The organism is Allobosea sp. NPDC003192, assembly GCF_050275675.1.
GTDB lineage: Bacteria > Pseudomonadota > Alphaproteobacteria > Rhizobiales > Beijerinckiaceae > Allobosea.
The window spans coordinates 1-55,423 of record NZ_JBNNPK010000032.1; the positions used below are offsets into that span (position 1 = coordinate 1).

Genomic DNA, 55,423 nt, shown 5'->3' on the forward strand with positions numbered 1-55,423 from the left:
GAGGAGTTCGCCCGGCTGATCACCGCCGAGGCCGGCCTGTGCTGGAAGGATTCGCTCTACGAGGCCAGCCGCGCCTATGACGTCTGGTCCTTCGCGGCCCAGCTCACCATCAAGGACGATGGCGAGATGTTCTCCTGCGACATCTCGCCGAACGGCAAGGCCCGCAAGATCTTCACCACGCGCCAGCCGCTGCTCGGGGTGATCTCGGCGATCACCCCGTTCAACCACCCGCTCAACATGGTCAGCCACAAGCTCGCCCCGGCGATCGCGACCAATAACCGCCTCGTCCTCAAGCCGACCGAGCTGACGCCGCTGACCGCGCTGGCGCTGGCCGACGTGCTCTACGAGGCCGGCTTGCCGCCGGAGATGCTCTCGGTGGTCACCGGCAATCCCTCGACCATGGGCGATGCGATGATCACCGACACGCACGCCGATCTGGTGACCTTCACCGGCTCGGTCCGGGTCGGCAAGCACATCGCCGCGACCGCCGGCTACAAGCGCATCGTGCTCGAGCTCGGCGGCAACGACCCGCTGATCGTCATGGAGGATGCCGATCTCGACAAGGCGGCCGAACTCGCGGTCACCGGCGCGACCAAGAACTCGGGCCAGCGCTGCACGGCGGTGAAGCGCATCCTGGTGGTCGAGAGCGTCGCCGACGCCTTCGCCAAGCTGGTGGTCGAGAAGGCCAGGAAGCTCAAATGCGGCGACCCGATGGACCCTGCGACCGATGTCGGCACCGTCATCAACGCCCGCTCGGCCGCGCTCTTCCAGGCCCGCGTCGACGATGCCGTAGCCAAGGGCGCCGAAGTGCTCCACGGCAAGCGCGCCGAGGGCGCCCTCTTCCACCCGACCGTGGTCGACCGCATCCCCTATACCTGCGAGCTCGTCCACGAGGAGACCTTCGGCCCGGTCATCCCGATCATCCGGGTGCCCGACGACATCGCGCAGGTCATCCGCATCTCGAACGCGACCGCCTATGGCCTCTCCTCCGGCATCTGCACCAACCGCTTCGACTACCTCCAGCGCTTCGTCGCCGAGCTCGAGGTCGGCACCGTCAATCTCTGGGAGGTCCCCGGCTACCGCATCGAGATGTCCCCCTTCGGCGGCATCAAGGACTCAGGCCTCGGCTACAAGGAGGGCGTCGTCGAAGCCATGAAGTCCTTCACAAACGTCAAGACATGGTCAACGCCATGGAACGCGTGAGTCTCGTGGGCCTTGGCGCGAGCCCCGGGACGCGCCATCAGGGAAAGGGCCGGCGCTGAGCCGGCTCTTGGTTCAGGATTTGCGACATGCGGCTAGGCGTCATCGCCGACATTCACGGCAATCTGCCGGCGCTCGAAGCCGTGCTCGCCAGACTTGCCGAACTATCCGTCGATCGGATCGTCAATCTCGGCGACTGCGCCTCGGGCCCGCTTTGGCCGGCGGAGACGGTGCGGCTGCTGCGCGCCAGCACGATGAGCCATGTCCGCGGCAATCATGACCGGGCGCTCGGCGCGGCCTCCCCGGACGGGCTCGGCGCCTCCGACAGCTATGCCTGGCGCAATCTCGATGCCGAGGCGCGTGGCTGGCTGGCGGCTCTCCCCTTCGAGATCGACGTCGGTGGCGCGCGTTGCGTTCACGCCAGCCCCAAGGACGACGACACCTATCTGCTCGACGCCATCGAGGACGGACGCTTGGTCGCCGCCACCCCCACGGCGGTCGAGGCGCTGATCGGGCCTGCCCGGCCTGCCGTAATCCTGTGCGGGCACAGCCATCAGCCGCGCCTGCTGCGGCTCGATGACGGCACCGTCGTGGTCAATCCGGGCAGCGTCGGCAATCCCGCCTACCAAGCCACCGAGCCGAGCCTCCACGTTTCGGAGAGCGGCGCGCCGCATGCGCGTTTCGCCGTGGTGACGATGACGGATCAGGTCGCGGTCGAGCTCCATGCGATCGCCTATGACTGGGAGCCTGCGGCAAGGCAGGCTGAGGCCAATGGCCGGGCCGACTGGGCTCACGCCTTGCGGACCGGACGGGTCCTGTCCGGGCAATAGCGGCAGGGGCGGCGGCTCAACCAGCCAGCTGGCTGCTGGAGCGTTCGTAGACTGTGGCGCCCGTCTGCCCGTCGACGCCCTGCAGGCTGACCTCGTAGCCCCAGAGCGTCTGGATATGGCGCAGCGTCGCATCGCAGGTGGCACCATCGAGCACGATGCCGTCATTGACCTTGTGCTGCAGGCGTAGATGCCTTTGGCCGAGCAGGTCGACATCGACGACCTGGATGTCGGTATGGTTCGCGCCGATGTCGTATCTCTGGGCCAGGGCGCTGCGGATGCGCTCATAGCCGCGCTCATTGTGGATCGAGGCCACGCTGTAGAACGCTTCGTTCGCCGTGTCGGAGAGCAGGAACAGCCGCCATTTCCGGATCAGGGTCGGGCTGAGAAACTGGCGGATGAAGGATTCGTCGCGGTGGTTGGCCCAGGCGTCGAGCAGGATCGTGCGCCAGTCGCCGCTGCCGGCGATCTCCGGAAACCAGTCGCGGTCCTCTGCCGTCGGCACGGTCGCGATGCGCTGGATGTCCTGCATCATGTCGAGTCCGAGCGCATAGGGGTTGATCCCGGAGAAGCGGGGATCGTCGAAGCCCGGCTGGAAGATGACGTTCGAGTGGTTGCGCAGGATCTCCAGCATGGCGCCTTCGCTGATCCGGCCGCGGTCGAACAGCGCGTTCATCACCGTGTAGTGCACGAAGGTGGCGCAGCCTTCGTTCATCACCTGCGTCTGCCGTTGCGGATAGAAATACTGCGCGATCACCCGGACGATCCGCAGGATCTCGCGCTGCCAGGGCGCGAGGATCAGGCTGCTCTTCTCGAGGAAATAGAGCAGGTTCTCCTCGGGGAGATTGAGCGCCTTCTTGCGCTCGGCGATCAGGTCCGCGTTCTCCGCTGCCGCCTTGGCGCCATCGGCCTGGCGCGGGAGCGTGCGCCAGAGGTCGTTATAGGAGCGCTCTTCATATTCCAGTCGCTCGCGCAGCCCCTCGCGCTGCTTCTCGGAGGAGAGCCTGGGCGGGCGGCGATAGCGGAACACGCCCTGGTCCATCAGCGCGTGGGCGGCGTCGAGGACGGCTTCAACCGCCGCGAGGCCGTGCTTCTCCTCACAGCGGCTGATGTAGCCCTTGGCGAAGTCGAGATAGCCCAGGATCGCGTCGGCGTCGGTCCATTGCCGGAACAGATAGTTGTTCTTGAAGAAATGGTTGTGCCCGAGGGCGGCATGCGCTGTCACCAGGGCCTGCAGGGCCATGGTGTTCTCTTCCATCAGATAGACGATGCAGGGGTCGGAATTGATGACGATCTCATAGGCGAGGCCGCGGCCGCCCTTTCGGTAGTGCAGCTCGTGATGGAGGAAGTGCTTGCCGAACGACCAGTGGCGATACATCAGCGGCATGCCGATTGAGGAATAGGCGTCGAGCATCTGCTCCGAGGAGATGATCTCCATCTGCACCGGGTAGATATCGAGCCGCAGCTCCTCCTTCGCCACGGCCTCGATCACGTCGTAGGCATGCGACAAGGTCCCGAAGTTCCAGTCGGAGCCGGAGAACAGCAGGTTCGATCGGGACGCATGCCTTTGCATCGGCGCTTCCCTCAATTGCGCGGCCGGGCCGGCTGCCGGGTGAAGAGCTGGCGGAAAACCGGATAGATGTCGGAGGCCTTGGCGATGCGGCTCACGTCGAAATTCGGCCACTTCTCCTTGACCGCGAGATAGGCGCGCCAGAGCGAGGTGCCGTTGTCGGTCGAGCCGAAGATCTCGCTCTCGCGCTCGTCGATGATCTCGACATAGGCAAAATACTGGCACAGGCGCATGATCTCGCCATCCAGCATGCCGAGGCAACGCTCGGAATCGCTGGCGAGATTGTCGCCGTCCGAGGCCTGCGCAGCGTAGATGTTCCACTCCCGGCTCGGATAGCGCTCGGTGATGATGCGCTGCATTTCCTCCAGTGCGGTGGAGACGACGGTGCCGCCGCTCTGCGTGCTGTAGAAGAAGGTCTCCTCGTCGACCTCTTGGGCGGTATGGGTGTGGCGGATGAAGACGATGTCGGTGCGGTCGTAGCGCCGCTTCAGGAACAAATGCAGCAGCACGAAGAAGCGCTTGGCCAGGTCCTTCTCGCGCTCGCCCATCGAACCGGAGACGTCCATCAGGCAGAACATCACCGCGTTGGCGTTCGGCAAGGGCTGTGCCTCGAAGCGGTTGAAGCGGATGTCGACCGGATCGACGAAGGCGATCACCCGGCGCCGGCGCTCCAGCCGGTCGAGCTCGGCGCGCAAGGCCGCGACCTTGGCGCGGGCGGCATCCGTCCCTTCGGCTTCGATCTTCGCCAGTTCGGCGAGGATGGCTTCGACCTCCGCGCGCTTGGGCCGCTGCAGGGCGATGCGGCGGCCATGGCTGTTGCGCATGGTGCGGGCGATGTTGATGTTGGTCGGCGAGCCCCCCGTCGAGAACCCGGCCCGCCGCGGCTTGAACGACAGGATTTCCTTGAGGCTGAGCTTGACCATGTCGGGTAGCTCGAGGTCCTCGAAGAACAGGTCGAGCACCTCTTCGCGCGAGAGCATGAAGCGGAAATCGTCCTCTGAGTCCCCTTGGCCGGGCGCCGACCCCGCCCCGCCGCCCTGGCCCGGCTTCGGAACCTTGTCGCCCGGCGAAAACTGCTTGTTTCCAGGCAGGACGTGCTGGCGCCGGCCGCTGTCCCTGGCATCGCGGAAGCTCGGCTCGCTCGTGCCCTTCGCCGGCAGCGAGACGGAATGTTCTCCATCCGCGTCGGCGATCTTGCCGGCGCGAATCTGCTCCTGGACGCTCCGCTTCAGCTCCGCCCGGACGCGGTGCAGGAAGCGCTGGCGGTTGCCCAGGCTCTTGTCCTTCGGGTTCAGGCGGCGGTCGATGAAGATCGGCATGGCAGGCTCCCGCCGAGGTCAGCCCGCCTTGTTGACGCGCATGTACCAGTCCACCAGGCGCCGGACCTGGCGCTCGGTATAGCCGCGTTCGACCATGCGCTGCACGAAGCCGTGATGGCGCTTCTCGGTCACGCTGTCCTGCTTCGAGCCGAAGCTGATCACCGGCAAGAGGTCCTCGACCTGGCCGAACATCCGCTTCTCGATCACCTCGCGCAGCTTCTCATAGCTGGTCCAGGACGGGTTGCGGCCGCTGTTCCTGGCCCTGGCGCGCAAGGTGAACTTCACGACCTCGTTGCGGAAGTCCTTGGGATTGGCGATGCCGGCCGGCTTCTCGATCTGCGACAATTCGCTGTCGAGGACCTGCCGGTTGAGGAGCTGGCCGGTGTCCGGGTCCTTGTAGTCCTGGTCCTCGACCCAGGCGTCGGCATAGGCGATGTAGCGGTCGAACAGGTTCTGGCCGTATTCGCCATAGGATTCCAGATAGGCCTTCTGGATCTCGTGCCCGATGAACTCGGCATAGCGTGTCGCCAGTTCCGACTTGATGAAGTCGAGATAGGCCGCTTCGGTCTCCTTCGGGAACTGCTCGCGCTTGATCGCCCCCTCCAGGATGTACATCAGGTGCACGGGATCGGCGGCAAGCTCCTCGGTGTCGTAGTTGAAGGTCTGCGACAGGATCTTGAAGGCGAAGCGCGTGCTGACACCGGTCATGCCCTCGTCGACGCCGGCGGCGTCGCGATATTCCTGGATGGCCTTGGCCTTGGGCTCGACCTCTTTCAGGTTCTCGCCGTCGTAGACGCGCATCTTGGTGTAGAGCGGCGAGTTCTCGAACTCGGTCAGCCGGGTCGAGACCGAGAAGCGGCTGAGCAGGTCGAGCACCTCGGGCGCGCAGGGGCTGCCGGCCAGTTCGCTCTCGCGCAGCAGTTTCTCGTAGATCTGCCGTTCCTCGGTGATGCGCAGGCAATAGGGCACCTTGACCACCAGGATGCGGTCGAGGAAGGCTTCGTTGTTCCGGTTGTTCTTGAACTGGAGCCATTCGGACTCGTTCGAATGTGCGAGCACGATGCCTTGGTAGGGGAAGGCGCCGAAATTCTCGGTGCCGTTGTAGCTGCCCTCCTGCGTCGCGGTCAGCAGCGGGTGCAGCACCTTGATCGGCGCCTTGAACATCTCGACGAATTCGAGCAGTCCCTGCGTCGTTCGGTTGAGGCCGCCGCTATAGGAATAGGCGTCCGGGTCCGACTGGCTGAAGTTCTCGAGCTGGCGGATGTCGACCTTGCCGACCAGCGTCGAGACGTCCTGATTGTTCTCGTCGCCCGGCTCGGTCTTGGCGATGCCGATCTGCCGCAGGCGCGAGGGCGTCAGCTTGACGACGCTGAACTTGGAGATGTCGCCGGAGAGCTCGTCGAGCCGCTTCGCCGCCCAGGGCGAGATCAGGCCGCTCAGGCGCCGCCGCGCGATGCCGTACTTCTCCTCGAAGAGATCGCCCATGCGGTCCGGGCGGAACAGGCCTAGCGGCGATTCGAAGACCGGGCTGATCCGGTCGCCGATCTTGAGCGTGTAGAATGGCCGCTCTTCCATCAGCCTCTTGAGCTGCTCGGCGAGGGAGGATTTGCCGCCGCCGACCGGGCCGAGGAGGTAAAGGATCTGCTTGCGCTCCTCCAGACCCTGCGAGGCGTAGCGGAAGTAGCCGGCGATCCGCTCGATCGTATCCTCCATGCCGAAGAAATCGGCAAAGGATGGATAGATCTTGATCGTCCGGTTGGAAAAGATCCGGCCGAGGCGCTCGTCCTGGCTGGTATCGAACAATTTTGGTTTTCCGATCGCATCGAGCATGCGCTCGGCGGCAGAGGCGTACATCGACTTGTCTTCGCGGCAAGCCCGGAGGTACTCCTGCAGGCTCATCTCTTCCTGCGAATAGCTTCGATAGTCCTCAGAAAATAAGCGGAAGACCTCGCCGTCCCGTTCCATCGTGGTAGCCCTCCAGCGCAAGCCGGCGTCGCCGACAGTGCCCCTGAACAATCAACCGCAGACAGACTTGCAAGTTCCTGGCCGATAAGGGGGCGCTTTGATGATCGCCGGGCATCTGGGCCCTGCCCCCGACGCAAACGCGAACTGTCCTCAACTCATCTCTCCGCGTTGACGCCAGAGATGGGCGCCAGCCTGTGCGCCTATGATGTCATGTGGGGTGGCCGAGATGGATCGCCAAGTGGCATCGCGAAGATGGGAAGTCGGAGTATCCCTGCGGCATGAACGCAGCTTCCGGTTGATGATCGCCAGCGCTAGATTGAACCAATGAGCGTAGCTCCGCAGACCGATACTCAGGACACCGCCGCGGCACACCGCCCCGGCCTTTGGCTGCTCGCCGGTGGCTTCGGCCTCCTGTTGGCCGCCGGCCTGCTGCTCTGGTGGCGCGAGGGCGACCGGTTGTTCGCCGACGGGCTGATCGCCGCGCTCCTCGCCTGCTTCTGAGCGGCGTTCCGTCCGCCTTCGAGGATGTCCCTGTGAACCGCCGCCTGCTTCTGCCCCTTGCCGTCTTCCTACTCGGCGCCGTCGCGCTCGCGGTCGCCGCCTTCATCACCTTCGCGCCGGCTTCTCGTCAGGGCGGGCAGAGCCTCGCCTCCAGCGTCGGCGGGCCGTTCACGCTGACGACTGCCGAAGGCAAGACGCTGACCGAGAAGGAGCTGCGCGGCGCGCCCTTCCTGGTCTTCTTCGGCTTCACCCATTGCCCCGACATCTGCCCGACCAAACTGTTCGAGATCTCGGAGGTGCTGCGTGCGGCGGGAGCCAAGGGCGACAAGCTCAGGGCGCTTTTCGTCACGGTCGATCCGGAGCGAGATACCGCCGAGACGATGAAGAGCTATCTCGGCTCGTTCGACTCGCGCATCGTCGGGCTGACCGGCGACCGTGCCGCCATCGACGCCACGATCAAGGCCTATCGCGCCTATGCCCGCAAGGTGCCGCTCAAGGACGGCGACTACACCATGGACCACACCGCTTTGGTCTATCTGATGGACAAGAACGGCGGCTTCGTCGGCGCCTTCAATATCGAGCGTCCTGCGGCGGAGGCGGCGCAGGAGTGGCTACGGCATCTGTGAGCGCTGTGGGCTGCGCCAGCTCGCGATAGCGCGACGAGCGGGCAAGCCCGTGCGCCGTCTTGTTCCAGGCGAAGCGGTCGACGAGATATTCGTAGAGCGCCAGCCACGCGGCGAGCGAAGCCAGGAGATGATAGACCGGCAGCAGCGGCAGCCAGCGCCAGAGTCCAGGTGCGCCGCGCCGCCAGGCGCCCAACGCCGGCACCAGGAAGACCACGCAGATCCCGCTGCCAGCCAGTGCCAGCGCCGAGGCGGAGAACAGCAGTTCCAGCGAGCTGCCGGGTGAAAGCAACGAACCGTCGAGGATCGCGACCCCCGTCGCCGTGACGAACAGGGGGTAGAAGAACGTACTGAGCAACGTCCCCAGCACCAGCACCAGAAAGGTCAGCGTGCCCGGCAGGCCGGCCTCGCTCAGCAGCCGGTGCGGCTGCTGCAAGTGGCTGATCAGCGTCTGCAGGAAGCCCTTGAGCCAGCGTGTGCGCTGCTTGAGCCAGCCGCGCAGCGTGGTGGGCGCTTCCTCGAGCGTGCTGCACGGCAGGTCGGCCATGTAGCCGCCAGCACGGATGAGCCGGAAACCGATATCGGCATCTTCGGTGACGTTCCAGGGATCCCAGCCGCCGACCTGTCGCAGCGCCTGCGTCCGGAAATGGTTTGAGGTGCCGCCCAGCATGATCGGCAGGCCCGATTGCAGCAGGCCGGGATTGAGTACGTCGAACAGCCCGGCATATTCGAGCGCGAAGCAGCCAGCGAGCCAGCCATCCTCGGTGTTGTCGATGACGAGATGGGCCTGCAGGCAGACAAGATCGGCATCTGAGCGCAGGAAGCGGGCCGCCGCCAGGCGCAGCTGGCGCGGATCGGGAATGTCCTCGGCATCGAAGATGGTGAAGAGCTCGCCACGCGCCTCGGCCAGGGCGATGTTGAGCGCGCGCGGCTTGGTCTGCGGGACGCCCCGCGGCACGATCACCACCTGCATGAAGGGTGGGAGCTCGCGAGCCGAGAGGGCGCGGCGCAGGCTCCAGTCGACCTCCTCGACGAGAATGCGGATGTCGAGCTTGGCGGCGGGATAGTCGATGACGGCCAGGGCTTTGACCAGCTGGTCGAGTACCGCCTCCTCGCCGAGGACCGGGACGGCGACGGTGTAGACCGGCAAGCGGCTATCGTCGATCTGCCAGCGATGCTCGCGCCACAGATCGAGTGTCGGCTTCTCCATCAGCGCTGCGAGCCGCAGGATCACGGCGGCGAAGAAGAGCGGGCCCAGCGTAAGCGCCACACCGATCAACGTCGCGACCGGGATGAGCGTGCCGACAACCGAGAGGAGGCCCACGAGGAGAGCGGCGACGAGTTTCTGCGGCCAGTTCGTGCCGGTTCGGGCGCTGGTGCGCGAGAAGCCGACCTCATCCGTCCAGGCTGCCGAGCGGGCGAGGGCTCCGGCATTGGCGCGGCGCAGCTCGGTTGCCAGCGTCGACGGCGTCAGCACCACGATATCCTCGCGGCCATCGGGCTTTCCCGCGAGGAAGCGGCGCAGGGCCGTGCCGGGCGGAGGCGCTACCGCGAAACGGATGGGGCTGTCAGGCCGGGCAAGCGTGACGGCCACGCCCTCTCGTAGGATCGCCGAGACATCGCCGCCGGGTCGCAAGGGTGGCGCGCGCGATTGGAAATGCAGGTCGAGCTCGGCTGCCAGCGCTTGATAGAACTGCTCTTCGGTAACGAGGCCGCAAGCCAGGACCTGCCGGCTTGGCGGCACGCCGATCCGCTCCGCCGACCGGGCCGCCTCGCGCAATCGGTCGGGCGGCACGCCATGATCGGCCAGAAACGCGATCTCGGCGGGCAGGCCGTGCGCATGCGCACGGCCCGTGCCGCGCTGCGGCCAGGCTTGAGCCCCCATTCCCGTCCCCCCGGATCGCGGCTGACGGCTCCTGCCAGCGGCGGCAACTTATGGTTGCTTATCGTAACGTCAGAGTCGAGTCGGGACGATTGGGGCGGGGCGAGGTTGGCCCAGAAATCCGGCCCGGTTGCCGGGTCTGTTCGAGCCTGTTGCGGTGCCCGGTAATCATTTGCATACAAATAAAGCATGACTGCCGCTATCGAAGGCGACGGCCAGCATCGCGTCGGCGACGCGAGTCGATGGCCGTCGATCGTCGCCTCCACGCCGCACCGCAACCCGCGTGCCGCTTACTCCAAGCCTTTCATTTTGCGTCGAATCCGCACTAGGTGAGAGCGTTTCCGTCCTGTTTCACTTCGCAGTTGCGAACGGTTTTACCCGCGATAGTCTCGCTTCCCGACTGCCTTCGGCAGTTTGCAAGTCGTCGATCTCAAATCGCTTGACAAGCTTGAAATCCGTTGAGATCGTTGTTTGCATACAAATGAAATTTCGACGCGAATGTCGGGCGAGCTGCAACGATAACGATCGGCGGCATGCCACAACGGGAGAGTGACATGACCGCTTGGCTTGGCCTGAATTCGTTCAATCGTCTCGCGGCCATGGCCGCTGCGGCCGTCCTCGCCTTGCAGGCGCCGGCCCGCGCCGAGGAGATTTCCGTCACGCAATGGGGCGCCAGCATGTATGGCGCGCCCTATGCGGTGGCGATGGAGAAGGGCCTGTTCAAGCAGGCCGGCATCGACATTACCGGCATCATCGGCTCCGGCGGAGGCGGCACCACGGTGCGCAACATCCTCGCCAGTGCAACCCCTTATGGCGAGGTCGCGGTCTCCGCCGCGCTTGCCGCCAAGGCGCAGGGGCTCGACTTGATCATCGTCAACACCGGCACACGCAGCGTCGCCGAGGCCTCGATGGTCGTGATGCCGAACTCCGAGGTGAAGAGCGTCGAGGATCTCGCCGGCAAGAAGGTCGCGATCACCTCGCCGAAATCGGTTTCGGAGATGCTCCTCCTGATGGTGCTGCGCGAGAAGGGCGTCGACCAGGGCAAGGTCCAGCGTGTCGCCGCCGGCGGCTATGTCCCGGCCCTGACCATGCTCGAGCAGAACGCTGTCGTCGGTTCGGTGCTGATCGAGCCGCTCTCGATCATCCGCAAGGACAAGTACCGCACGCTCTACAAGGCTGGGGAAATCCTCAAGCCGATGACGACTTCGGTCGGCATCACCACGCGCAAATATGCGCAGGAGAACCCGGAGAAGCTCAAGGCGATCATCGCCGGCCGTCGTGCCGGCGTGCAGGCGATCTACAAGGACCCGGGCGAAACCGCCAGGATCATCGAGAAGCTCTACAAGCTCGACGCGCCGATCGCCAAGGAAGCGGTCGACAACATGATCCCGCCGAAGATGTGGAGCGAGGGCGAGTTCAACGTCGAGGAGCTCAACCGCATGGTCGAAGGCCTGAAGCTGATCGGCGAGATCAAGGCCGACGTCGACTGGTCTACCGTGCTCGACAAGTCCTATCTGCCTGCCGATCTCCAGGCGAAGCAATGAGCGCCGCGTCGGGGGCCAAGGTCGTGCCGCTCGCGCCCCAGTCCGCCGCCGCCCCGGCTCATGCCAGGCTGCGCGGCGTCACCCGGGTCTTCGATCTCCCGAAATCGACCCTGCATGCGCTCGGCCCGGTCGATCTCGATCTGGCCAAGGGCGAGTTCTTCTCGGTGGTCGGCCCCTCCGGCTGCGGCAAGTCGACCTTGCTCGACATCCTCGCCGGCCTCAGCGCACCGCAATCCGGTACCGCCGAATTCGAGGGCAAGCCGATCCAGGGCGTGCCCGACGGCGTCGGCGTCGTCTTCCAGGAAGACGCCTCCTTCCCCTGGCTCAACGTCCGCGACAATGTCGCGTTCGGCTTGCGCCGCGCCGGGGTCGACCCCGCAGAGATCGCCCGCCGCGTCGACTACGCCGTCGGCTTCATGGGCCTCAAGGATTTCGCCGCCTCCTATCCGGCTCAGCTTTCCGGCGGCATGCGCCAGCGCGTCTGCATCGCCCGCACTTTGGTGATGCAGCCGCGGCTGATCCTGCTCGACGAGCCCTTCGGCGCGCTCGACCAGCAGACCCGCCTGCTGATGGGCGACGAATTGCTGCGGCTCTGGCGCGAGACCTCGGCGACGATCCTGCTGATCACCCACGCCCTTGACGAGGCCGCGATGCTGTCCGACCGGGTCGGCGTGATGTCGACCAGGCCCGGCACCTTCATCGATTTTGTCGAGACCGGCTGGGAAAAGGACCGCGACAGCCGCGTCGTCTCGACCCCGCATTTCGGCGACATCACCGCCCGCCTCTGGGAGAAGCTCCGCATCGAGGCGCTCAAGATCATGTCGGCCGGGAAGGGCTGAGCCATGTCCGAGAAGCTGCTGCGGGTCATCGTCGTCGTCGCGATGATCCTGCTGGTGGAACTGCTCTGCCGCGTCGGCATCATCCCGCGCATGGTGATGATCGCGCCCTCCGACATGGTGGTCGAGCTCGGCAAGATCCTCGCTTCCGGCCAGTTCTCGGCCGATATCGCGATCACCTTCACCAATATCGCGATCTCGACCGTGCTCTCGGTCCTGCTCGGCTTCGTCGCCGGGGTGATCATCTACTCGCTGCCGAGCCTGCGCGATGCGATCGAGCCGTTGCTGGCGAGCTATTACGCCGTCCCGACCTTCGTCTTCTATCCGATCTTCATCACCCTATTTGGGGTTGGCTCGGCCTCGATCATTGCGATCGCCGTGCTGCTCGCCATCGTCTCGATGATCACCGCGACGCTGAACGGGCTCGACCGCATCCCGCGCGTGCTGCGCAAGACCGGCCAGATCTACCGGATGTCGCGGGTCAAGACGGCGCTGCTGATCGAATTGCCGGCGGCGACGCCCTATCTCTTCACCGGGGTCAAGCTCTCGGTCGCTTATTCCTTCATCGGCGTGATCGCCTCGGAGTTCATCCTGTCGGGCGCCGGCGTCGGCTACGCCATCGCCTATGCCTACAACCTGTTCGAGAACGGGCACATGTACGCGCTGATGCTGCTCGTCCTCATCGTGGTGACCGTCGTCAACACCTTCCTCAATGTGATCGACCGGCGCCTCCAGGCGCGCCGGCAGCGGTGACGCCAATGCCAAGCCTCACGTCAGCTCTCATGCCACGCTCCGCCGGCACCCTCGTCGTCCTACTCGCCTTGCTGGTCCTCTGGCAGGGGCTGCATCTCCTGGTCGGCGCCTCCTCGCTGGCCTCCCCGGTGCAGACGGTCACGAAGCTCGCCTCCCTGCTGGCGACCGGCGAGTTCTGGCTCAACATTTCCGAGACGATGCGGGCCTTCGTCGCCGCCTTCGCGATCTCGCTGTTCGGCGGCATAGCGCTCGGCATCGTGCTTGGCGTGCGCAAGCTCGCCGGCAATGTCGCCGAGCCGATCCTGACGACGCTCTATTCGATCCCCAAGGTCGTGCTGTATCCGCTGGTGTTGCTTTGCTTCGGCCTCGGCATCTCCGCCAAGATCGCCTTCGGCGTCATGCACGGCCTGATCCCGATCACGCTGTTCTCGATGAACGCCATCCGACAGATGAAGCCGGTCTATCGCCGGACCTCGCAGGTGATGCGGCTGTCGCCGTCGCAGAGCGCCTTCACCGTGATCATGCCGGCGATCCTGCCCGAGATCATCTCGGGCGTCCGGCTCGGCTTCTCGCTGACGCTGCTCGGCGTGCTGATCGGCGAGATGTTCGCCTCGCAGCGCGGCCTCGGCTTCCTGCTGACCAGCGCGATCAATATCGGCCAGATCGACACCATCATGGCGATCGCCTTGCTGCTCACCGTCTTCGCGGTCACCTGCAACGCGCTGATGATGCGCTTCGACCGGCGTCTGACGCACCGCTAGAGCGCGTATCGATCAGCTTGCGCAGGTCGCATGGGTCATGCAGGTTGCGCTGGATTCGTCCCGGCTGCGGTAGCCCGCGCCCTGCATTGGAAAAGCCATGAAGCTTCATCATTTCGGCGCGGCCGCCATCCTCTTCGCCCTGCTGGGCGGCTGCGTCTCGCGTGAGGAGCCGGTCGCGGTCTCCGAACCTGCTCCGGTGATGCGCACGCGGGTGGTGCGGAGTGCGCCGCCGCCGGATCGCGGCGATCTCGACCTCGGCCTGCCGCCGGCGCGCGAGGGCGGCCCGGCCTATGTCCGCTCCGGCATCGGCAGCACGCCCCGGCAAGGCGAGCTCTATGGTGGCGGCACTCTGCCACAGGGTTTCTGAGGCCTGGCGCAGCGACGACCTTCCCGGCCAGTCGATCCGGCCCCGTGATAACCATGGACGGGGCGTCGGCTTCGGGCTTGGGTCCCGCCGGCCGTCGGTTGGGCCGTCGGGCGCGAAGGAGCAGCGATGACACATCTTCTGGGGATTTCGGGTAGCCTGAGGAAGGCCTCGTTCAATTCTGGCCTGTTGCGGGCTGCGGCCGAACTGGCGCCGGATGGCGCGCCGCTGCTGGTCGGCAGCATTGCGGGAATCCCGCTCTATGACGGCGACGACGAACGGGAGCAGGGGATACCACCGGCGGTGCAGGCGCTGAAGCAGCAGCTGGCGGCGGCCGATGGCCTGCTGCTGTTCACGCCCGAATACAACAACTCGCTGCCCGGCGTGTTCAAGAATGCGATCGACTGGCTGACGCGGCCGGCCACCGATATCGGGCCGCTGTTCGGTGGCAAGCCGGTCGCCGTGCTCGGTGCTTCTCCCGGCGGTTTCGGGACGATCCTGGCGCAGGATGCGTGGCTGCCGGTGCTGCGCACCCTCGGCACCCGGCCGTGGTTCGAGGGGCGCATGCTGGTGTCGCGGGCGCAGAGCGTCTTCGACGCCGAGGGCAACCTCACCGACGAGACCACGCGCCAGCGCCTCGCGCAGTTCGTCGCGGGCTTCGCCGCCTTCGCTGCCGCGCGCTGAGGCGCGCGCCTGTCAGGATGCGTGGTTGGAGAGCCAGTCCGCCGCCAGATCGCGATCCTGCTCCGTGAGCGCGTGCGCGGCCGGAACGATCCGCATCTCGACATCGGCGCCGGCCTGGCGCAGCGAGGATTCGAGAGGCGCGGCCAGGTCGCGATACGGGTCTTCGGCGCCGGTCAGCATCAGCAGCGAGACGCCGGCGAGCGCCGCGGCCGGCGGCTCCTCCAACACTGCGGCCGGGCGCAGGAGAATGGCGCGCCGCGCCAGCTCGGGATGCAGCTGCATCGCCGCGGCGAGCAGATTGGCGCCGTTCGAATAGCCGAGGAAGGTGAGACGTTCCGGCACGAGGCCGTAGGCCGTGCGGGCCTCCTCGACGAAGGCGGCGAGAGCGCCGGCCTCGAAGCGGATGTCGTCCTGATCGAAGGCGCGTTCGGAACGGCGCCGGAACCAGCGTGAGGTTCCTTCCTCGGTGCTGCGGCCGCGCAGGCCGAGCAGCGTCGCCCGGGGTGCGATCCGGCTGGCGAACGGCATCAGATCGGCTTCGTTGCCGCCGCTGCCATGAAGCAGCACGACCACGCTGCCATCGGCATCGGCCGGCTGATGGAAGCGATGGACGAAGGGCAGATCGCGGTAGATGACCCGCTCTTCCCCCGGCAGACCGAATTGCGGCAGGGCGGTCCGGATATCGTCGCCTTCGGTCTCGGCATTGGGTGGCACGAAGAGCTGCGTTCCCAGCGCCTCGACGGATTCGTCGAGGGTGAAGCCGGGGCCGTCCGTGGCGAATTCGATCAGCGTCCCGCCAGGCTCGCGCACATAGAGCGAGGTGAAGTATTGGCGGTCGTGGAGCGTGGTCGGGCTGGAATTCAGCCGGGAAAGGTCGCGTTCGATGCCCGACAGCCCGGCGGTATCGGGAACCCGGACCGCGACGTGATCGGCAGTGCCGGTGCCTGGAATGCCCGGCCAGAAGCCGCCGGCGTCGCGGATGTCGATGCTGTCGCCCGCTTCGGAGCGCAGGCGTTCGGCGCCGCTTTCTCGTGCCTGGCGGGCGAACCCCGCATGTGCGATCAGGAAATGCGTGGTTTCCTCGGCCGCCGCAGTGAGGATGGTGACGCCGCGCAGACGATGGATGCGGTGCTCCGGCGGAATGCCAGCGGATACCCAGCCTTCGCCGGTCAAGCTGCTGCCGACCAGCTTCACCACGAAACCGTCCGGATCGCGCAGGCGCAGCACGGTCTCGCCGAACTCCTGCAGCGGCCCTTCGGCCGAGACTCCGAAGCGCAGGGCGCGCTCCAGCCAGAAGCCGATCGCGGCGGGTGCGACGGCGAAGGCGATCTCGCTGACCTGACCGTGCCCGGCTCGCCCGGGCGAGCCGTCCTCCCAGACCAGGAAGGTGACGAGCGAGCCGGGCGAGCCACGCTCATCGCCATAGAAGAGATGGAGCTGGCGGGCGTCCTCGTAGCCGCCCGTGCGCTTCACCAGGCGCAGGCCGAGGAAGCCGACATAGAAGTCGACATTCGCCTGCACCTTGCGGGTGATCAGAGTGACGTGATGAAGACCGCTCGTCATGACAGACCTTTCCTCACCGCCACTTGGCCATTCCTCTTCGATGCCCGCAATTGGCGATCATGCGCATGGTGCGCATCGACTGGCTGCGCTGCTCCATCAGTTTGCCCCAGGGCCTTCCGAAAGATAGTCGAGCAGAACCCGGATCGACGGCAACAGGCCGCGCCGCGAAGGGAATACCGCGCAGAGCGTGTCCTCCTCCGAGCGCCACTTGGGAAGGAGGCGGACCAGGCTGCCCGTCGCGATGTCCGCTTCGATCAGTGGGGACGGGAGTTGGACGATCCCGATCCCGCGCAAGGCGGCCGCGTGCAGTGCGGAGAGATCGTCGCTGACAAAGCGGGGCTGATGCCGGATCATCGTGCTCGTACCGTCCGCATGAGTCATGCACCAGATGTGCTCATCCCGAGGCAGGCCGAAATCCAGGCTCGGGGAGCTCTCCAGCTCGGTGGGAGTTTCGGGCGCCCGCTCGCCGATCAGGCCTGGGCTGCCGACGAGGGCTGCGGGAATGTTGCGGAGCTTGCGCACGACGAGTCCGCTTTGATCTCGCACAGACGCCCCCGACCCGATCGCAAGATCGTAACCTTCGGCGATCACATCGACGCGCCGGTTGAGCGCTTTCAATTGCAGCTGGATCTGCGGATAGGCAGCCATGAAGTCGGCGAGCAAACCGCCAATGAGATAGGATGAGAGCCCTGGCGGGCAGGCGAGCTTGATCAGCCCCTGCGGCTCCGAACGCACTCTGTCGATGACAGACTGTGCGGCTTCTGCTCCCGCGAGCATGGCCAGGCATTCGGGACCTTCTCGAATCCAAATTGAACGCGTTATCGAGATAGGCTTGCCCCCAACCACGTCGTGTAACCGAAGCGAGCACCCGGTGCGGGAACCGGCATTCGCCGGCTCCCGCATTTCCTCCGTAGTCGCGTCGGCCAGGAAGTCGTTTGCCGGGTCCCGTCGAGGCTAGGACGCCAGCTTGGCCGCGATCCCGGCGACGTGCTTGCCCTGATAACGGGCGCCGGCGAGCTCGTTCTCGGACGGCTGGCGCGAGCCGTCGCCGGCGGCGATGGTGCTGGCGCCATAGGGCGAGCCGCCGGTGATCTCCGACAGGGACATCTGGCCCTGGAAGCTGTAGGGGAGGCCGACGATGACCATGCCCTGGTGCAGCAACACGGTATGGGTCGAGAGGATCGTGCTTTCCTGGCCGCCATGCTGGGTCGCGGTCGAGGTGAAGACGCTGCCGACCTTGCCGATCAGCTTGCCCTGGGCCCAGAGGCCGCCGGCCTGGTCGAGGAAGTTCTTCATCTGCGCCGGCATGTTGCCGAAGCGGGTGGGGACACCGAGGATGATGGCGTCGTAGTTCGGAAGCTCGTCGACGGTGGCGATCGGCGCCGCCTGATCGAGCTTGAAGCCGGATTTGCGGGCGACCTCTTCGGAACCAGCTCGGGCACGCGCTTGATCACCGTCACCGGTATCCCGTCCGCGCCCTGCTTCAGAATGAACGCCTTCTGCGCCTCCGAGAACCTTGCTCGCCTTCATCGTCTTCCTCCCAGCCCAAGGGAAACGACGCGGAAAACTCTAGCTCAAAGCGATCCCGCTTTAAGGGCTCGGATCACTTCACTGGTTTCGGCGATCTCCCTCGCCAGCGAGGTGACGATCGGCACCAGCGGGTTGTCGTTGTCGTCGCGGCTGACGAAGAAGAGCTCGGCCGGGCGATGGTGCGGCAGGTCGAGCGGGCGCAGCGCGACGCCGCTGAAACGCAGGTTGACCGCCGTTTCCGGCACGAGCGCGACGCCGACGCCGGAATGGACCATGGCGAGTATCGAATGAATCTGCGCGAGGTGCTGGACATAGTTCGGCACGAGGCCGGCGCGCGAGAACAGCTCGACGAGGAGGTCGTGAAAATAGCGTGCCTCGTAGGGCGCGTACATGATGAAGGGCTCGCCGGCGAGATCTGATAGCGCCACGCTCTCGCTCCGCGTCAGAGCGTGGCCTGCCGGGACGGCGGCGATCAGCGGCTCGGCCATCACCCGGAAGGCGCTGAGACCGCGGCGCGGGATCGGCGGGCGCAGCAGGCCGATGTCGATCTCGCCGGAATCGAGCCGCTTGAGCTGGTCGCCGCTGACCATCTCTTTCAGCGAAACCTCGACATCGGGCAGTTCGCGCCGGCAGGCGGCGACGAGCCTTGGCACATAGGAATAGGCCGAGGTCGCGGTGAAGCCGATATTGATCGAGCCCGCCTTGCCGTTGGCGACACGCTTGGCGAGCAAGGCGGCGCTCTCGGCGAGCTTGAGCAGTCGGCGCGCTTCGGCGAGGAAGCTCTGGCCGGCCGGGGTCAGCTTCACCGTGCGGTTGCTGCGCTCGAGCAGCACCACGTCCAGCACCCGCTCGAGAATCTGGATCTGCCGGCTGAGCGGCGGCTGGGTCATGTTCAGCCGCGCCGCGGCACGGCCGAAATGCAGCTCTTCCGCCACGGCGACGAAGCAGCGCAGCTGGCTCAGCTCGAACATGTCCCGCCTCCCGCGCAGCCTCTCCGGTGCGGCCGCAGCATGGGGCCGGCGTCAGTTCTGGATGGTGATCCCGGCCTTTTCAATGATGTCCTTGAACTTGGCGAGCTCGGCGACCGACTTCGCCTTGGCCTCGGCCCCGGTCGAGGGCGTCGGAGCCGCGCCGAGCTCCTCGAAACGCGAGACGACCCCAGGGTCCTTCAGGATCGCCTGCATCTCCTTGGTCAGGCTGTCGCAGATGTCCTTCGGCGTGCCTTTCGGCGCGAGGAAGCCGTTCCAGGAGCTGATGTCGAAGCCCGGCAGCGTCTCTGCCAGCGGCGGAATCTCGGGCGCGATCCTGGCCCGGTCGACCGTGGTGACGGCAAGGCCGCGCAGCGTCCCGGCCTTGTAGTGCGGATAGGGCGAGGTGAAGTTGTCGAAGGAGAGCTTGACGTTGCCGGCGACGACGTCCTGCACCAGCGCGGCCGAGGAGCGGTAGGTTACGTGCTGCATCTTCACGCCGGCGAGCTGCATGAAGAGTTCGCCGCAGAGATGGATCGAAGTGCCGATCCCCGAGGAGCCGAAATTCTCCTTGCCCGGATTGGCCTTGAGATAGGCGATCAACTCCGGAACCGTCTTGGCCGGCAGGGAAGGGTGGATGCACAGGAAGTTAGGCTGCGAGGACGACAGCGACAGGAACTCGAAATCCTCGATCGCCCTGAAGGGCAGCTTGTCCTTGTAGAGATTGGGGTTGATCCCGTGCGTCGAGACCGTGGTCATGCCGATCGTGTAGCCGTCGGGCGTGGCATGGGCGAGCGCGGCGACGCCGGTATTGCCGCCCGCCCCCGCCCGGTTCTCGATGACGAAGGCCTTGCCGAGGCGCTGCTGCAGCTTCTCGCAGATGATCCGGCCGATCACGTCGGTGGTGCCGCCGGCGCCGAACGGGATGATCACCGTGACCGGCTTGGCCGGATAGCTCTGCGCGAAGCCCTGGCGCGCCAGGAAGGGCGCTGCGAGCGCGCCGCCCGCGAGTCCGAGCGCCCCGCGGCGCGTGATCGATTGGGTCATGCTGGTCCTCCCCGAGATGGTCTGCGGCTTTTGCCGTCTGCAACCGCAGATTAAGGAGATGGCGGGGGTGGGCAAGGCTTGGCCGGCTATCGCACAATCCAAAAACGGTATCGTTCCATTGCCAATCTAATTCATTGCGGCATCGTGCCTGACCTATCCTCCGCCTCCTAGGGCAGCAATGAGACTGCCCGCCAGCACCCGCCGGCCAGGCTCGGCCAGGCCGCTTCCGGAGGAAAGAGCGACCATGTCCAGATCTTCGTTCCGCCCCTCATCCGTCCTCGCGAAGGGGCTCCTGCTCGCAACGCTCGCGGGCTTTGGCGTTGCAGCAGGGCCGGCGGCAGCCCAGAGCTTCGAGCGGCCCGTGCGCATCGTCGTTCCCTTCGCGCCTGGTGGCACCTCGGACATTCTCGCCCGCCTGATCGGGCCGAAACTGTCGGCCGCGATCGGCCAGCCGGTCGTGATCGAGAACAAGCCCGGCGCCGCCGGCAATCTCGGTGCCGACACGGTCGCCAAGGCTCCCGCCGACGGTCATACGCTCCTGCTCATGGATGTCGGCTCGCTGGCGACGGCGCCGAGCCTCTTCTCCGATCTGACCTATGACCCGGCCAAGGATCTCGCGCCGGTCAGCATGGTGATGTTCGGTCCCTATGTCCTCGCCGTCCATGAATCGGTTCCGGCCAAGACCGCCCAGGAGCTCGTCGCCTATGCCAAGGCCAATCCGGGCAAGCTCGCCGTGGCCAATTCCGGCGTCGGGGCGGCGAACCACATCACTGCGGTCTCGATGGCGAAGGAACTCGGCATTCAGTGGAAGAACGTGCCGTACAAGGGCGGCGCGGCCGCCTCGCGCGCCGTCGTCTCGGGCGAAAGTACCGTGATCATCAACGGTTCCACCGCGACGCTGCCCTTCGTCGCCAACAAGCAGCTCGTCGGCCTCGCCGTCACCGGTGAGGAGCGCATCGTGGGTATCCCGACCTTCAAGGAAGCAAGCCTGCCCGGCGGTGATGCCGGTACCTGGCAGGGCATCCTGACCACGGCCAAGACCCCGCCGGCGGTGATCGCGCGCCTCAATACCGAGATCGGCAAGATCCTGCTGGATCCCGAGATCAAGGCCAAGATCGCCGAGCAGGGCGGCGTGGTGAAGCCGGGTGCGCCGGCCGAGTTCGCCGACTGGCTGAGGAGCGCCACCGAGCGCTGGGGCGGCATCATCCGCGAAGCCGGCATCAAGGGCACGAACTGACGGAGGCGCGGCCGATGACCCGGCTCCGGCTCGACTGGCAGGACGTTCTGCTCGGCGCCTTCCTCGTCGCAGTGGCTGCGGGCGCGCTCTATGCCACCCGCACCCTGTCGGTCGGCCATGCCGCCGACATGGGTCCGGGCTACATGCCGCGCGTCGTCTCGCTCGCCTTGCTCGGCTTCGGCCTGCTCTTTCTGGCCCGCGGCGCAAGGGGCGTGATCGTGACGATCGAGGCGGTGCACCTGCGGCCACTGCTCGCCGTGCTGGCCGCGGTCGGTATCTTCGCGCTGAGCGCCGAACGGCTCGGCCTCGCCATTGCCTCCGTGCTGACCGTCCTGCTGGCGGGGCTGGCAACCCGCGAGACGAGGCCGCTGGAAAGCATGGGCTTTGCGGTTCTGCTCTCGGCTTTGGCGGCGCTGCTGTTCATCAAGGTCCTGGCCCTGCCGATCCCGCTCTGGCCCCGCTGAGCACGCCATGGAACTCTTCGACAATCTGCTGATCGGCCTGTCGACAGCGCTGCAGCTCAAGAATCTCGGCTTCTGTCTGATCGGCGTGCTGATCGGCACCGCGATCGGGGTTCTGCCCGGGATCGGGCCGATCCCGACGATCGCGCTGCTGCTGCCGTTCACCTTCGGCATGGAGCCGGCTGGCGCCATGATCATGCTCGCCGGCATCTTCTACGGCGCACAATATGGCGGCTCGACCACGGCGATCCTCGTCAATGTCCCCGGCGAGACCTCCTCGGTCGTGACCTGCCTCGACGGGCACCAGATGGCCCGGCAAGGCAAAGCCGGGCTGGCACTGGCGATCGCCGCGCTCTCCTCCTTCTTCGCCGGCACGGTCGCGACCATCGTCATCGCCCTGCTCAGCGTCCCGCTGGCGGCACTGGCGCTGAAGTTCACCGCGGTCGAGTATTTCAGCCTGCTCGTGCTCGGGCTGATCGCCGCGGTGGTGCTGGCGCATGGCTCGGTCGCGCGCTCGCTGTCGATGGTGCTGCTCGGCCTGCTGCTCGGGCTCGTCGGCATCGATGTCAGCTCGGGCGCGGCGCGCATGACCTTCGGCATTCCCGAACTGTCGGACGGGCTCGACTTCGTGCCCGTCGCGATGGGGATGTTCGGGCTCGCCGAGATCATCGCCAATCTGGAGCGCCCGGCCGAGCGGCATGTGGTCAGCCAGGCCGTGCGCGGCCTGATCCCGAGCTGGGCCGACCTCAGGCAAGCCTTTCCGGCAATAGTCCGCGGCACAGCGTTGGGCTCGGCGCTCGGCGTGCTGCCGGGTGGCGGGGCGGCGCTGCCGCCGTTCTCCTCCTATGCACTGGAGAAGAAGCTGGCCAAGGACCCCTCTCGCTTCGGCCATGGTGCGATCGAAGGCGTCGCCGGGCCGGAAGCTGCCAACAATGCGGGCGCCCAGACCAGCTTCATCCCGCTGCTGACCCTCGGCATCCCCGCCAATGCGCTGATGGCGCTGATGATCGGTGCGCTGATGATGCAGGGCATCCAGCCCGGCCCGCAGATCATGCGCGAGCAGCCGCAGCTCGTCTGGGGCGTGATCGCCTCGATGTGGGTCGGCAACCTGATGCTGCTGGTGATCAACCTGCCGCTGATCGGCCTCTGGGTCTCGATGTTGCGGATCCCCTACCGATTGCTGTTCCCGGCGATCGTGCTGTTCTGCTGCATCGGCACCTATGGCATCGCCAACAGCCTGTTCAATGTCTGGCTCATGCTGGGCTGTGCCGCGATCGGGTACTTCTTCATCAAGGTCGGCGTCGAGCCGGCACCGCTGCTCCTCGGACTGGTTCTGGGCCCGCAGATGGAAGAGTATTTCCGCCGCGCCATGCTGCTCTCCGACGGGGATTTCTCCGTCTTCCTGACCCGCCCGATCAGTGCCGGCCTGCTCATCGTCGTTGCGCTGCTGCTCCTGGCATTGCTGTCACCAGTTATTGTCAGAGGGCGGAAACAGGCCTTGGCGGAGTAGGTGCCAGAAGCGGACATGGAGTGCTCGCCCGGAACTGGGTGTCGCGGGCCGAACTCAAAGCAGGACCGCATTGCTTTGCTTTCCGCACGCCGCTGACGAACATCTTCCGGTGCTGCGCGATTGGGCGAGCAGAACTCCGTCCGCAGCGTGGAACGAGGCAGTCGCGCACGCCCGACTCGTCAGCGCGCTCGAAATCCGCCCCGATGGTGCATCCGGTCAAAGTCGACATGAAAAGGCGAGGCAGCGCACTGGACCTTGCCGGTTACGGGTATGGCCGTCCGTTCACCTCGGAGCTGCCAATCGCAATCCGGCGCAGAGCTCCGGCTCGCGATCGCGGACGAAGCTGGCGTAGTCGCGCAGATGGACACCGTCGCTGAAAGTGGAATGCGCTTCCCGGGCATGCCCCGCCACGCCAAACAGGTCGAGATAGACGCAGCGCTCGGGCTCGCACGACTCTGCGAGCATGCCCGAGTAGCGAGCAGCGGCCAGCCGTGGAAACAGCGCCTCTTCGTTGCGCGCGACCGGAGGGATGGCCGTCAGCACGCGCCGTTCGCTCCAGGTCGTCAGAGCTTGCGTCAGGGCAGCAAGGCCGGCCCTGAAGCCGCTTTCGGCCACGTTGCTCATGGGGTTCCGCCTCACCCAGATGTCGTTGGTGCCGACCGATATCAGGACGGCCTCGGCCCGGCGCGGCGGCGTAATCGCTTCGACGAGTTCGATGACGTCGCTCAAGGTCGCGCCGGACAAGCCGGCATTGACGACGGGCACCCCGCACAGGCTGGGCAGATAGAGAAGCTCCGCGTGGGAATCCCCGAGCAGCACGATGTAGCGGCCTTGCACCTGGTCGAGTTGCGCCTGGACGGTCTTCAGGCGGAGTTGCCGGACGCTGTCGAAGGCGCGCCGAGGATCTTCGGCGATCCCCCACCCCCAGCCGCGGCCGGACCAGCCGATCGCGACGCCAAGCAGGAGCAGCGGAACGAGGAGCCAGGCGCGGACCGGCACAGCCAGCACGCGGCCAGGCAATCCGGCCTGGTGGGCGATCTTGTCGTTCATGCTCACAGCGGGCGCGCCAGGGAGGCCAGCGAGCCGACATAAGCGATCATCCGCGCCGCAATGGAAGCGGGCCGTTCCGGCGGGGCGACTGCCTGGGCAGCGGGTTGCGGCATGCGGAGCGCAGCCGGGCGTGCTGGCGGCAGCAACGCGACAGCCGGAGATCCCCCGTGCGGCCGCGCCGCTCGTGCGTGGCCGGATTTCAGCGCCAACGTCGCGGACCTTGCAGCCGCGTCGGGAACAGGCCTGGACTCGGCCTGGCCGTTCTCGCGCCCCGCCGCATAGGCGACGGCGATCATGCTGTCGGACACCGCCATCATGGACCAGTCCGATGGCGCGGGTGTCTCGGCGAAGCGAGACGTTGCCGGCAGGCTGCCCGGCAGCCTGTCGACGATCTTGCCGGATATGCTGCGTTCAGCAGGGGCAGCGGCGGGCTGCGGTGTGGCCGGCGCCTCGATGCCGAAGGCACCGAGGGTGCCTATCAGACCAAGCATGGCGGATGCCGACAGCGCCGATGAGCGGTGAGTGCGGATAATGGCCAACATGATTGTCCCGTTCGCTTTCACGGGACCGTCGTCGGAAGCTCTGGCGAAAAGCCGGCACCAATGTTGCTGAATGTTTCAGCGACGTTGAAACTTGTAAGCGCTCAGGCGCTCGTGGCCGGCGTCGCCGCTTGGTGGGCCGGCAGGACGATGCGAACCAGCAAGCCACGCGGAAGGTTGTCGTGCAGCGTCAACTCGCCGTCATGGGTGGAGACGATGGAGTGGGCGATGGCGAGACCGAGACCGAACCCTTCGGAGTCGATCCGCCCGCGCGCCTCGTCGCCGCGCATGAACGGTTCGAGCAGGCGAGCGCGATCGCCCTCGGGAATGCCGGGGCCGTCATCTGCGACCTCGATCAGAAGTGTTCCGGCCTCCTCGCGCAGCCGGATGCGGATCTCGCGACCATAGCGCACGGCGTTCTCGACGAGATTGGTCAGGGCCCGCTCGAACTGATGGGTGTTCCCGTGAACGACCGCCTGCCGCGGGCCGTCATAGCGAATATCGTGGCCCACATCGCTGAATTCGTCGGCAATGGTCTGCAGCAGGCTGGACAGATCGAAGGCGGAGCGCTTCTCCTGGCGACTGGCGTCCCGGAGATAGGACAGCGCCCCGTGGACCATCGCGTCCATGTGCTCCAGGTCGCGCGTGAGCTGGCCGCGCAGGACATCGTCGTCGATGAACTCGACCCTGAGCCGCATGCGCGTGATCGGCGTTCGCAGATCATGGCTGATCGCCGCCAGCATGCGCGTACGTTCCACGAACAAGGTATGGATGCGGTCCCTCAGCCTGTTCAGCGCGCGCGCCGCGGTGCGAACCTCCACTGGTCCCTCCTCGCGCAGCGGCGATGGGTCGCGATCGATCGAGAACTCCTCGGCAGCCGTGGCGAAGCGCGCGAGCGGAGCCGATATGCCACGTGAGGCCCACAGGCTCAGCGCGCCGATGTTAAGCCCGATCAGGATGATCGTGGCGATGACCAGAACCGAAATGGGACGCGGTGGTGGCGTTCCCAGAGCGCCGGGAGCAAGCGCGACGTCGAGGCCGGTCCCGTCCGGAAGGCCGATCGAGAAGGACCGCAGCTGCTCGTCTCTGTCCGTGATATCGGATGACGCGACGCGAAAGCCGGTCCCGAGACGCTGCGCCAGCCCGTCGACTTCGCGCTGATGCGAGATCGCTGCCGCGGAGCCTGGTTCGCCGGATGTCGACGTGAACCGGAAGCGCGCATCGGCCTCGTTCGCGGCCGCGATGATGCTGGGCCGCAGCTGCGCCGGTGCCTGCGCGACGAGCCTGGCGACGGTGGTGATGCTCTCGAGCGCCGGGGGGCCCGGGCGGTTGCGCGGAGACTGCACAAACAGGGCTCCGGCCAGGAGCAGGTAGAGTAGGCCGATGACGCTGAGCACCAGCAGCGCGATCTGGCTCCCGATCCGGGCAGGCAAGCGGAATCGCCAACTCATCGCCGCTCGACGGTCGCAGTGAAGAGATAGCCGCCCGAGCGGATGGTCTTGATCAACTCCGGTTCGCGCGGCTCGCGCTCGATCTTCTGGCGCAACCGGCTGATCAGGATGTCGATGCTGCGCTCGAAGGGAGCGGCCGCACGACCCTGCGTGAGGTCGAGCAGGACATCGCGCGAGAGCACGCGGCCCGGCCGCTCGCAAAGGGCACGAAGCAGGTCGAACTCCGCCCCGGTCACCGCGATGCGGACATGGTCGGGATTGGTCAACTCGCGATTGCCCGCATTCAGAGTCCAGCCATGGAAGACGAAGGAGCCCGGCGGCTCGTCGGGAGCCTGCTGCCCGGAGCCCTGCCGCCGCAGTACCGCCCGGATCCGGGCCAGCAGCTCGCGAGGGTTGAATGGCTTCCCGAGATAGTCGTCCGCCCCCATTTCGAGGCCAATGATCTTGTCGATGTCCTCGCTGCGAGCTGTGAGCATGACGATCGGGGTGACCATCGTCTGCCGCAGCCGGCGGCAGAGCGAGAGCCCATCCTCGCCGGGCAGGTTGAGGTCGAGCACGATCAGGTCGAAACGGCCGTCCCGCAGCGCCCGGTCCATCTCGCGCCCGTCGCGCGCCGTCGCCGTGCGCATGCCGTTCTGGGACAGATAGCGCGCAACCAGGGCGCTGATTTCGCGATCGTCCTCGACGATCAGAATATGCGCCGATGCATTCACTTGGATATCCGGTGCCTCGAGCGATGCGACCATATCGAACCTGACAGGCTTATGCAGCTGTCATCGCGAGCCTGGCCGATAGGTCACGCCACGGCAGGTGATCGCCCCGTCGGGAGCGACGCGCGCGGTCCCGATACCTCGTTCCCGGCCCGTCAACGGGTCGCGATAGATCATGTTGCGGCAAGCAGTGACGCTGTCTTGAGGCCCCGTCTCGGAAAGATACAGGAGCAGTGCGGCCGTCCAGAGGGCGCCGATCACGCCGCAGACCGCCCGAACGATGAACCTTGCCGGGCCCGCTCTTCCGGCAGGCGCCGGATCTGCAGGTCGCGACGATGAAACGAAACTTGACATGGCGCCCCCGGCAGTCGTGCTGCCGCCGGATAGACCTTTCATGTTTCCGCCATGCCGGGCGCGTGTTGCCGGATCGTTTCGATATGTTTCTGACGCGCCTTTCCCGGTGTCTCGGCCGAGCGAGCTCCCTTCGGAGAGCCCCGGAGAAGGCCGGAAACTCCAATTTCCGGCGGTCCAGCAAGTGGTCTCGGATCAGAAACAATTCAACGATTGGATCGATCGATCCAGTTATTGGTCTCAACCCGCATCGATCTTGCTCTACTGCTTCGGCATCGCCAGCGAGGGATCGAGATCATGAGCAAGTTCACGCCGCAGGAGATGGCCAAGCGGATCGGCGACGGCCTGCTGTCTTTCCCGGTGACGCCGTTCACGGCTGCCAACGCCTTCGACGAGGCGCGCTACCGTTCCAATCTCGACTGGCTCTGCGGCTACGAGGTCGCCGGCCTGTTCGCCGCGGGCGGCACCGGCGAGTTCTTCTCGCTCTCGCCGCTGGAAGTGGTGAAGGTCGTCGCGACCGCCGTCTCCGCCACGGCAGGGCGCGTCCCGGTGCTCGCCGGTGTCGGCCATGGCACCCAGACCGCCTGCGAGCTTGCCAGGCAAGTCGAGGATGCCGGCGCCGACGGTATCCTGCTGCTGCCGCCCTATCTCGTCTTCTCCGAACAGGACGGCCTGGCCGCCCATATCGACGCCGTCTGCAAAGCGACGACGCTCGGCGTCATCGTCTACAACCGCGACAACGCCATCCTGACCGAGGAGACGCTGGCGAAGCTCTGCGAGCGCAATCCCAATCTCGTCGGCTTCAAGGATGGCGTCGGCGATATCGAGCTGATGACCCGCATCCATCTGAAGATGGGCGACCGGCTGACCTATGTCGGCGGGCTGCCGACAGCCGAGACCTTCGCCTTGCCCTATCTCGAAATGGGCGTGACCACTTATTCTTCGGCCGTCTTCAACTTCGTCCCGCAGTTCTCGACCAAGTTCTACGCCGCGGTGCGCAGGCGCGACCGGGCAACGGTACAGGCCGGCCTGCGCGACTTCATCCTGCCGCTGATCGCGATCCGGAACCGCAAGCGCGGTTATGCCGTCTCGATCATCAAGGCGGGCATGCGCGTGATCGGCCGCGATTCCGGCCCGGTGCGTGCGCCGCTGACCGACCTGACCGAAGCCGAGACCGCCGAGCTCGCGGCGCTCATCGCCCGCCTCGACACGGGCGACTTCGCAACGCGCGAACTGGCCGCAGCCTGAAGGGGCGGTCTCACCCATCAATGTGGCCGAGAATGTCGGCCTCCAGATGGCGGCCCAAAGTCGGGTCTTGGCGCGGCGGTGCCCGATCGGCGTGCCGCGTCGCTCGCTTCCGCGCTCGGATTGCGGCGGATCCGACAAAGCTCAGGCGCCCGCTATCGCCTCCATTGTGGTGAACTGACGGCCGCTGCGCTTTGGTGAGAGTCGTTCGGAAGCGATCGGCCAGGCCGGGCTCGCGCATCCATCGATTGAAAAATATGCCGCTCAGCAGCACGTCCTCGCGCATGCTGTGGCGGCTGCGCGACAGACGATCGACCTGATCATCGGCCACGGCTTGCCCGAGCCTGTCCCATGGCCAGACCGCTATCCGGTCGCGAGCCCGATCCGCCGTTTCAAAAAAAGATAAAAAGTGCTCTTGCTCCTCTAGTGGCTAGAGGAATTAGCGTCCCTCGGACAGCATGAGGAGACCGCTATGTCTTCGGCCACGATCGCCGCTTCCGAGACCCGCCAAACCCTGACCTGGAAGGTGGAAGGGATGGATTGCGGCAGCTGCGCCGCAACCCTGAGCAAGGCGCTCGAGAACCTGCCCGGCGTCAGCGACGTCGCGGTCTCGGTGCCGCGCGAGCGCCTGACACTCGCCCTCGCCGGCCAGGCCACCAGCCGCGAGCAGGTCGAGGAACGCGTCCGCAAGCTCGGCTTCGGCCCGACGCTGCTCAGCCAGAAAGGGCAGGGAGCGCCGGCAGTACAGGCGAAGCCGACGCCGTCGGAGCCCGCCGATGCCTGTGGCTGCGGCCATGATCATGGGCATGACCACGCGCTAGCGAAGGATCATGGGCATGCGCATGGTGGGCATGGCCACGACCACGCCGCCCAGGCTCACGATCATGCCGGCTGCAACCATGACCACCATGATCACGGCCATGATCACAAGCATGGCAAGGGCAGCGACCTTGCCGCCCACGCTCACGATCACGCCGGCTGCGGTCACGACCATGATCATGGCGAGGCCCACGGCCATGCCGCCCAGAAGCACGACCATCATGATCACGCGCACGGCGCCTGCTCGCATGATCACGGCCATCACGATCACAGCCATGCAGCGACTATCGCCGCACACGCGGCCGATCCCGATCGCCTGAGCTGGAAGGTCAGCGGCATGGATTGCGCCAGCTGCGCCGGCACCATCCGCACCGCACTCGAACGCCTTCCCGGCGTGCAGGACATCGCGATCTCCGTCACCAACGAGACGCTCTCGCTGAAGCTCGCTCCCGGCGGCACCAGTTCCGACGCCATCACCGCGCAGATCGCCAGGCTCGGCTACAAGCCGGAGCTGCAGCAAGCCGCCGTCCCGGCAATCGCCCGCGCCGCCGAGGCGCCAAAGCGCTGGTGGCAGACCAACAAGGGACGTGTCGCGATCACCGCAGCCGCACTGCTCGTCGTCGCCTACATCGCCGGCGAGATCGTACCCGCCGCCGCCTTCTGGTTCTTCGTCGCGGCGACGCTGCTCGCGATCGCGCCGATCACGCGACGCGCGATCGCTGCCGCGAGGGCCGGGGCGCCGTTCACGATCGAGATGCTGATGACGATCGCCGCCACCGGCGCGCTCTTCATCGGTGCGATCGAGGAGGCCGCCGTGGTCGTCTTCCTCTTCGCCGTCGGCGAAGTGCTCGAAGGCGTCGCCGCCAACAAGGCCCGCTCCGGCATCCGCGCGCTCGCCGCGCTCGTACCGAAGACCGCCTGGCTCGACGAGGGCGGCGTTGTCCGCGAGGTTGAGGCCGAGGTGCTGCGCATCGGCCAGACCGTGCTGGTGCGCCCGGGCGACCGCGTGCCAGCCGACGGCACTGTGCTCGATGGCCATTCCGGCGTCGACGAATCGCCGATCACAGGCGAATCCGTACCCAAGGCCAAGGAGCCCGGCGCGCCGATCTTCGCCGGCTCGATCAACCAGGAAGCGGCGCTGCGTGTCCGCGTCGAGAAGGCGGCCGAGGACAACACGATCGCCCGCATCGTCACGCTGGTCGAGGAGGCCCAGGACGCGAAGGCGCCGACCGAGCGCTTCATCGACCGCTTCTCGCGGGTCTACATGCCGATCATCGTCGCGCTCTCGGTGCTGGTGGCGGTGTTGCCTCCGCTCATGGCCGGCGGCGACTGGAACACCTGGATCTATCGCGGCCTCACCCTGCTGCTGATCGGCTGCCCCTGCGCCCTGGTCATCTCGGTGCCGGCCGCGATCGCCTCGAGCCTGTCGATGGCTGCCCGGCACGGCCTGTTGGTCAAGGGCGGGGCGGTGATCGAGGAGCTGTCCCGTATCCGCGCCGTGGCCTTCGACAAGACCGGCACCCTGACCTGGGGCCGGCCGGTCGTCACCGACATCGTGCCGCTGGAAGGCGATGCCCGCGCCCTGCTCTCGCTCGCCGCCGCGGTCGAGCGCGAGTCCAGCCATCCGCTCGCCCGCGCCATCGCGGAGCGTGCCGATGACGACCGTGCGCCGAAGCTCGTGGCCAGTGCCGTGCGCGCCGTCGCCGGCAAGGGCATGGAGGGCACGATCGCTGGCGCCGGCATCTTCATCGGCGCGCCGCGCTTTGCGGCCGAGCGCGGGGTATTGGAGGAGGTCGTCTCCCGCCAGATCTCCAGCCTCGAAGAACAGGGCAAGACCGTCGTGGTGGTGCAGAAGGAGGCGCTGGCGGTCGGCCTGCTCGCCCTGCGCGACGAGCCACGGGCCGATGCCCGCGCCGCCGTCGCCGAACTGCGCGGCCTCGGCATCACCCCGATTATGCTGACCGGCGACAACCGCCGTACCGGTGCCGCCATCGCCCGCGATCTCGGTGTCGAGGTCGAGGCCGAGATGATGCCGGAGGCCAAGGTCGAGTCGGTGCGCAGGCTCGCGACGCAAGGTCCGGTCGCGATGGTCGGCGACGGCATCAACGACGCGCCGGCGCTTGCCGCCGCCCATGTCGGCATCGCCATGGGCTCGGGCACCGATGTCGCGCTCGAAGCCGCGGATGCGGCGCTGCTGAAGAGTCGGGTCGGCGATGTCGGCAAGCTCGTGCGGCTCTCGCGCGGGACGATGGCCAATATCCGACAGAACATCGCGATCGCCCTCGGACTGAAGCTGGTCTTCCTGGTGACGACGGTGACCGGCACGACCGGACTCTGGCTCGCCATCCTCGCGGACACCGGCGCGACCGTGCTGGTCACGCTCAACGCCTTGCGCCTGCTCGGCTTCTTCCGAGACGGCGATCGCGCAGCCGGCGACGCCGCCCGACGCGGCGGCGAGGCGATCGCTTCCGCCTGAGGCTTTCTCCGGCAGGGCAAGAAAGCCTCTTGACCTTGCCACGGTGGGAAGCCGCAGACCTTGCAAGCCTGACCAATGGAGCCCTGCCATGTGCACCTGCCAGACCCATACCGCCGCCGCTGAGCCGATCGATGCGGCTCTTACCTTCAAGGTCGAGGACATGACCTGCGGACATTGCGCCGGCACCGTGAAATCCGCGCTCGAGCGCGGCCTGCCAGGCGCGATCGTGACTGCAGACCCGGCTGCGCGCCTCGTCTCGATCTCCGGTGCGAGCGACCGCGCCACCGCCGCGCGGCTGATCACCGAGGCCGGTTACACGCCGGCCTGAGCGGGCCTGTCCCGATCATGTGAGTCCGGGACGGAAACGACGATCTGAAGGTGGCGCGCCGATGCGCCGCCGTGTAGAGCCCAGGAGTATTTGTTATAACGTAACATTCAAACGGAGCCTGCCGTCCTCGCAGCCCAAAAGTCCGTCAGAGACGGGGTGATGGGGCGGGAGGCCTTCAGAGGAGGGGTTTGAACCATGACCAAGACGCTCATCCTGGCTTTCGCCTGCGCTGCGGCCTGGCCTGCGGCTGCTCTTGCCCAGAGCGGTAGCAAGATCACCATCGCCGAGAATTTTCCGCCGCGTGCCGGCTTCGCGCTCGAAACCGACGACGCCAACGTCCTGTCCAAGGCCGGCTGTCTCGAGCCGCTGACCCGGATCGATTTCGACGGCAAGCTGCAGCCCTCGCTTGCCGAGAGCTGGACGCAAGTCTCGCCCGACGTCTGGGACTTCAAGCTCCGCAAGGGCGTGACCTTCCAGGACGGCAAGCCGCTGACCGCGGCCGCCGCTGCAGCCTCGCTCAACGCCGTACTCAGGGTTCCGACCCCGGCCCGCGCCTTCTCGCCGCGCGTGATCAAGTCGGTCGAGGCGGTCGGCGAGGACACGGTGCGCGTCACGACACCGTCGCCCTCGGTGCTGACGCCGCTCCGCCTCGCCGCCGCCAATGCCGGCATCCTCTCGCCGGCCGCCTACAAGGAAGGCAAGATCGATCCGGTCGGCACCTGCACCGGCCCCTTCGTCATCACCCGCGTCAACGGCCAGCAGAGCCTGAGCCTGAAGCGGAACGACAGCTATTGGGGCGGAAAGGTCGCGCTCGCCGAAGCCGAGATCAAATTCATCCCGGATGCCAACGTCCGCGCCACGCAACTGCGCACCGGCGAGGCGGATGTCGCCGGCGCCGTGCCGGCTTCGACGCTGGCCGCATTGAAGAAGACGTCGGGCGTCAAGGTCGTGACGCTCGCGACCCCGCGCACCACGACGCTGCTGATCAATACCAAGAAGCCCCCCTTCGACAATGAGAAGGTCCGACAGGCCCTGCAGCTGGCGCTCGATCTCGAAGGCATCGCCGGCAGCGTCTACGAAGGTTCGGTCCAGCCGGCGATCGGCCCCTTCGCGCCGCACGAACCCTGGGTGCAGAAAGCGGCCAAGCCTGCCTCCTACGACGTCAAGAAGGCGCAGGCCCTGCTCGCCGAGGCCGGCGTCAAGCCTGGCAGCCTCGAGCTCGAGATCATGGCCTATAGCGAGAAGATCGAGTTCAAGGATCTCGCCGCCATCCTGCAGGATCAGTTCAAGGCCGTCGGCATCAACGCCCGCATCCGCCTCGCCGAGTACAAGGCGCTGGAACCGGACATGATCGCCGGGCGCTACGACGTGGCGCTGCTCTCGCGCAGCCATCTGGTCGACGTCGCCGACCCCGCCGGCTTCCTCCAGTCCGACTATGGCTGCGGCGGTGGTTTCAACCTGTCGCAGCATTGCGACAAGGATTTCGACGCGAAGCTGGCGATGGCGACGGCGGAGGCCGATTCCGGCAAGCGCTACGCCGTGTATGCCGATCTGGCGCAGCATTTGCAGTCGAAGGCCGTCAATGTCTTCGTCATCCATGAGGCCGGCAATGACGGCTACAAGACCCGTGTCAGGAACTACCGCATCCACCCGCTCTATCAGTACACCCTGACCAGGGACCTCGCGGTCGACTGAAGGCGACGGACACCAACAACACAGCCGGGCGCCGTTCTCGCGGCGGTGCCCGGCGGACGCAACGCAAGGGAGCCCAGCCGATGTGGCACTTCGCTCTCCGCCGTGGCACCGTCCTGCTGCTGACGCTGCTCCTGGTTTCCATCGTCGCCTTCCTGATTCCCTATATCGGCGAAGGTGATCCCGCGCTCCTGGTCTTGCGCGCCCGCATCGCCGACCCGAATGTCGACCTCACCACGCTCGAGGCGATGCGCCACCAGCTCGGCCTCGATCGGCCGCTGGCGATCCAGTACCTCGCCTGGCTCGGCGACGCGCTGCGCGGCGATTTCGGTCTGTCCTTCGTCCGCCGCGCGCCGGTCGCGGACATGCTCGGCGGCGCCCTCCTCGTCTCGATCACACTGGCGCTCACGGCCCTGCTGGTCGCTCTCCTGGTCTCGGCCCCTCTCGGCACGATGGCGGCGATGCGTCCCGGCGGGCGCGCCGATACCGTTGCGACTCTGCTGACCCAGACGCTCATCGCGATCCCCGAGTACTGGATGGCGCCGATGGGCATCCTGGTCTTCGCGCTCTGGCTGGGATGGTTGCCCTCGGCGGGGTGGGACAGTCCGGCCTCGCTCGTCCTGCCGGCGCTGGTCCTGGCGCTGCGGCCGATGGCCTATTTCACCCGCATCATCCGGGCCGCGATGATCGATGTGCTCGACGCGCCCTACATCACCGCCGCCCGCAGCCGCGGCCTCGGTCTGCGCCAGACGGTGCTGCGCCACGGGCTGCGCAACGGCGCCATGCCGGTGATCACCCTGTTCGCTCTCTGGCTCGCCGGCCTGCTCGGCGGTTCCGTCGTCGTCGAGGTCATCTTCGCCATCCCGGGCATGGGCCGGCTGATCTACGAGGCGGTCATCAACAAGGACATCCCCGTCCTCCAGGCCGGCTTCGTCGCCATCGTGGCGCTCGCCGTGGTGATCAATACGCTGGTCGATCTCGCCTATCTCGCCATCAACCCCGCCCTGAGGCACAGCCATGGCGCTTGAAGCAGCCCTGCCGGACGCCGCGGCGCCCTCCCGCTCGCCGGACACGCTGCGCCGCCCGCGCTTCGCCCGTCCGCACTGGACGCTCGTCGCCGGCACGCTGCTGCTCGTCCTGGTGGCCATGATGCTCTGCCTCGGCCCCACGCTCGCGCCTTACGACCCGACGGCGCAGGCGCTGATCCGCCGCCTGAAGCCGCCGAGCGAGGCACACTGGCTCGGCACCGACCATCTCGGCCGCGACGTGCTCAGCCGCCTTCTCGTCGGTGGTAGCTTCGCCGTCGTCATCGCTGCGGTGACGCTGACCTTGTCGGTCATCCTCGGCACGCTGATCGGCGTGATCAGCGCTCGCAAGGGCGGGCTCGTCGACGAGATCGCGATGCGCTCGGTCGACCTGCTGATCTCCTTTCCCGAGGTGGTGGTGGCGATCTTCCTGGTCGCACTCCTCGGCCCCGGCTACGGCACGCTGATCCTGGCGCTGACCATCGTCGGCTGGACGCCCTTCGCCCGCCTCGCCCGCGGGCTCGCCATCGAGATCAACGCCAAGCCCTATATCCGCGCCGCGGAGATCCTCGGCTGCTCGCGCCGCTTCATCATCCTGCGCCATATCATCCCGAACGCCATCGGCCCGATCTCGGCGATGGCCTTCCTGCGCTTCGGCCACAAGATGATCACCGTAGGCGGGCTCTCCTATATCGGCCTCGGCATCCAGCCGCCCCATGCCGACTGGGCGGCGATGATGGCGGAGGCGCAGCCCTATATCGAGCGCGCCCCGCTGCTGGTGGTCTGCCCCGGCCTGGCGATCTTCCTGACCGCGCTCTCGGTGACCTGGATCGGGCAAGGACTCTCGCAGACGGGAGACAAGCCATGAGTGTAGTCGTCTCGCTGGCCGAGCACCGGGCCGCCGCCTCGCCGGCCGAACCCCTGCTCGCGATCGAGGACCTGCACGTCGCGATCGGGCCGCCCGGCCGTGCCGCGCCGGTGATCGAGGGCATGAACCTCGAGATCCGCCGCAGCGAGATCGTCGCGCTGGTGGGTGAATCCGGTTCCGGCAAGAGCCTGACCGCCTTGTCTGCCACGCGGCTGCTGCCGCGTGCGGCTGAGATCACCGGCGGCCGCATCCGCTTCGACGGCGAGAACGTGCTGGCGATGGGGCCGCGCGCACTCGACGGCCTGCGCGGCAACCGCATCGGCATGATCTTCCAGCAGCCGCAGGCCATGCTCGATCCGACCTGCCGCGTCGGTGACCAGGTCGCCGAAAGCCTGCGCCGGCACCGCGGTCTGTCGCGTGGAGCAGCCGGTGCGAGGGTGGTCGAACTCTTCCGCGAGGTCGGCATACCGGCGCCCGAGGCGAGGGCCCGCGACTTCCCCTATGCCTTCTCGGGCGGCATGGCGCAGCGTGTGATGATCGCCGCGGCGCTCAGCGCCGATCCGGACCTGCTGATCGCCGACGAGCCGACCACGGCGCTCGACGTCACCGTCCAGGCCCAAATCCTGCGCCTGCTCCACGAGCAGTGCAGGCGCAGGCGGATGTCGCTGCTGCTGATCTCGCACGATCTCGGCATCGTCGCCGCCTTGGCCGACCGCGTCGCGGTGATGTATGCCGGCCGCGTCATCGAGGAGGGGCCGGCGCGCGCGATCCTCTCGGCTCCGCGCCATCCTTACACCCGCGCCCTCGTCGAGTGCTCCCTGCTGAAGCGCGATGCCGGCGGCCGGCTGGTGGCGCTTCCGGGCAGTGCGATCTCGGCGCGCGAGCTCTCGCATGGCTGCCGCTTCCAGCCGCGCTGCGCCATCGCGGCCCAGAGCCCGCACAATCACGATTGCTGCAGCAACGAGCCGGCGCTCGCCTGCTGCCACGGCTCGCACAAGGCGCGCTGCTGGGCGGTGAAGCCGGAGCCCGAGGAGGCGCAGCAATGAACGCCCAATCCACCGCTGCCTTCCTCGACGCCCGCGACATGGTGAAGACCTACCCGGCTCCCGGCTGGCTCACGCGCGGCCGGCGGGTGAACTCTGTCGATCATGTCTCGCTCTCGATCGGCAAGGGTGAGGTGCTCGGCCTCGTCGGCGAATCCGGTTGCGGCAAGAGCACGGTGGCGCGGCTGCTGGTGCGGATGGACCGGGCCGATAGCGGCCTGATCCGGATCGGCGGAACCGAGATCGGCGGGCTTGCCGGCGCCGATCTGCAGGCGCTGCGCCGCAAGGTCCAGCTCGTCTTCCAGGACCCGTTCGGCGCGCTCGACCCGCGCATGCGGCTCGGCGAGAGCCTGGAAGCGCCGCTGCGCGCCCACGGCATCGGCGATCGCGGTCAGCGCCGCGCCATCGCCCTCGATATGCTGCGCGAGGTCGGGCTGGACCCGAGCTTCTACGACCGCCTGCCGCGCGAATGCTCGGGCGGCCAGCTCCAGCGCGTCGTGATCGCGCGCGCCCTGATCCTGAAGCCCGAGCTGCTCGTCTGCGACGAGCCGACCTCGGCGCTCGACGCCTCCTTGCGCTCGCAGGTTCTCAACCTGCTGATCGACCTGAAGCACCGCTTCGGGCTGACCCTGCTGATGATCTCCCATGACCTGCGCGTGGTGCGCGAGCTCTGCGACCGCATCGCCGTGATGTATCTCGGCGAGATCGTTGAACTCGCCCCGGCGGCCGAACTCTTCGCCAATCCGCGCCATCCTTATACGCGCGCGCTGATCGCCGCCTCGATGCTGGATAATCCGGATCTGGCGGCGGCTGGCGCAGGGCTCCGGGGCGAGCCACCGAGCCCGCTCAACCCGCCGGCGGGCTGCCGCTTCCATGGCCGCTGCCCGCAAGCCGAGGCCCTCTGCGCCGAACGCCATCCCGCATTCGACCCGGCAGCGGCGCACGCGGCCCGCTGCCATTTCGCCTGAAAAGTCGGCACCCGGAGCTCCGAAGCGCTCCGGGCCGCACGCTCAGCCAGCGCTCGGCGCAGTAGTTATGACGGCAGCCGCCGGCTTGCCGTGCTGCTGCGCCTGCAGGCCGCTCCAGCCATGCCAGCCGGTGTAGAGACCGACCAGGATGATCAGCGCGCTGGAGAAATAGGGCGCCTTCGCCGCCGCGGTCGAGAGCCAGCCGACGCGCTTCGTCGCCTGGCGCACGCCGATCGCTGCGACCGCTCCGACGGTCACCAACGTGATCGCGAGGCCGATCGAGAAGCAGAGCACCAGCACGGCCCCCAGCGAGAACTCGCGCAGCTGGATGCAGAGCAGCAGCACGGTGATCGCCGCCGGACAGGGGATCAGCCCGCCGGTGAGGCCGAACAGGACGATCTGCCAGGTGGTGACGTTGCGGCCGACGAAGCGCTTGCGGATGTCGTTGGCATGCGACAGCGCATGGGCGTCCATATAGCCGTCATTGGCGAGCTCGAGGCCCTTCTGCTGCCGGTGCAGCGGATCGCCGCCCTCGCTGCCCTGCAGAAAGGAGACGTCATAGCCGTGCTCATGGTCGCCATGATCGAGGCTGAGCCGCACCATGAAGTCATAGGGCTCGGCCACCTTCTCGGCCGACTCCATGTAGCCGTCGCGGTCGACGAAGGTGAAGCGCTGGGTGCTGCCGTCGGGCCTCTCGGTGGTCAGCGTCACATATTCGCCCTGCCACTGATCGCCGCTGATCACGGTCAGGCGGAAGTTCGCGGGTTTCTCCGGCGGGATCTCGAGCGCCATGAAGCCGTGGCCGGTGTCGACGCGGTGGCTGAGCGTCGTCTTCCCCCGGTTATTCTCGTAGTCCTCGACCTCACGGGCATGGCGCTTGGCCGCCTTTTGGTCCTGCCAGGTCTGGCGGAACATCCAGGCGGCGATGGCGATGATGATGATGGCGGAGACGAGCTGGAAATAGGGCTCGGTCGTCTCGGGATCGAGTCCCTTGAACAGGTACATGCCGCCGAGAGCGATGCCCCAGACGATGGCCGTGTGAGAGACGGTCGCGGCGAGGCCAAGCAGCACGGCCTGGAAGACGGTGCCGCGCACTGCGACGATGAAGGCCGCCATCATCGTCTTGGAATGGCCTGGCTCGAGCCCGTGCAGCGCCCCGAGCAGGATGGCGGTGGGGATGAAGAACCAGGCGTTGGCGACGCCCTGCTGGAGCAGCTCCGTGAACGAGGTCATGTTGGTCCCGTCAGTTCGGCCGGGCACCCGCATCGCCGCGCCCGCCCGCAACGGGGCCGTCGGCCGAGGATGGCGGTGCCCGATCCTCGCTTGTCCTGACCGAAGGCGGCGCGCGGACTCCTGCCGGCGCAGGCCCGGTCAGGGGGAGTTCGACAAGGACTTGTCGAAATGGATGTAGGCCTCGCGCTCGGCGATCTCGGCATAGCCGCGTCCGCGCCAGAAGCCGAGCGTCGCCGGCGCGTCGGCGCTGGCGTGCAGATAGAGCGTGCCGTAGCCGAGGCGCTGCGCCTCGTCCTCGGCGATCTCGTTGAGCCAGCGGCCGATCTGCCGGCCACGCTGGTCGGCGCGGACATAGACCCGCACGAGTTGCGGCACCTGATCGGGCTGCGGATAGCGTGCCGCAAGGTATGCGGCGAGATTGGGCTTCCAGCCGAGATGATAGAGGCCGGCGGTCGCGACAATGGCGCCGCCCGCATTCCGGGCAGTCCAGAACGCGCCGCGGTTATGAACGCTGTACCAGGAGCGGGCCGGCTCTGCGGTCAACGAATCGAGGTCGGCATGCCAGTCGGGCCGATAGTCGGTGCTGTAGTATTCCTTGATCACCGCGAGGCAGAAGGCGCGGGCCTCGGCGTGCCGGGCATCCGGCTGGTCGGGCAGCCGCTCGAGCGCGAGCATGGGGCGGGTCTCGGACATCTGTCTCATTTCCGCAGCTGGCCACGTCCATCTTGCCGGCTGATGATAAATACTGTATCCCCTCCCCCAGGATAGGATCAAGCCCCAAAATGGAACCGCACGAGCATATCCATCACCAGCGCCACCCCGAGATCATCACCCGGCTGAAGCGGGCCGAGGGGCATCTGCGCTCGACCATCGAGATGGTGATCAATGTCCGCTCCTGCCTGGAGATCGCCCAGCAGCTCCAGGCGGTCGAGAGCGCCATCGCCAACGCCCGCAAGATCCTGATCCAGGAGCATATCGACCACTGCCTCGAGGAAGCGGCCGGCCACGTCCCGGCCGACGCCCGCGAGTTGCTCAAGGAATTCAAGGCCGTCACCAAGTTCCTCTGACGGCGCGCCAGCCCCCGGTTCGGCGGGCTCCCGCCGGCCTCAAGACTGCAGCGGAGAGCACCCATGACGCAGCCTGCCTCGATCCATATGGGCCATGGCCAGATGGTCGACATCGTCACCGTCGGCCCAGACGCCTGGGAGCTCGTCTTCAGCGAGGCGGGCGTCACCGACTATAGGGCGCCGCCGCTCGCCGAGGTCGAGGTCGACGCCATCGACGCCTCGGGTCGCATCCACCCGCTGGCCGTCTCGGCCGGCAGCGACGGCTCCCGCGTCAAGGCGAGCGGCCACGTCGCCGGCGCCTATCGGACGCGGGTGCGTGTCCTCCACGGCGACCATTTCCACACGCGTGAATCGCTGCTGCCCGGAGCCGTTGCGCTCGCCCCGACGCCAGGGCCGAACGGGGGCGCGCTCGCGCGCTTCGACGACGGTCTCGACGTCGAACTGAGCTGGATCGATCCGACACGCTGGCAGCTCACCTTCCTGCGGAACGGCAAGCCGGCGAGCGCCCCCGCTTCCGCGACCGTCGTCGCACAGGCGGTGGGACCGCGAGCCGAGGACTACCAGATCCGCAACCTGGCGACCGAGTCCGGCCCCAGCGGCGAAACGCTGGTCGTCGGCGGCAAGATCAAGGATGCCGTCTTTGCCCGGCTCACGGTGAAGGGAGCCACGGGAGAGCAGGTCCGCAGCATCCCGATCGTCCCGGCTTGAGCCCAAGGACGCGTGTATCGGCCCGGTGACGCTCGCCCTCCGGCGTTGCGACGTGCCGGCGAAAGGACTGAGGTGCGACAAGGCTCGAGCCTTGCCGCGATCGTGGGAGGTCGTCATGGATGAACTGCCGATCGGCGAACTGTCCCAAGGGACCGGCGTCAAGGTTCCGACGATCCGCTTCTACGAGCAGATCGGCCTGCTGAAGGAGCCGAGGCGCACCAGCAGCAACCGGCGCTACTACAATGGCGACGACGTCAAGCGGTTGCGCTTCATTCGCCACTCCCGCGAGCTGGGCTTCGAGATCGACGACATCCGCGCACTGCTCGCGATGTATGACGAGCCGCAATCCTCGTGCGAGAGCGTCCACCGGATCGCCAAGCGCCATCTCGACCAGATCGAGCTGCGCATCGGCCAGCTCCAGGCCCTGCGCGGCGAATTGCAGCGCATGGTCCATGAAGGCCAGCACGGCCGCATCTGCGATTGCCGAGTCATCGAGGTGCTCGCCGACCACGACCAGTGTCAGCACGATCACGCCCGCGCCGGCAGCATCGCGGAAAGATGAACTCCTACCGACCGCCGACACTCAATCGACGGGTCGAGATAAATGCGCATCAGGCGCATATTGGAATGGTGCTCTATCACGCAAAGGCCAGCGGCCTGCCGCTTTTGGGATGTGGCATCACGCCGATATCGCAGCCGTAGATCGCGCGCAGGACATCCGGCCTGATCACCTGGTCGGGTGTCCCGCGGGCGACGAGCCGTCCGGAATGGAGCGCGATGATCTCGTCGCAGAAGCACGCAGCCATGTTGACGTCGTGCACGACGATGACGACGCCGATGCTCCGCTCGTCGCAGAGCCGCTTGACCAGCGCCAGCACCTCGAGCTGATGGGCGATGTCGAGGGCCGATATCGGCTCGTCGAGCAACAGGCATTGGGCGTCCTGCGCTATCAGCATGGCGAGCCAGACCCGTTGGCGCTCGCCGCCTGAGAGTGTTTCGACGAGCCTGTCAGCGAAGGTGATGGTGTCGGTCAGAACCATCGCCTCTTCGACCTTCTGCTGGTCGCGCGGGCCGAAGCGGCCGAGCGCGCCGTGCCAGGGATAGCGGCCGAAGGCAACGAGCTCCCGGGCGAGGAGACCGGCTGCTGGAGCCGGCTGTTGCGGGAGATAGGCGACATGGCGAGCGAATTCGCGCTCGGGGTAGAGGGCCACGCCCTGTCCCTGAAGCTGGATCGACCCGACCGTCGGCTGGTGCTGGCGAGCCAGCAGCTTGACGAGCGTTGATTTGCCGGAACCGTTATGGCCGATCAGCCCGATCACGCGACCGGCCGGCAGCACCAGTGACAGGGGCTGGAGCAATACGCGACCGCCGATCGCGAGTGACGCGGCCTCGAGCTCGAAAAGTGGCGGACCGTCCCGCATCGGGCGCGACCGGGCGATCATGGCTCGCCTCCGACATCGACGCCGTCCTGCGGGCCGAAGGCGAAGCGCACTGCGCGGTTGATGGCGACGGGAAGCACGGACATGTGCGTCTCACCTTCGAAGACGGCGAAGGTCGCATCGCAGCCAGCCTCCGTCAGGTGTCCGGCCATGGCGCGGGTCTCGTCGATGGTCTTGGCTTCCTGCAGACGTCGGCTACGCTGCTCCGCATCGGCCGCGCCGCGCTGGAACGGCGCCAGGTCCTGCTCGTATTCGCCGACGCCGAGCAGCACGCGCGCCGAGCGCGCTACGGCCAGCCGCCCGTCGGGGGCAAACCGCAGCAGGTTGTGCTCCTCCCACCAGATCGCCGGGCTGATGGCGATCCAGTCGCGAAAGGCGCCCGGCCGCGTGAACAGCGCGTAGAGCACGAACAGGCCACCGAAGGAGTGACCGAAGATCGCCTGCCTGGCGGCATCGAGCCGGACCCGTGAGGCGATCGCGGGCTTGAGCTCATCTTCGATGAAGTTCAGGAAGGTCTCCGCTCCGCCAGTCCGGACCTCGGGGCCGCCTTCGCTGTGCGGCGGATAGCTCCGGCCGGGGGGAGGGCCATAGTCCCAGGAGCGGCGCACGCTGTCATAGGCGCCCTCGGCAGGATAGCCGATCCCGACCACGACGGCATCACCGATGCCGGTGCCGAGCGGATAGGCCGCCTGGACGCGCAGCACCTCGACCGTGGTGGCGATGACGGCATTGGCGTCGAGCAGATGGATCGCAGGCCAGCCATCCGCCGGCGGCTCGCCCGGCGGAATGCGCAGGAAGATGCGGTAGGGTGCGCCGCCGGCACGCGGCACGAGATCGAACCATATCGTCTCCGGAATCGCTGCGAGTGTGCCCACGCATCATCTCCGTGCAAGAAGGGCGATCAGTACCGGCCCGCCGATCAGCGTCGCGACCAGCCCGGCCGGCATCTGCCAGGGGAAGGCGACGACCCGGCCGAGCCAGTCGGCCATGACCATCACCAGCGCGCCGCTGAGCCCCGCGGCAACGAGTTGCGGGCCCGCGCGCTGCAGGCCGAGCAGGCGGGAGAGATGCGGCGTCATCAGCCCCACGAACGTCAGCGGCCCGACGACGAGCGTCGCCGCGGCCGTCAGGGCCGCGGCCAGCAGCAGCAGGAGCAGGCGCACGAGCGGCAGCCTGAGCCCGAGCGAGGCGCCGGCGGCATCGCCGAGCACTATCAGGTCGAGCCAGCGCAGGCTCGGTGCCGTCAGCGCGACGAGCAGGATCGCGCTTGCCGCCGCCCAGGCCAGTTGTGTCTCGTCGACGGCATAGGTCGAACCCGTCATCCAGCCGAGCAGCAGCATGGCGCGTGGATCGCCGCTGGCCGTAAGAGCGCCGACGAGTGCATCGAGCAGGGCCCCTATCGCGATGCCGGCGAGCAGCAGGCGTTCCGGCGTGAAGCCGGAGCGGCGCCCGAGCGCCAGCATGATGGCGAGCACGAGCGCCGCGCCGGCCGTGGCGGCGGCGATCTGCTGGTCGCGGCTCGCCGCCGGCAGCGCAAACAGCGCCGCGATCATACCGAGAGCGGCGCCGGCGCTGACGCCGAGGACTTCGGGGCTCGCCATCGGATTGCGCAGCAGGCGCTGCAGGATGGTTCCGGCGACGCCGAGCATCGTACCGGCGCAGAAGGCGGCGAGGCTGCGCGGCACACGCCAGGGCGATAGGGCCGCAAAGGTCTCGCCCCAGGCGAAGGACCAGCCACCACCGGCGTCGCGCCCGAGCGTCAGTGCCAGGGCTGTCGTCGCCGCCAGCAAGAAGCCGAGCAGCGCCAGGGTCAGGACCGGCCGGTCGCTGCGCCCCGCCACGCCGGCCTGGCTCGCTTGAGGTTCTGCATTGCGCAGGCGTGGCAGCAGCCAGAGCAGCATCGGCGCCCCGAACAAGGCCGTCACGGCGCCGGTCGGCACCTGGCTGCCGGCCGGTCCGCCGGACAGCAGCAGGCTCTGGTCTGTCAGCCACAGGAGTCCGGCGCCGATGACGGGCGCCCAGAGCATCTGGTCGACGAGCCGGCGCGCGCCACCGAGCCTCGCGATCGCCGGCGCGATCAGACCGATGAAGCCGATGACGCCGACGAGGCTGACGACGGTGCTGCTGAGCCCGACCGCAAGGGCGAGCGCCGTAAGCCGCACGAACTGAAGCGAGAGGCCGAGGCTGCGCACGCCCTCGTCGTCGAGCGCGAGCAGCGTCATGGGGCGAAGCAGCAGCAGCGCCAGGCCGGCCAAGCCGGCCAGCCGCCAGGAGAGCCCGATCGCGACATCCCAGCCCTGCTGGGCGAGCGAGCCGTTGCCCCACAGGAACAGCCCGGTCAACGCGTGCTCCTCGAACAGCAGCAGCAAGGCCGAGAGCGAGCCGCAATAGAGGCCGAGCACCAAGCCGCCGAGCACGAGCGCGAGTGGCGAGAGGCCGCGTCGCCAGGCGAGCGCGATCGTCGCCGCTATTGCGGCGGCACCACCCAGGAAAGCGACACCCTCGCGCCCGATGCCGAGCAGAAGCGGCGCGCCCCAGAGCGTCGCGATGCTGAGCGCGAGCTTGGCGCCGGCGGCGACACCGAGCGTCGTCGGGCTCGCGAGCGGGTTGCGCAGCACCTGCTGGAAGATCATGCCGGCGAGGCCGAGCGCGGCGCCGCACAGAATGCTGACCGCCATGCGCGGCAACAGCGACTGTCGCAGGACGAGGATATCCATATCACCCGAACCCGCGTCGAGCAGCGCCGGCCATTGCGATGCCGGCAGGCGGATGGCGAGCGTCCAGAGCGACAGCGCCAGAGCCGAAGCCAGCAGCGGCAGAGCCAACCGCCAGGGATGGGGCGCCACCTGGCTTGTGAACTGGGACATGGTTCAGGCCTGCGCGAGCCGCTGGCCGATCAGGCGCGCGAACCGCATCGCCGAAGGTACGCAGCCGAACATCAGGACGGGCGGCAGGCCGTTGACCCGGCCGGCCCTCACGAAAGAAAGAGCCTGCCAGATCGGGTTGCGCGCCAGCGCCTGCAGCACACCCGCAGGGACGGGATCGAAATAGACCAGTTGCGCCTCGCGGCCGGTCTGCAGCGCCTCGATGCCGACGGTGGCGAAGCCCCAGTAGTTGGTCTGGCCCGTCCAGGCGTTTTCAACGCCGATCCGGTCGAGCACATCCTGATAGAGGCTCTTCGCGCCGTAGATCCGGACATGGCGCTGATCCATGAAATTCACGAGATGGACGGGAGGTTGCGGCCGCCCCTGCAAGCTCTCACGGACTCCTGCGAAGGTCGCATCCGCATCCGCCGCCAGCCTGTCGGCGGCCTGCGGTTCGCCGATCAGCACGGCGAGCCGGCGCGCCGCCTCACCCGCCAGCGCCAGCGGACGGCCCTCGGGTGCGTAGATCGGCAGCGAGACGACCGGCGCGATCCGCTCCAGCCGGTGATGGATGCCGGCGAGATAGGGGGTGCTGAGGATCGCGTCCGGCCTCAGAGCCTGGAGCACTTCGAGATTGGGTTCCCGGCTGGTGCCGAGATTGACGATGCCCGGCGGCAGCGGCTCCCCGACCCAGCGCTCGAAGTCCTGCGAGGCGACCAGCGCCTGCGGCGGGCAGCCGAGCCGGACCAGGGTCTCGGCGAGGCCGTAATCCATCACCGCCAGCCGCCGCTGCGCCGCGGATGCGGCTGAGGACCGCGCGAGCGCGCAACCCGCCAGAGCATTCACGAAGGCGCGGCGGTCGAGCATCATGATCCGCCTGTCACCACCGGTAGGTCATGGTGCCGATCACGGTGCGGCCCTGGCTGAGATAGCAGAAGCCGGCATTGCAGACGCTGACCTGTTTGTCGGCAATGTTGTTGGCGGCGACCGAGGCGGTCAGTCCCGCCAGCTTCGGATTCATCTTGCCGAAATCATAGCGCAGCACGGCGTCGAACAGCGTGTAGGCGTCGTTCTTGCCGGTGTTGTCGTTCGTCGTCCAGGTCTCGCCGACATAGCGTGCGCCGACGCCCGCGCCGAGCCCGGCGAACACTCCACTCTGGATGTTGTAGTTCATCCAGAGCGAGGCGACATGGCGCGGCGTCACTGCCGGCACGCGGCCGAGCTCGCTCGCGACCGTCGTCTTGGTGATCTCCGCATCCGAGAAGGTGTAGGCGGCGGTGAGGTCGAGCCCGTCCACCAGCCTGGCGCGCGCTTCCAGCTCGATGCCGCGTACCGTGACTTCGCCGACCGAGACGTAATAGGGCAGGCCGGCGACATAGCCGCCGAGCTTGGGCGCGTTCTTCTCCTTGAGCTGATAGGCCGAGGCGGTGAGCAGGATGCGGCCATCGCCCGGCTGGTATTTCAGGCCGGCCTCGATCTGCTCGCCTTTCGATGGCTCAAGCACGGTGCCGCCAAGCCCCTGGCTGGTGACCGGCTGGAACGAGGTCGCATAGCTGACATAGGGCGCAAGCCCGTTGTCGAAGAGGTAGAGCAGGCCGGCGCTGTAGGTGAAGGCGTCGTCCTTTCGGTCGACCGTGACCGCGCGCGTGATCAGGTTGGACTGCTTGCGCTCAGTCCAGTCCTGGCGGGCACTGAGCGCCAGACGCCAGTTGCCGAAGCTGATCTGGTCCTGCGCATAGAGCCCGAGCTGCGCCAGTTGCTCCCGGGAGCGATAGGCATAGGGCGGTGTCGGGCCGCGAATGCCGGAAATGGGGTTGGCAATGTCGAGCGCATAGGCGGGGACGACGCCGCTCTGCCCGAGGCCGAAGCGCCAGATGTTGTGGTCGTAGTTCAGCCCGACGAGCAGCTTGTGCGCGATCGGGCCGGTGCGGAAGTTTGCCTCGACATTGTTGTCGGTCTGGAAGCTCGCCAGGCGATCACCGACGGAGACCGCGCCTCGCTGGTAGATCGTCGATGCCGGGCTGGCGAAGCTGCCGCTGAGATAGCGCGATTCGGCATCGATCGCGCTGTAGCGAACCTTCTGGCGGAAGGTGAAGACGTCGTCGAACTTGTGCTCGAAGGCATAGCCGATCTGGGCCTGCTTCTGCTTCAGATAGTCGTAGCGCGCATCGCTGCTGCGCAGCTTCAGCACCGCGCCGTTCCGGTTGATGCCGGCGACGTTGGAATCGGTCTCGTCCTGCTGGTAGAGCGCTTGGACAGTGAGCGAGGTCGCCGCGTTCGGCCGCCAGGTGAAGGACGGCGCGATCAGCACGCGCTGGTCGGCGATGTCGAGATTGGTGTCCCCAAGGCGGCCGAGCCCGACAACGCGATAGAGCATGGTCTTGTCGGGATCGAGCGGGCCGCCGACATCGAAGGCTCCCTGCACGCGGCCATAGGTACCGAGTTGGGCGCTCACTTCGCCGAAGCTGTAGTCGGTCGGCAGCTTGGAGCGCCGGTCGACCAGGCCGCCCGGCACGCTCTGGCCATAGAGCACCGCGGCGGGGCCCTTGATCACCTCGATGCGATCGAGCTGGTAGGGCTCGGTCCGGAAGGTGGTGAAGCCGGCCGGGAACTGCTTCAACCCGTCGCGGAAATCGCCCAGCGTCGTCATCGGGAAGCCGCGGACGTAGATCTGGTCGAAGCGCGGATCGTAGCCGAAGGCACCGGTCGTGACGCCGGCGGTATAGCGCAGGGCCTCCGGCACGCTGGTGACACCGCGATCGTCGAGCTCCTGGCGCGTCACCACGCTGATGGAGCGCGGGGTTTCGATCAGCGGCGTCGAGGTCTTGCTGCCGGCGGAGCCGTTGCGCGCGACATAGCCGATGACGCCCTGGTCCTGGACGTCGATCGTGTCGAGCGGAATGGCTCCGGCTGTTGCCCCGGCGGCCGCGGCGGCCGGGGCCCGTGTGATCGTCACGCTGTTCGGCCCGGAGAAGCGGTAGCTCAGCCCCGTGCCGGCGAGCAGGCGAGCGAGGCCTTCCTGCGCCGTGAAGCTGCCGCTGAGCCCAGCGCTCGATAGGCCGCGCGTCGTCACGCCGCTATAGACGAGTTGAAGCTGGGAGATGTCGGCGAAGCGGTTGAGCGCCGGAGCGAGCGGGCCGGGCGGGATCGCAAAGCTGCGCGCCGCGGCCGGGACATTCGCGGTTTGCGCGATCGCCGGGACCGGCGCGCAGGCCATCGCGAGCAAGGCCGCGACGCTCGCAGTCCGCATCAGTGCCGCGAACCGCCCCTTTTCCGACAGGCTCATTCCGATCTCCGCTTCGACGCATGCGCGGGTCTCGTCCTGCCCGCATGGCGCTAAGACGAAGCCGGCCGCGAAAACAGGAGGTCGCCGATCAGGATTTTTTCAGCGGTGGAGCAGGACGAGATAGCTCGTCAGCCGCGTCGAGCGCAGGCTGAGCGAGGATTCGAGCATGGTCACGATCTGCAGCGGGTCTTTCGTCTCGAAGACGCCGCTGACGCGATGATTGCGGATGGCCGGATCGACGATCTGGATGCGCCCGTGGTGATAACGATTGAGCTGTTCGACCACAGCTCCGAGCGGCTGATCGACGAAGATCAGCTTGCCGCGGCGCCAGGCGGTCTCGGCGTCGGCGTCGACGATCTCGATCGCGTTGATCTGCGAGCGGGACAGGCGTGCGGACTGACCCGGCGAGAGGGCGGAGCTGCGCTCGGGCGCCTCGGCCGGCGCGACCGCGACGCGGCTTTCCAGCACGGTGACGACGGCCTCGTCGTCGTCCTGCCGAACCGCGAAGGCCGTTCCCAGCGCCGTAGCCGCGCCGGAGCGCGCTTCGACGATGAAGGGACGGGCGGTATCCTTCGCCACCGTGAACAGCGCTTCGCCGCTCAAGAGCCGGATGCGACGCTCGCCAGCGCCGTAACGGATCGCCACCGCAGTATCGGTATTGAGGCTGATCCGCGAGCCATCGGCCAGGACGAGGTCGCGGGTTTCTCCGACGGCGGTGGCGTAGTCGGAGCGCTGGCGGACCCACCAGTGCTGGACCTGCGGTGCGACGGCGATCGCCAGCATGGCTGCGAGCCCGGCGGCGATCGCATTCCGGCGCCAGATCGGACGCTGTCGCGCGGTCGGCAACGCGGGGCGCGGCACGGCCGCCAGGGATGACCAGGTCCGCGCCACCTCGTCATAGGCCTCCCGATGTGGCGCGTGCGCGAGCCAGCGCTGGAATGCGCGTTCGTCTCTCGGCACCAGCGGCCCGGCGTCGCGCCGGAAATACCAGGCGGCCGCTTCCTCCCTGACCGCTTCGTCTTCGTCAGCCATCTTGGCTCGCCTCACAACAGGCCCGCGCTTTTTCTCGAGTGCCCGTCACTAAGACGAACAGCTCCGCGGAAACAGGAGCTTACATGTCGCAATGAAGGGCGCGGTCAATCCGTCTCGCGCAGCCGGCGCGAGCAATGCAATGTCGCTGTGCGCAGGTGCTTTTCCACCATGTTGCGCGAAATGCCCATGCGGCGCGCGATCTCGTCCTGGGACAGATCGTCGAAGCGGCGCAGCACGAAACATTCCCGGCAACGCGGCGGCAATTCCTCGACGGCGCGCGAGAGGATCGCGAGCCGCTCTCGCCAGATCAAGGCCGTTTCCGCATCGGGCGAGGAATCGGCGGCATCGAGATGGTCGAGGGCGTCGATCGGCTGCCGGATCTGGCGCCGCTGATGGTCGAGGACGAGATTTGCCAGGATGCGATAGAGAAAGGCGCGGGGGCTGGCGATACCGCCATCGTCGACGCGCGTGAAGCGCAGACAGGCTTCCTGCACGAGATCGTCTGCGGCATGCGCGCCGCCCAGCCGCCGCCGCGCGAAGCGCAGAAGCTCACCATAGCAGGCTTCGATCACGCGGGAACTCAAGGCTGACGCTGGACCATTCATCCGGGAACAGGGGGCGCTACTGACGATCACGCTTCACGCAGCGATAGATCAGGAGAATTAACTCTGCAATATCAATATTTTAGAAGAATTCCAGGGTGTGATCGCTGCCAAACCGGGGGCTGAATCTCTGCTCACCCTTGGCCGAACGGCATGGCGTCTCGAAGCCGAGCTGTGCGAATCAGGACGCTCCGCAGTCAACCAAGAGCGGTTTCCGGGTGCGTGAGCGGGAGGCAGTCTCAAAACCGCCCCGGTTCCGTTTCTCTGTTCCGCCATGCTGCGCCTGCCCGCCTTCAGTCTCGTCCTCCTTCTCGCCGTGGAACAATCGGCCGTGGCGTTCGATCTCGCCGACCTGCGGCAGCGTGCCGAGAAGGGCGACGCCTCGGCTCTGTTCGAGCTCGGCAAGGCCTATCAGGGCGGGAGCGGCGTCAAGCCCGACCCGCGCCGGGCCTTGAGTTATTACGAACGCGCCGCGGCTCTCGATCATTGGCCCGCGGTCAACAACTTCGCCGCTGCCCTCGAGCGTGGCGATGGAGCAAAGCCCGATGTCAGGCGGGCGGAAGCGCTCTATGAGCGGGCCGCGGCAGCCGGTCACATGGTGGCGCGCTACAATCTCGCAATCCTGCTGTTGAAGCGTCAGGGTGGCGCGCAGGACGATGCGCGCGCCGCGCAATTGCTGCGCGAAGCTGCCGAGCAGGGTCATATCAACGCCCAGATCGCACTCGCCGGTCTGCTGCAAGCCGGACGTGGCGTGCCCCAGGACCTCTCGCAGGCGCTCGACTGGCTGCGCAGGGCCGCGGCGGCCGGCTGCGTCCCGGCCAAGACCTCGCTCGCGTTCGCCTATCAGCGCGGAACCGGCACGCCGGCCAATCTGCCGGCGGCGATCGCGCTCTATCGAGACGCCGCCGAGGCGGGTGATGCCACCGCCCAGTACAATCTCGGGCTGCGCTATGCCCGAGGCGAAGGTGTCGCCCGCGATGACGGCATCGCCCTGCAATGGTTCCGCAAGGCGGCCGACCGGGATTTTCCGCATGCGCTGAATGCGCTCGGCGTCATCTATGCGCGGGGTACCGCAGTCCCGCAAAACCTGTCGGAGGCGCTGCGGCTTTATCGGCTTGCAGCCGAGCGCGGCAATGTCGACGGGCAGACCAATCTCGGAATGGCCTATCGCAACGGCACGCAAGTTGCCGCCGACCCGGTGCAGGCCGCCATGTGGCTGACGCTGGCAGCCGCGCAGCCGGCCGGCGAGGAGGCGCGCAACGCGCTCGGCGCCGTCAGGGAAGGGCTCGCCCCGGCGCAGTGGCGAAGGGTCCAGGAGATGGCGGGCCGCTGGCGCGCGCGACCGCCGGCTATCGGCAGCGATGCAGCAAGGGAGAACCGGGGATGCGAGAACGGCTGAAGCGGCAGGTCGCGCTGCGGCCGCTCCTGACGTTTGCTACGGCGCTGCTGACCAGTGGTCTGCTGATCGAAGCTGCGGCTGCACAGACCAGCCGCGACGCGCGCTCCTGCTTTTCCGTTTCCGACGAGGCGCGGCTCTGGAAGCATTGCCGCGCGGCTACTGGCAGCGCCAAGGACGTTCCGACCGTACGCGCTCGCGCCCATGGACGCCTCGCCGATCTTTTTCGCCAGCGTGGCGACCATGAGCGTGCAATCCAGGAGCTCAACGCTGCGATCGCGCTCGACCCGGAGAACCTGCGCTATTTCTCCAATCGCGCCGTGGCCTATTCCTACAAGGGCGAGCGCGAACGGGCGGTCGCCGACTATGGGCAGGTGATCGCTCGCGATCCCAAGAACGCGCTGCATTACTTCAACCGCGGCGTCGAATATGCCGATGGCGGCGAACTCGACCTCGCCATCGCCGATTTCGGCGAGGCGATCCGGCTCAAGCCGGATTTCCACGAAGCCTATGACAATCGCGGCGCCGCCTTTTTCCTCAGGAAGGATTTTGGCAAAGCCTCGGCGGATTTCGACAAGGCGATCGCGCTTGCGCCGCGCTTCGCCAATGCGCGCTATAATCGCGGCGTCTTCCTGATCGAGCAGGGCCGTCTCGACGAAGCGCTGAAGGATCTCGACGAAGCTGTCCGCCTCGCGCCGCAGGACCCCAATATCCACGTCAAGCGCGGCAAGGCGCTGTTTCTCAAGGGCGAGCTGCTGAAAGCCGCCGCCGAATTCACCCAGACCCTGCGTGCCGCGCCCGGCTCGGTCGAAGCGCTGCGATTGCGCGCCGCCGCTGCCCTCAAGCTCGGTGAGCCCGCACGCGCCGTCGCGGACTATACCGCGCTGCTGCGACTGCGCCCGGACGACCCTGCCGTCTATCTCGGTCGCGCCGAGGCTTATCGTGCGGCGGGCGACCTGCCACGAGCGCTGCTCGATCTCGACGATGCCGCGAAGCGTTCGCAAGGAGATCCGCTGCCGCTGGCGACCCGTGCTCGCTTCCGCATCGAACGGGGTGATCTCGACGGTGCCTCGACCGATCTCGATGCTGCGCTCGCGCTCGACCCTGCCTTCGCGCCGGCGCTCGCGGCACGCGGCGCGCTTCTCGTCCGCCGCAACCAGCCAGACGACGCCCTCATGGCCCTCGACAGGGCGCTGGAGCACGCGCCCGACAATGCCGAGGCGCGGCGCCAGCGCGCCGAACTGCTCGCCCGGAAGGGTCAGCTTGATCGCGCGCTCGTCGACTACGATGCCCTGATCGCCAGCGCTCCGACAGAGCCGAAGCTCTACTGGTCACGCGCATTGATCCGCGCCCGGCTCGACGATTTCGACCGGGCCGTCGCCGATATCGACAAGGTGATGGAACTGGATACCGGCAATGTGGGCGCCATGCTGTTCGAGCGCGCCAAGCTCAAGCGCCTGAAGGGCGACGCGGAGGGCGCGCTCGCCGATCTCGGCGCAATCATCGACATCGGCCAGGCGCAGGTTGGGCCAGCCTTCTTCGAACGAGCCAACCTGCACGCACGGAGAGGCGATTTCGCTTCGGCGCTCGCCGATATCGACCGGGCGTTCGCACGCGGTGTCGACGATGTCCGGGCGCACAATCTCCGCGGCTGGGCGCTGGTCAAGCTTGGCCGCGCCGCCGATGCGCTGACCAGCGCCGACCTCGCCGTCGCCAGGGATCCGCGCGCGGCCTATGCTCACGACACGCGGGCCCACGCACTGGAAGCACTGGGCCGCCGCGAAGAGGCGATCGCAGCGTACAGGCAGGCGTTGACGCTCGACCCACAAGAAGCGGAAGCGCAGGCCGGGCTAAAGCGCTTGGGCATCACGCCATAGGCTTTGCGACAACGCTTCGGCAGCGCACGCGCAGCCATGATGAATGCCTAGCGAGGCCTCTTGGCAGCCCCTCTTGGGCTCTGCATTCTGAAGCCTGCTGCCGGGCAGATGCTAGCTCTCCGCGTCGCGGCCGCCCCCAAAACGCGGATCATGTTCGATTAGCTCGATCAGCGGTTCGGTGAGGATCCGGATCTTCCTTTCCGGATGCTGGCCAGGCGGACGCAGGACGTAAGCACCTGCCTGGGGCATCCGGCAGCGGTTACCTCTCCGTCCCCTTCGCCGAGGATGTCGAATTGTCGATGCGTATCGGCTGAGCTGCATCCCCTGAGCGACCTGTCCAGCGCCGCCTCATTCAGAGACTGATGATGACTGATCCAGATCGGCCCGACCTGGCCTATCGCCGCATGCTTGCCCTGACGGCCGCGCTGTTCCTGTCCTACCTCACCGTCGCCATGTCGTTGCCGGCCGTGCCCGTCCATGTCGTGCAGGGCAGCGAGGTCCTGCAGGCCTATCGTGAGGCTGGACAATAGTGCGCCGGCATTCGCTGTCTTCGGAAAAGCGTGGACATGCCCTAGTCGCCAAGCCGATAAGGTACGGCTTCGCGGAGATCGGGGTCGATCTGGATCGACGCGCCCGCCGGCGGGAAGGCGCGTTGTGAGCAGTTGTGTCGCTCGCAGAGTCGGCAGCTGGTTCCGATCTTGACGATGGACCTGACATTCTCGGTGTCCAGCTCGTCGGCATGGACGAGCTGATTGGCGTCTGACAATTCGCACCCCAGACCGATGGCATAGCGTCGACGCACGGCGCTGTACCCGATCCCGGCTTTCGTGATGGCCTGCGCCAGTGAGAGATAGCGTGTTCCGTCCGGCATCTCGGCGATCTGCGCGAGCATGCGATCCGGCGTCTCGAAGGCCTGGTGCACGTTCCAGAGCGGGCAGGCTCCGCCATAGCGCGCAAAACGCAAGCGAGTCGCGCTGTGGCGTTTGGTGATGTTTCCCGCGCGATCGATGCGGAGGAAGTAAAACGGCACGCCCCGCGCGCCCGGCCGCTGCAGAGTAGAGAGGCGATGAGCGACCTGTTCGAGGCTCGCTCCGAACAGATGGGTCAGGATGCTGAGATCGTGACGGTGCAGCCGGGCGGCGTCGCGGAATCTCTGGTAGGGCAGGATCAGGGCGCCTGCGAAATAATTGGCGAGGGCGACGGAGCAGACGGCATTGGCGTTCGTGCTCCGGAAGTCGGCCTGCGCCAGGACTGCCATCGCGACATCCTGGGCCTCGAACAAGGCGAGCTGGTGGGCGAGCGCGAAGGTCTGGCTCGATAGCTCGGCACTGCCGTCGATGTGCAGGGTTCGAGACGCACGGTCGAATTGCCTGATAGGTCGGTCGAAGCCGAAGGTGCGGTCGATCTTCACTGCGAGCCGGTGGCGCAACTCGAGCCTGTCGATCAAGGCGCCTGACAACTCGGAGGCATCGGCCCCGAGCTCGGCATGGGTTGCTTCGGCTTGCCGGTCCAGATCGTCGACATAGTTGCCGATCTGGTGAAAGAAGTCGCGCACTTCATCATAAGGAAACGCGAGCGCACCGCCCGCATGGCCTGGCTCAGAATGCGACAAGGTCTGGTCCAGAGCCTGGTACTTGTCTTCGAGCGCCCTGTTGGCCGCCTGCAGCCGGACGAGCGCCCTGGCGACGCTCGGCGCGTGCTGGATCACCGCCTGCAGCTCAGCCGACGGCGGGGCCGGGTGGGCAAGAGCCGGATCCGAGAGAGCATCTTGCAGATCGACGAGCAGCCGATCCTCGTCACTGTTCGAAATTTGCGAGATATCGACGCGAAAGACGCGCGTGAGCTCGACAAGCACAGCGGCGCTCAGCGGCCGCTGTGACCGCTCGATCTGATTCAGGTAGCTCGGCGAAATCCCGATCTTCCGGGCGAGGAGTTGTTGTGGCCAGCCGGCTTCCTCGCGCAGTCTGCGAACCGCCGGGCCAGCAAATACCTTGCGCTTCATTTAGCAAATTCGCCCTCTTCGCAACTTTGCAATTTTGCATGGTTTTTCGAGACACGCAAAGCAGCCCAGCCCTATTGCTCGCGGGGATGCAGATATCGGGGCTCCGGGTTTGCGATGAAAGACATTCTCGAACAGCTTGAAGACCGGCGCGCGGGCGCGCGTCTGGGCGGCGGCGAGCGGCGCATCACGGCGCAGCACAGCAGAGGC

General features: G+C 67.0%; 50 protein-coding genes and 2 pseudogenes. 28 read left to right on the top strand and 24 right to left on the bottom strand.

Going from position 1 to position 55,423, the window contains the following annotated elements; genetic code table 11:
- Together phnY and ACQKLX_RS28285 are read left to right on the top strand one after the other, a co-directional pair.
- Window positions 1-1,203: phosphonoacetaldehyde dehydrogenase (gene phnY, locus ACQKLX_RS28280; RefSeq protein WP_427364883.1), on the top strand; the 1,203-nt coding region annotated here is incomplete at its 5' end.
- Window positions 1,204-1,289: 86 nt separating this feature from the next.
- Entirely contained in the window at window positions 1,290-2,030 is a 741-nt protein-coding gene (locus tag ACQKLX_RS28285; RefSeq protein WP_427364884.1) for a metallophosphoesterase family protein, read from the top strand.
- Between the two features lie 16 nt (window positions 2,031-2,046).
- Here the strand turns inward: ACQKLX_RS28285 and ACQKLX_RS28290 are convergent, their stop codons facing one another.
- The 3 genes from ACQKLX_RS28290 to ACQKLX_RS28300 are packed head-to-tail and all read right to left on the bottom strand — an operon-like array spanning window position 2,047 to window position 6,881.
- Complete coding sequence (locus tag ACQKLX_RS28290) at window positions 2,047-3,600, bottom strand: SpoVR family protein (protein ID WP_427364885.1); 1,554 nt, start codon at window positions 3,598-3,600, stop codon at window positions 2,047-2,049.
- Between the two features lie 11 nt (window positions 3,601-3,611).
- Window positions 3,612-4,916, bottom strand: coding sequence for a YeaH/YhbH family protein (locus tag ACQKLX_RS28295; RefSeq protein ID WP_427364886.1), 1,305 nt, complete (start codon window positions 4,914-4,916; stop codon window positions 3,612-3,614).
- A gap of 18 nt (window positions 4,917-4,934) precedes the next feature.
- Window positions 4,935-6,881, bottom strand: a complete 1,947-nt coding sequence (locus tag ACQKLX_RS28300) for a PrkA family serine protein kinase (protein WP_427364887.1) — start codon at window positions 6,879-6,881, stop codon at window positions 4,935-4,937.
- Between the two features lie 324 nt (window positions 6,882-7,205).
- On the opposite strand from ACQKLX_RS28300, the gene ACQKLX_RS28305 reads away from it, so the two are divergent.
- On the top strand, window positions 7,206-7,382 hold the full coding sequence (locus ACQKLX_RS28305; protein WP_427364888.1) for a hypothetical protein: 177 nt from the start codon (window positions 7,206-7,208) through the stop codon (window positions 7,380-7,382).
- A gap of 32 nt (window positions 7,383-7,414) precedes the next feature.
- On the top strand, window positions 7,415-8,008 hold the full coding sequence (locus ACQKLX_RS28310; RefSeq protein ID WP_427364889.1) for an SCO family protein: 594 nt from the start codon (window positions 7,415-7,417) through the stop codon (window positions 8,006-8,008).
- Here ACQKLX_RS28310 and ACQKLX_RS28315 read toward each other — a convergent pair.
- A complete protein-coding gene (locus tag ACQKLX_RS28315; protein WP_427364890.1) occupies window positions 7,953-9,890 on the bottom strand; it encodes a glycosyltransferase in 1,938 nt (645 codons plus the stop codon). The genes ACQKLX_RS28310 and ACQKLX_RS28315 overlap by 56 nt on opposite strands.
- A gap of 551 nt (window positions 9,891-10,441) precedes the next feature.
- Between ACQKLX_RS28315 and ACQKLX_RS28320 the strand changes: the two genes are divergently transcribed.
- The 6 genes from ACQKLX_RS28320 (at window position 10,442) to ACQKLX_RS28345 (ending at window position 14,829) form a co-directional block, all read left to right on the top strand.
- On the top strand, window positions 10,442-11,431 hold the full coding sequence (locus tag ACQKLX_RS28320; RefSeq protein ID WP_427364891.1) for an ABC transporter substrate-binding protein: 990 nt from the start codon (window positions 10,442-10,444) through the stop codon (window positions 11,429-11,431).
- Entirely contained in the window at window positions 11,428-12,270 is an 843-nt protein-coding gene (locus ACQKLX_RS28325) for an ABC transporter ATP-binding protein (RefSeq protein ID WP_427364892.1), read from the top strand. The genes ACQKLX_RS28320 and ACQKLX_RS28325 overlap by 4 nt, the downstream gene beginning before the upstream one ends.
- A 3-nt stretch (window positions 12,271-12,273) precedes the next feature.
- A complete protein-coding gene (locus ACQKLX_RS28330) occupies window positions 12,274-13,020 on the top strand; it encodes an ABC transporter permease (RefSeq protein WP_427364893.1) in 747 nt (248 codons plus the stop codon).
- 29 nt (window positions 13,021-13,049) lie between these two features.
- A complete protein-coding gene (locus ACQKLX_RS28335) occupies window positions 13,050-13,781 on the top strand; it encodes an ABC transporter permease (RefSeq protein WP_427364894.1) in 732 nt (243 codons plus the stop codon).
- 97 nt (window positions 13,782-13,878) lie between these two features.
- Window positions 13,879-14,148 carry a hypothetical protein gene (locus ACQKLX_RS28340; RefSeq protein ID WP_427364895.1) on the top strand — a complete coding sequence of 90 codons (270 nt, stop codon included), beginning with the start codon at window positions 13,879-13,881 and terminating at the stop codon, window positions 14,146-14,148.
- 126 nt (window positions 14,149-14,274) lie between these two features.
- Entirely contained in the window at window positions 14,275-14,829 is a 555-nt protein-coding gene (locus tag ACQKLX_RS28345) for an NADPH-dependent FMN reductase (RefSeq protein ID WP_427364896.1), read from the top strand.
- A gap of 12 nt (window positions 14,830-14,841) precedes the next feature.
- Here the strand turns inward: ACQKLX_RS28345 and ACQKLX_RS28350 are convergent, their stop codons facing one another.
- The 5 genes and pseudogenes from ACQKLX_RS28350 to ACQKLX_RS28370 all read right to left on the bottom strand — a co-directional run bounded on the left by ACQKLX_RS28350 (window position 14,842) and on the right by ACQKLX_RS28370 (window position 19,937).
- Window positions 14,842-16,392, bottom strand: a complete 1,551-nt coding sequence (locus tag ACQKLX_RS28350) for a VOC family protein (RefSeq protein ID WP_427364897.1) — start codon at window positions 16,390-16,392, stop codon at window positions 14,842-14,844.
- 96 nt (window positions 16,393-16,488) lie between these two features.
- The gene (locus ACQKLX_RS28355; RefSeq protein WP_427364898.1) at window positions 16,489-17,169 is read right to left on the bottom strand and encodes a LysR substrate-binding domain-containing protein; all 681 of its coding nucleotides are present in this window, start codon (window positions 17,167-17,169) and stop codon (window positions 16,489-16,491) included.
- A gap of 177 nt (window positions 17,170-17,346) precedes the next feature.
- A pseudogene (gene wrbA / locus ACQKLX_RS28360) lies at window positions 17,347-17,843 on the bottom strand (NAD(P)H:quinone oxidoreductase); the annotation flags it as partial.
- Between the two features lie 123 nt (window positions 17,844-17,966).
- Window positions 17,967-18,893, bottom strand: coding sequence for a LysR family transcriptional regulator (locus ACQKLX_RS28365; RefSeq protein ID WP_427364899.1), 927 nt, complete (start codon window positions 18,891-18,893; stop codon window positions 17,967-17,969).
- Window positions 18,894-18,944: 51 nt separating this feature from the next.
- Window positions 18,945-19,937 carry a Bug family tripartite tricarboxylate transporter substrate binding protein gene (locus ACQKLX_RS28370; protein WP_427364900.1) on the bottom strand — a complete coding sequence of 331 codons (993 nt, stop codon included), beginning with the start codon at window positions 19,935-19,937 and terminating at the stop codon, window positions 18,945-18,947.
- Between the two features lie 244 nt (window positions 19,938-20,181).
- On the opposite strand from ACQKLX_RS28370, the gene ACQKLX_RS28375 reads away from it, so the two are divergent.
- From ACQKLX_RS28375 to ACQKLX_RS28385, 3 genes are read left to right on the top strand one after another with little or no spacing between them, the layout of a single operon-like run.
- Window positions 20,182-21,174: a Bug family tripartite tricarboxylate transporter substrate binding protein gene (locus tag ACQKLX_RS28375; protein ID WP_427364901.1), complete on the top strand. Its 993-nt coding sequence runs from the start codon at window positions 20,182-20,184 to the stop codon at window positions 21,172-21,174.
- Between the two features lie 14 nt (window positions 21,175-21,188).
- A complete protein-coding gene (locus ACQKLX_RS28380; protein ID WP_427364902.1) occupies window positions 21,189-21,638 on the top strand; it encodes a tripartite tricarboxylate transporter TctB family protein in 450 nt (149 codons plus the stop codon).
- Window positions 21,639-21,645: 7 nt separating this feature from the next.
- Complete coding sequence (locus ACQKLX_RS28385; RefSeq protein ID WP_427364904.1) at window positions 21,646-23,145, top strand: tripartite tricarboxylate transporter permease; 1,500 nt, start codon at window positions 21,646-21,648, stop codon at window positions 23,143-23,145.
- A 282-nt stretch (window positions 23,146-23,427) separates the two neighbouring features.
- On the opposite strand, the gene ACQKLX_RS28390 is transcribed toward ACQKLX_RS28385, so the two are convergent.
- The 4 genes from ACQKLX_RS28390 to ACQKLX_RS28405 all read right to left on the bottom strand — a co-directional run bounded on the left by ACQKLX_RS28390 (window position 23,428) and on the right by ACQKLX_RS28405 (window position 26,931).
- Window positions 23,428-24,195 (bottom strand): SGNH/GDSL hydrolase family protein, encoded by a 768-nt coding sequence (locus ACQKLX_RS28390; RefSeq protein ID WP_427364905.1) that lies wholly within the window; start codon window positions 24,193-24,195, stop codon window positions 23,428-23,430.
- Between the two features lie 2 nt (window positions 24,196-24,197).
- Window positions 24,198-24,758 (bottom strand): hypothetical protein, encoded by a 561-nt coding sequence (locus ACQKLX_RS28395; RefSeq protein WP_427364906.1) that lies wholly within the window; start codon window positions 24,756-24,758, stop codon window positions 24,198-24,200.
- An 80-nt stretch (window positions 24,759-24,838) separates the two neighbouring features.
- Window positions 24,839-26,167 carry an ATP-binding protein gene (locus ACQKLX_RS28400; protein WP_427364907.1) on the bottom strand — a complete coding sequence of 443 codons (1,329 nt, stop codon included), beginning with the start codon at window positions 26,165-26,167 and terminating at the stop codon, window positions 24,839-24,841.
- Between the two features lie 14 nt (window positions 26,168-26,181).
- Entirely contained in the window at window positions 26,182-26,931 is a 750-nt protein-coding gene (locus ACQKLX_RS28405) for a response regulator (RefSeq protein ID WP_427364908.1), read from the bottom strand.
- Window positions 26,932-27,543: 612 nt separating this feature from the next.
- Here ACQKLX_RS28405 and kdgD point away from each other — a divergent pair.
- Window positions 27,544-28,494 carry a 5-dehydro-4-deoxyglucarate dehydratase gene (gene kdgD / locus ACQKLX_RS28410; protein WP_427364909.1) on the top strand — a complete coding sequence of 317 codons (951 nt, stop codon included), beginning with the start codon at window positions 27,544-27,546 and terminating at the stop codon, window positions 28,492-28,494.
- Between the two features lie 10 nt (window positions 28,495-28,504).
- On the opposite strand, the gene ACQKLX_RS28415 is transcribed toward kdgD, so the two are convergent.
- Window positions 28,505-28,822: a hypothetical protein gene (locus ACQKLX_RS28415; RefSeq protein WP_427364910.1), complete on the bottom strand. Its 318-nt coding sequence runs from the start codon at window positions 28,820-28,822 to the stop codon at window positions 28,505-28,507.
- A 141-nt stretch (window positions 28,823-28,963) separates the two neighbouring features.
- Between ACQKLX_RS28415 and ACQKLX_RS28420 the strand changes: the two genes are divergently transcribed.
- The 7 genes from ACQKLX_RS28420 (at window position 28,964) to ACQKLX_RS28450 (ending at window position 37,710) form a co-directional block, all read left to right on the top strand.
- Window positions 28,964-31,786 carry a heavy metal translocating P-type ATPase gene (locus ACQKLX_RS28420; protein WP_427364911.1) on the top strand — a complete coding sequence of 941 codons (2,823 nt, stop codon included), beginning with the start codon at window positions 28,964-28,966 and terminating at the stop codon, window positions 31,784-31,786.
- A gap of 88 nt (window positions 31,787-31,874) precedes the next feature.
- Window positions 31,875-32,114 (top strand): heavy-metal-associated domain-containing protein, encoded by a 240-nt coding sequence (locus ACQKLX_RS28425; RefSeq protein WP_427364912.1) that lies wholly within the window; start codon window positions 31,875-31,877, stop codon window positions 32,112-32,114.
- A gap of 195 nt (window positions 32,115-32,309) precedes the next feature.
- Entirely contained in the window at window positions 32,310-33,809 is a 1,500-nt protein-coding gene (locus ACQKLX_RS28430; RefSeq protein WP_427364913.1) for an ABC transporter substrate-binding protein, read from the top strand.
- A gap of 80 nt (window positions 33,810-33,889) precedes the next feature.
- Window positions 33,890-34,834, top strand: coding sequence for an ABC transporter permease (locus tag ACQKLX_RS28435; protein ID WP_427364914.1), 945 nt, complete (start codon window positions 33,890-33,892; stop codon window positions 34,832-34,834).
- Entirely contained in the window at window positions 34,824-35,699 is an 876-nt protein-coding gene (locus ACQKLX_RS28440; RefSeq protein ID WP_427364915.1) for an ABC transporter permease, read from the top strand. The genes ACQKLX_RS28435 and ACQKLX_RS28440 overlap by 11 nt, the downstream gene beginning before the upstream one ends.
- Complete coding sequence (locus ACQKLX_RS28445; protein WP_427364916.1) at window positions 35,696-36,745, top strand: ABC transporter ATP-binding protein; 1,050 nt, start codon at window positions 35,696-35,698, stop codon at window positions 36,743-36,745. Before ACQKLX_RS28440 ends, ACQKLX_RS28445 begins: the two co-directional genes overlap by 4 nt.
- Window positions 36,742-37,710: an ABC transporter ATP-binding protein gene (locus tag ACQKLX_RS28450; RefSeq protein WP_427364917.1), complete on the top strand. Its 969-nt coding sequence runs from the start codon at window positions 36,742-36,744 to the stop codon at window positions 37,708-37,710. The genes ACQKLX_RS28445 and ACQKLX_RS28450 overlap by 4 nt, the downstream gene beginning before the upstream one ends.
- A 42-nt stretch (window positions 37,711-37,752) precedes the next feature.
- Here the strand turns inward: ACQKLX_RS28450 and ACQKLX_RS28455 are convergent, their stop codons facing one another.
- Together ACQKLX_RS28455 and ACQKLX_RS28460 are read right to left on the bottom strand one after the other, a co-directional pair.
- Window positions 37,753-38,943: a nickel/cobalt efflux transporter gene (locus ACQKLX_RS28455; protein WP_427364918.1), complete on the bottom strand. Its 1,191-nt coding sequence runs from the start codon at window positions 38,941-38,943 to the stop codon at window positions 37,753-37,755.
- A gap of 138 nt (window positions 38,944-39,081) precedes the next feature.
- Window positions 39,082-39,636 (bottom strand): GNAT family N-acetyltransferase, encoded by a 555-nt coding sequence (locus ACQKLX_RS28460; RefSeq protein ID WP_427364919.1) that lies wholly within the window; start codon window positions 39,634-39,636, stop codon window positions 39,082-39,084.
- 89 nt (window positions 39,637-39,725) lie between these two features.
- On the opposite strand from ACQKLX_RS28460, the gene ACQKLX_RS28465 reads away from it, so the two are divergent.
- The 3 genes from ACQKLX_RS28465 to ACQKLX_RS28475 all read left to right on the top strand — a co-directional run bounded on the left by ACQKLX_RS28465 (window position 39,726) and on the right by ACQKLX_RS28475 (window position 41,280).
- Window positions 39,726-40,010, top strand: coding sequence for a metal-sensing transcriptional repressor (locus tag ACQKLX_RS28465; RefSeq protein ID WP_427364920.1), 285 nt, complete (start codon window positions 39,726-39,728; stop codon window positions 40,008-40,010).
- Between the two features lie 63 nt (window positions 40,011-40,073).
- Window positions 40,074-40,718: a hypothetical protein gene (locus ACQKLX_RS28470; protein WP_427364921.1), complete on the top strand. Its 645-nt coding sequence runs from the start codon at window positions 40,074-40,076 to the stop codon at window positions 40,716-40,718.
- Window positions 40,719-40,833: 115 nt separating this feature from the next.
- Window positions 40,834-41,280, top strand: a complete 447-nt coding sequence (locus ACQKLX_RS28475; RefSeq protein WP_427364922.1) for a MerR family transcriptional regulator — start codon at window positions 40,834-40,836, stop codon at window positions 41,278-41,280.
- 76 nt (window positions 41,281-41,356) lie between these two features.
- Here ACQKLX_RS28475 and ACQKLX_RS28480 read toward each other — a convergent pair whose 3' ends face one another.
- From ACQKLX_RS28480 to ACQKLX_RS28510, 7 genes are all read right to left on the bottom strand, one after another.
- Complete coding sequence (locus tag ACQKLX_RS28480) at window positions 41,357-42,160, bottom strand: ATP-binding cassette domain-containing protein (protein ID WP_427364923.1); 804 nt, start codon at window positions 42,158-42,160, stop codon at window positions 41,357-41,359.
- Window positions 42,157-43,032 carry an alpha/beta hydrolase gene (locus ACQKLX_RS28485; protein WP_427364924.1) on the bottom strand — a complete coding sequence of 292 codons (876 nt, stop codon included), beginning with the start codon at window positions 43,030-43,032 and terminating at the stop codon, window positions 42,157-42,159. The genes ACQKLX_RS28480 and ACQKLX_RS28485 overlap by 4 nt, the downstream gene beginning before the upstream one ends.
- 3 nt (window positions 43,033-43,035) lie before the next feature.
- Window positions 43,036-45,024: a Fe(3+)-hydroxamate ABC transporter permease FhuB gene (gene fhuB, locus ACQKLX_RS28490; protein WP_427364925.1), complete on the bottom strand. Its 1,989-nt coding sequence runs from the start codon at window positions 45,022-45,024 to the stop codon at window positions 43,036-43,038.
- A gap of 3 nt (window positions 45,025-45,027) precedes the next feature.
- Window positions 45,028-45,888, bottom strand: coding sequence for an ABC transporter substrate-binding protein (locus tag ACQKLX_RS28495; RefSeq protein WP_427364926.1), 861 nt, complete (start codon window positions 45,886-45,888; stop codon window positions 45,028-45,030).
- A 13-nt stretch (window positions 45,889-45,901) separates the two neighbouring features.
- Window positions 45,902-48,307 carry a TonB-dependent siderophore receptor gene (locus ACQKLX_RS28500; RefSeq protein WP_427364927.1) on the bottom strand — a complete coding sequence of 802 codons (2,406 nt, stop codon included), beginning with the start codon at window positions 48,305-48,307 and terminating at the stop codon, window positions 45,902-45,904.
- A 99-nt stretch (window positions 48,308-48,406) separates the two neighbouring features.
- On the bottom strand, window positions 48,407-49,339 hold the full coding sequence (locus ACQKLX_RS28505) for a FecR family protein (RefSeq protein WP_427364928.1): 933 nt from the start codon (window positions 49,337-49,339) through the stop codon (window positions 48,407-48,409).
- Between the two features lie 104 nt (window positions 49,340-49,443).
- Complete coding sequence (locus tag ACQKLX_RS28510; RefSeq protein WP_427364929.1) at window positions 49,444-49,911, bottom strand: sigma-70 family RNA polymerase sigma factor; 468 nt, start codon at window positions 49,909-49,911, stop codon at window positions 49,444-49,446.
- 361 nt (window positions 49,912-50,272) lie between these two features.
- Here ACQKLX_RS28510 and ACQKLX_RS28515 point away from each other — a divergent pair, with 361 nt between their 5' ends.
- The 3 genes from ACQKLX_RS28515 (at window position 50,273) to ACQKLX_RS28525 (ending at window position 53,744) form a co-directional block, all read left to right on the top strand.
- Complete coding sequence (locus tag ACQKLX_RS28515; protein ID WP_427364930.1) at window positions 50,273-51,340, top strand: SEL1-like repeat protein; 1,068 nt, start codon at window positions 50,273-50,275, stop codon at window positions 51,338-51,340.
- Window positions 51,325-53,214, top strand: coding sequence for a tetratricopeptide repeat protein (locus tag ACQKLX_RS28520; RefSeq protein ID WP_427364931.1), 1,890 nt, complete (start codon window positions 51,325-51,327; stop codon window positions 53,212-53,214). The genes ACQKLX_RS28515 and ACQKLX_RS28520 overlap by 16 nt, the downstream gene beginning before the upstream one ends.
- A gap of 365 nt (window positions 53,215-53,579) precedes the next feature.
- On the top strand, window positions 53,580-53,744 hold the full coding sequence (locus ACQKLX_RS28525) for a hypothetical protein (protein ID WP_427364932.1): 165 nt from the start codon (window positions 53,580-53,582) through the stop codon (window positions 53,742-53,744).
- Between the two features lie 41 nt (window positions 53,745-53,785).
- Here ACQKLX_RS28525 and ACQKLX_RS28530 read toward each other — a convergent pair whose 3' ends face one another.
- On the bottom strand, window positions 53,786-55,216 hold the full coding sequence (locus tag ACQKLX_RS28530) for a helix-turn-helix domain-containing protein (protein WP_427364933.1): 1,431 nt from the start codon (window positions 55,214-55,216) through the stop codon (window positions 53,786-53,788).
- 114 nt (window positions 55,217-55,330) lie between these two features.
- Here ACQKLX_RS28530 and ACQKLX_RS28535 point away from each other — a divergent pair.
- A pseudogene (locus ACQKLX_RS28535) lies at window positions 55,331-55,423 on the top strand (carboxyl transferase domain-containing protein); the annotation flags it as partial.

Excerpts from the sequence above, each read along its gene's own strand:
- ACQKLX_RS28500 (WP_427364927.1), bottom strand. The coding sequence starts at position 48,307 with ATGAGCCTGTCGGAAAAGGGGCGGTTCGCGGCACTGATGCGGACTGCG.
- ACQKLX_RS28290 (WP_427364885.1), bottom strand. The coding sequence starts at position 3,600 with ATGCAAAGGCATGCGTCCCGATCGAACCTGCTGTTCTCCGGCTCCGAC.
- ACQKLX_RS28450 (WP_427364917.1), top strand. The coding sequence starts at position 36,742 with ATGAACGCCCAATCCACCGCTGCCTTCCTCGACGCCCGCGACATGGTG.
- fhuB (WP_427364925.1), bottom strand. The coding sequence starts at position 45,024 with ATGTCCCAGTTCACAAGCCAGGTGGCGCCCCATCCCTGGCGGTTGGCT.
- ACQKLX_RS28475 (WP_427364922.1), top strand. The coding sequence starts at position 40,834 with ATGGATGAACTGCCGATCGGCGAACTGTCCCAAGGGACCGGCGTCAAG.
- ACQKLX_RS28455 (WP_427364918.1), bottom strand. The coding sequence starts at position 38,943 with ATGACCTCGTTCACGGAGCTGCTCCAGCAGGGCGTCGCCAACGCCTGG.
- ACQKLX_RS28340 (WP_427364895.1), top strand. The coding sequence starts at position 13,879 with ATGAAGCTTCATCATTTCGGCGCGGCCGCCATCCTCTTCGCCCTGCTG.
- ACQKLX_RS28465 (WP_427364920.1), top strand. The coding sequence starts at position 39,726 with ATGGAACCGCACGAGCATATCCATCACCAGCGCCACCCCGAGATCATC.
- ACQKLX_RS28405 (WP_427364908.1), bottom strand. The coding sequence starts at position 26,931 with ATGGTCGCATCGCTCGAGGCACCGGATATCCAAGTGAATGCATCGGCG.
- ACQKLX_RS28425 (WP_427364912.1), top strand. The coding sequence starts at position 31,875 with ATGTGCACCTGCCAGACCCATACCGCCGCCGCTGAGCCGATCGATGCG.
- ACQKLX_RS28300 (WP_427364887.1), bottom strand. The coding sequence starts at position 6,881 with ATGGAACGGGACGGCGAGGTCTTCCGCTTATTTTCTGAGGACTATCGA.
- ACQKLX_RS28345 (WP_427364896.1), top strand. The coding sequence starts at position 14,275 with ATGACACATCTTCTGGGGATTTCGGGTAGCCTGAGGAAGGCCTCGTTC.
- ACQKLX_RS28380 (WP_427364902.1), top strand. The coding sequence starts at position 21,189 with ATGACCCGGCTCCGGCTCGACTGGCAGGACGTTCTGCTCGGCGCCTTC.
- ACQKLX_RS28375 (WP_427364901.1), top strand. The coding sequence starts at position 20,182 with ATGTCCAGATCTTCGTTCCGCCCCTCATCCGTCCTCGCGAAGGGGCTC.
- ACQKLX_RS28390 (WP_427364905.1), bottom strand. The coding sequence starts at position 24,195 with ATGAACGACAAGATCGCCCACCAGGCCGGATTGCCTGGCCGCGTGCTG.
- ACQKLX_RS28335 (WP_427364894.1), top strand. The coding sequence starts at position 13,050 with ATGCCACGCTCCGCCGGCACCCTCGTCGTCCTACTCGCCTTGCTGGTC.
- ACQKLX_RS28320 (WP_427364891.1), top strand. The coding sequence starts at position 10,442 with ATGACCGCTTGGCTTGGCCTGAATTCGTTCAATCGTCTCGCGGCCATG.
- ACQKLX_RS28440 (WP_427364915.1), top strand. The coding sequence starts at position 34,824 with ATGGCGCTTGAAGCAGCCCTGCCGGACGCCGCGGCGCCCTCCCGCTCG.
- ACQKLX_RS28350 (WP_427364897.1), bottom strand. The coding sequence starts at position 16,392 with ATGACGAGCGGTCTTCATCACGTCACTCTGATCACCCGCAAGGTGCAG.
- ACQKLX_RS28445 (WP_427364916.1), top strand. The coding sequence starts at position 35,696 with ATGAGTGTAGTCGTCTCGCTGGCCGAGCACCGGGCCGCCGCCTCGCCG.
- ACQKLX_RS28370 (WP_427364900.1), bottom strand. The coding sequence starts at position 19,937 with ATGACCCAATCGATCACGCGCCGCGGGGCGCTCGGACTCGCGGGCGGC.
- ACQKLX_RS28315 (WP_427364890.1), bottom strand. The coding sequence starts at position 9,890 with ATGGGGGCTCAAGCCTGGCCGCAGCGCGGCACGGGCCGTGCGCATGCG.
- ACQKLX_RS28460 (WP_427364919.1), bottom strand. The coding sequence starts at position 39,636 with ATGTCCGAGACCCGCCCCATGCTCGCGCTCGAGCGGCTGCCCGACCAG.
- ACQKLX_RS28365 (WP_427364899.1), bottom strand. The coding sequence starts at position 18,893 with ATGTTCGAGCTGAGCCAGCTGCGCTGCTTCGTCGCCGTGGCGGAAGAG.
- ACQKLX_RS28470 (WP_427364921.1), top strand. The coding sequence starts at position 40,074 with ATGACGCAGCCTGCCTCGATCCATATGGGCCATGGCCAGATGGTCGAC.
- ACQKLX_RS28295 (WP_427364886.1), bottom strand. The coding sequence starts at position 4,916 with ATGCCGATCTTCATCGACCGCCGCCTGAACCCGAAGGACAAGAGCCTG.
- ACQKLX_RS28420 (WP_427364911.1), top strand. The coding sequence starts at position 28,964 with ATGTCTTCGGCCACGATCGCCGCTTCCGAGACCCGCCAAACCCTGACC.
- ACQKLX_RS28305 (WP_427364888.1), top strand. The coding sequence starts at position 7,206 with ATGAGCGTAGCTCCGCAGACCGATACTCAGGACACCGCCGCGGCACAC.
- ACQKLX_RS28385 (WP_427364904.1), top strand. The coding sequence starts at position 21,646 with ATGGAACTCTTCGACAATCTGCTGATCGGCCTGTCGACAGCGCTGCAG.
- ACQKLX_RS28430 (WP_427364913.1), top strand. The coding sequence starts at position 32,310 with ATGACCAAGACGCTCATCCTGGCTTTCGCCTGCGCTGCGGCCTGGCCT.
- ACQKLX_RS28325 (WP_427364892.1), top strand. The coding sequence starts at position 11,428 with ATGAGCGCCGCGTCGGGGGCCAAGGTCGTGCCGCTCGCGCCCCAGTCC.
- ACQKLX_RS28285 (WP_427364884.1), top strand. The coding sequence starts at position 1,290 with ATGCGGCTAGGCGTCATCGCCGACATTCACGGCAATCTGCCGGCGCTC.
- ACQKLX_RS28330 (WP_427364893.1), top strand. The coding sequence starts at position 12,274 with ATGTCCGAGAAGCTGCTGCGGGTCATCGTCGTCGTCGCGATGATCCTG.
- ACQKLX_RS28355 (WP_427364898.1), bottom strand. The coding sequence starts at position 17,169 with ATGCTCGCGGGAGCAGAAGCCGCACAGTCTGTCATCGACAGAGTGCGT.
- ACQKLX_RS28505 (WP_427364928.1), bottom strand. The coding sequence starts at position 49,339 with ATGGCTGACGAAGACGAAGCGGTCAGGGAGGAAGCGGCCGCCTGGTAT.
- ACQKLX_RS28480 (WP_427364923.1), bottom strand. The coding sequence starts at position 42,160 with ATGATCGCCCGGTCGCGCCCGATGCGGGACGGTCCGCCACTTTTCGAG.
- ACQKLX_RS28435 (WP_427364914.1), top strand. The coding sequence starts at position 33,890 with ATGTGGCACTTCGCTCTCCGCCGTGGCACCGTCCTGCTGCTGACGCTG.
- ACQKLX_RS28530 (WP_427364933.1), bottom strand. The coding sequence starts at position 55,216 with ATGAAGCGCAAGGTATTTGCTGGCCCGGCGGTTCGCAGACTGCGCGAG.
- ACQKLX_RS28495 (WP_427364926.1), bottom strand. The coding sequence starts at position 45,888 with ATGCTCGACCGCCGCGCCTTCGTGAATGCTCTGGCGGGTTGCGCGCTC.
- ACQKLX_RS28520 (WP_427364931.1), top strand. The coding sequence starts at position 51,325 with ATGCGAGAACGGCTGAAGCGGCAGGTCGCGCTGCGGCCGCTCCTGACG.
- kdgD (WP_427364909.1), top strand. The coding sequence starts at position 27,544 with ATGAGCAAGTTCACGCCGCAGGAGATGGCCAAGCGGATCGGCGACGGC.
- ACQKLX_RS28525 (WP_427364932.1), top strand. The coding sequence starts at position 53,580 with ATGACTGATCCAGATCGGCCCGACCTGGCCTATCGCCGCATGCTTGCC.